The 57,671-nt window shown below is 63.6% G+C and carries 49 protein-coding genes (1 of these 49 only partly in view); 27 read left to right on the forward strand and 22 right to left on the reverse strand.

Features of this window, described 5'->3' with window-relative positions:
• Positions 1–21: 21 nt before the first annotated feature.
• The 3 genes from API01S_RS23575 to API01S_RS23585 all read right to left on the reverse strand — a co-directional run bounded on the left by API01S_RS23575 (position 22) and on the right by API01S_RS23585 (position 2,417).
• The gene (locus API01S_RS23575) at positions 22–1,215 is read right to left on the reverse strand and encodes an MFS transporter (RefSeq protein WP_061306417.1); all 1,194 of its coding nucleotides are present in this window, start codon (positions 1,213–1,215) and stop codon (positions 22–24) included.
• Between the two features lie 29 nt (positions 1,216–1,244).
• Entirely contained in the window at positions 1,245–1,487 is a 243-nt protein-coding gene (locus API01S_RS23580; protein ID WP_156487164.1) for a hypothetical protein, read from the reverse strand.
• A 276-nt stretch (positions 1,488–1,763) separates the two neighbouring features.
• Positions 1,764–2,417, reverse strand: coding sequence for a hydrolase (locus tag API01S_RS23585; protein ID WP_061306270.1), 654 nt, complete (start codon positions 2,415–2,417; stop codon positions 1,764–1,766).
• Between the two features lie 263 nt (positions 2,418–2,680).
• Here API01S_RS23585 and API01S_RS23590 point away from each other — a divergent pair, with 263 nt between their 5' ends.
• Complete coding sequence (locus tag API01S_RS23590; protein ID WP_061306271.1) at positions 2,681–3,571, forward strand: LysR family transcriptional regulator; 891 nt, start codon at positions 2,681–2,683, stop codon at positions 3,569–3,571.
• 20 nt (positions 3,572–3,591) lie between these two features.
• Here the strand turns inward: API01S_RS23590 and API01S_RS23595 are convergent, their stop codons facing one another.
• Both API01S_RS23595 and API01S_RS23600 read right to left on the reverse strand, forming a co-directional pair.
• Positions 3,592–6,045, reverse strand: a complete 2,454-nt coding sequence (locus API01S_RS23595; RefSeq protein ID WP_061306272.1) for a cation-translocating P-type ATPase — start codon at positions 6,043–6,045, stop codon at positions 3,592–3,594.
• A gap of 10 nt (positions 6,046–6,055) precedes the next feature.
• On the reverse strand, positions 6,056–6,481 hold the full coding sequence (locus tag API01S_RS23600) for a universal stress protein (protein WP_167351735.1): 426 nt from the start codon (positions 6,479–6,481) through the stop codon (positions 6,056–6,058).
• Between the two features lie 241 nt (positions 6,482–6,722).
• Between API01S_RS23600 and API01S_RS23605 the strand changes: the two genes are divergently transcribed.
• The 6 genes from API01S_RS23605 (at position 6,723) to API01S_RS23630 (ending at position 16,557) form a co-directional block, all read left to right on the forward strand.
• Complete coding sequence (locus API01S_RS23605; RefSeq protein WP_409360615.1) at positions 6,723–7,187, forward strand: Hsp20/alpha crystallin family protein; 465 nt, start codon at positions 6,723–6,725, stop codon at positions 7,185–7,187.
• Between the two features lie 57 nt (positions 7,188–7,244).
• A complete protein-coding gene (locus API01S_RS23610; protein WP_061306273.1) occupies positions 7,245–8,345 on the forward strand; it encodes an NAD(P)-dependent alcohol dehydrogenase in 1,101 nt (366 codons plus the stop codon).
• Positions 8,346–8,387: 42 nt separating this feature from the next.
• Positions 8,388–10,112 carry a mechanosensitive ion channel family protein gene (locus tag API01S_RS23615; RefSeq protein ID WP_156487166.1) on the forward strand — a complete coding sequence of 575 codons (1,725 nt, stop codon included), beginning with the start codon at positions 8,388–8,390 and terminating at the stop codon, positions 10,110–10,112.
• A 275-nt stretch (positions 10,113–10,387) separates the two neighbouring features.
• Positions 10,388–11,998 (forward strand): bifunctional aspartate transaminase/aspartate 4-decarboxylase, encoded by a 1,611-nt coding sequence (locus API01S_RS23620; RefSeq protein ID WP_050730699.1) that lies wholly within the window; start codon positions 10,388–10,390, stop codon positions 11,996–11,998.
• Positions 11,999–12,056: 58 nt separating this feature from the next.
• Positions 12,057–13,745, forward strand: coding sequence for an aspartate-alanine antiporter (gene aspT / locus API01S_RS23625; protein WP_061306274.1), 1,689 nt, complete (start codon positions 12,057–12,059; stop codon positions 13,743–13,745).
• Between the two features lie 70 nt (positions 13,746–13,815).
• Positions 13,816–16,557, forward strand: a complete 2,742-nt coding sequence (locus API01S_RS23630) for an aminotransferase class I/II-fold pyridoxal phosphate-dependent enzyme (RefSeq protein WP_050730701.1) — start codon at positions 13,816–13,818, stop codon at positions 16,555–16,557.
• Positions 16,558–16,575: 18 nt separating this feature from the next.
• Here API01S_RS23630 and API01S_RS23635 read toward each other — a convergent pair whose 3' ends face one another.
• From API01S_RS23635 to API01S_RS23660, 6 genes are all read right to left on the reverse strand, one after another.
• On the reverse strand, positions 16,576–18,351 hold the full coding sequence (locus API01S_RS23635; protein WP_061306275.1) for a PHA/PHB synthase family protein: 1,776 nt from the start codon (positions 18,349–18,351) through the stop codon (positions 16,576–16,578).
• Position 18,352: 1 nt separating this feature from the next.
• Positions 18,353–18,766 (reverse strand): phasin family protein, encoded by a 414-nt coding sequence (locus API01S_RS23640; RefSeq protein WP_061306276.1) that lies wholly within the window; start codon positions 18,764–18,766, stop codon positions 18,353–18,355.
• 155 nt (positions 18,767–18,921) lie between these two features.
• The gene (locus tag API01S_RS23645) at positions 18,922–19,656 is read right to left on the reverse strand and encodes a helix-turn-helix domain-containing protein (RefSeq protein WP_061306277.1); all 735 of its coding nucleotides are present in this window, start codon (positions 19,654–19,656) and stop codon (positions 18,922–18,924) included.
• 179 nt (positions 19,657–19,835) lie between these two features.
• Positions 19,836–20,489: a response regulator gene (locus API01S_RS23650; protein WP_061306418.1), complete on the reverse strand. Its 654-nt coding sequence runs from the start codon at positions 20,487–20,489 to the stop codon at positions 19,836–19,838.
• Positions 20,486–21,574, reverse strand: coding sequence for a PAS domain-containing sensor histidine kinase (locus API01S_RS23655; RefSeq protein ID WP_061306278.1), 1,089 nt, complete (start codon positions 21,572–21,574; stop codon positions 20,486–20,488). The genes API01S_RS23650 and API01S_RS23655 overlap by 4 nt, the downstream gene beginning before the upstream one ends.
• A gap of 172 nt (positions 21,575–21,746) precedes the next feature.
• Positions 21,747–22,202 (reverse strand): CBS domain-containing protein, encoded by a 456-nt coding sequence (locus tag API01S_RS23660; RefSeq protein ID WP_061306279.1) that lies wholly within the window; start codon positions 22,200–22,202, stop codon positions 21,747–21,749.
• 168 nt (positions 22,203–22,370) lie between these two features.
• On the opposite strand from API01S_RS23660, the gene API01S_RS23665 reads away from it, so the two are divergent.
• The gene (locus tag API01S_RS23665) at positions 22,371–23,753 is read left to right on the forward strand and encodes an MBL fold metallo-hydrolase RNA specificity domain-containing protein (protein ID WP_061306280.1); all 1,383 of its coding nucleotides are present in this window, start codon (positions 22,371–22,373) and stop codon (positions 23,751–23,753) included.
• Between the two features lie 10 nt (positions 23,754–23,763).
• Here API01S_RS23665 and mgtA read toward each other — a convergent pair whose 3' ends face one another.
• The 4 genes from mgtA to API01S_RS23685 all read right to left on the reverse strand — a co-directional run bounded on the left by mgtA (position 23,764) and on the right by API01S_RS23685 (position 30,082).
• Entirely contained in the window at positions 23,764–26,304 is a 2,541-nt protein-coding gene (gene mgtA, locus API01S_RS23670) for a magnesium-translocating P-type ATPase (protein ID WP_061306281.1), read from the reverse strand.
• Between the two features lie 16 nt (positions 26,305–26,320).
• Entirely contained in the window at positions 26,321–26,779 is a 459-nt protein-coding gene (locus API01S_RS23675) for a universal stress protein (protein WP_050730707.1), read from the reverse strand.
• A 64-nt stretch (positions 26,780–26,843) separates the two neighbouring features.
• A complete protein-coding gene (locus API01S_RS23680; RefSeq protein ID WP_061306282.1) occupies positions 26,844–29,228 on the reverse strand; it encodes a phosphoketolase family protein in 2,385 nt (794 codons plus the stop codon).
• Positions 29,225–30,082, reverse strand: coding sequence for a L,D-transpeptidase (locus API01S_RS23685; protein ID WP_084802491.1), 858 nt, complete (start codon positions 30,080–30,082; stop codon positions 29,225–29,227). The genes API01S_RS23680 and API01S_RS23685 overlap by 4 nt, the downstream gene beginning before the upstream one ends.
• Positions 30,083–30,304: 222 nt before the next feature.
• Here API01S_RS23685 and API01S_RS23690 point away from each other — a divergent pair, with 222 nt between their 5' ends.
• The 8 genes from API01S_RS23690 to API01S_RS29240 all read left to right on the forward strand — a co-directional run bounded on the left by API01S_RS23690 (position 30,305) and on the right by API01S_RS29240 (position 39,558).
• Positions 30,305–30,754, forward strand: a complete 450-nt coding sequence (locus tag API01S_RS23690; RefSeq protein WP_061306283.1) for a universal stress protein — start codon at positions 30,305–30,307, stop codon at positions 30,752–30,754.
• 204 nt (positions 30,755–30,958) lie between these two features.
• Complete coding sequence (locus tag API01S_RS23695) at positions 30,959–32,644, forward strand: sensor domain-containing diguanylate cyclase (protein WP_061306284.1); 1,686 nt, start codon at positions 30,959–30,961, stop codon at positions 32,642–32,644.
• A gap of 344 nt (positions 32,645–32,988) precedes the next feature.
• Positions 32,989–34,455 carry a DUF1254 domain-containing protein gene (locus API01S_RS23700; protein ID WP_156487168.1) on the forward strand — a complete coding sequence of 489 codons (1,467 nt, stop codon included), beginning with the start codon at positions 32,989–32,991 and terminating at the stop codon, positions 34,453–34,455.
• Between the two features lie 86 nt (positions 34,456–34,541).
• On the forward strand, positions 34,542–36,032 hold the full coding sequence (locus tag API01S_RS23705) for a DUF1254 domain-containing protein (RefSeq protein ID WP_061306285.1): 1,491 nt from the start codon (positions 34,542–34,544) through the stop codon (positions 36,030–36,032).
• An 836-nt stretch (positions 36,033–36,868) separates the two neighbouring features.
• Positions 36,869–37,516: a BON domain-containing protein gene (locus tag API01S_RS23710; protein ID WP_061306286.1), complete on the forward strand. Its 648-nt coding sequence runs from the start codon at positions 36,869–36,871 to the stop codon at positions 37,514–37,516.
• A gap of 39 nt (positions 37,517–37,555) precedes the next feature.
• Complete coding sequence (locus API01S_RS23715; RefSeq protein WP_061306287.1) at positions 37,556–38,539, forward strand: zinc-dependent alcohol dehydrogenase family protein; 984 nt, start codon at positions 37,556–37,558, stop codon at positions 38,537–38,539.
• Between the two features lie 34 nt (positions 38,540–38,573).
• The gene (locus API01S_RS23720; protein ID WP_061306288.1) at positions 38,574–39,182 is read left to right on the forward strand and encodes a lipid-binding SYLF domain-containing protein; all 609 of its coding nucleotides are present in this window, start codon (positions 38,574–38,576) and stop codon (positions 39,180–39,182) included.
• Positions 39,183–39,402: 220 nt separating this feature from the next.
• The gene (locus API01S_RS29240) at positions 39,403–39,558 is read left to right on the forward strand and encodes a hypothetical protein (RefSeq protein ID WP_156329983.1); all 156 of its coding nucleotides are present in this window, start codon (positions 39,403–39,405) and stop codon (positions 39,556–39,558) included.
• Between the two features lie 67 nt (positions 39,559–39,625).
• Here API01S_RS29240 and API01S_RS23725 read toward each other — a convergent pair whose 3' ends face one another.
• The 3 genes from API01S_RS23725 to API01S_RS23735 all read right to left on the reverse strand — a co-directional run bounded on the left by API01S_RS23725 (position 39,626) and on the right by API01S_RS23735 (position 41,475).
• Positions 39,626–39,856: a hypothetical protein gene (locus API01S_RS23725; RefSeq protein ID WP_050730715.1), complete on the reverse strand. Its 231-nt coding sequence runs from the start codon at positions 39,854–39,856 to the stop codon at positions 39,626–39,628.
• Positions 39,853–40,518 (reverse strand): nitroreductase family protein, encoded by a 666-nt coding sequence (locus API01S_RS23730; RefSeq protein ID WP_084802493.1) that lies wholly within the window; start codon positions 40,516–40,518, stop codon positions 39,853–39,855. Before API01S_RS23730 ends, API01S_RS23725 begins: the two co-directional genes overlap by 4 nt.
• Positions 40,519–40,650: 132 nt before the next feature.
• The gene (locus tag API01S_RS23735; RefSeq protein WP_061306289.1) at positions 40,651–41,475 is read right to left on the reverse strand and encodes a TauD/TfdA dioxygenase family protein; all 825 of its coding nucleotides are present in this window, start codon (positions 41,473–41,475) and stop codon (positions 40,651–40,653) included.
• Between the two features lie 112 nt (positions 41,476–41,587).
• Between API01S_RS23735 and API01S_RS23740 the strand changes: the two genes are divergently transcribed.
• From API01S_RS23740 to API01S_RS23755, 4 genes are all read left to right on the forward strand, one after another.
• Positions 41,588–42,487 carry a LysR family transcriptional regulator gene (locus API01S_RS23740; protein ID WP_050730717.1) on the forward strand — a complete coding sequence of 300 codons (900 nt, stop codon included), beginning with the start codon at positions 41,588–41,590 and terminating at the stop codon, positions 42,485–42,487.
• Between the two features lie 217 nt (positions 42,488–42,704).
• Positions 42,705–43,697 carry a Bug family tripartite tricarboxylate transporter substrate binding protein gene (locus API01S_RS23745; RefSeq protein ID WP_061306290.1) on the forward strand — a complete coding sequence of 331 codons (993 nt, stop codon included), beginning with the start codon at positions 42,705–42,707 and terminating at the stop codon, positions 43,695–43,697.
• A 3-nt stretch (positions 43,698–43,700) separates the two neighbouring features.
• Positions 43,701–44,432, forward strand: a complete 732-nt coding sequence (locus tag API01S_RS23750) for an SDR family oxidoreductase (RefSeq protein ID WP_050730718.1) — start codon at positions 43,701–43,703, stop codon at positions 44,430–44,432.
• Positions 44,433–44,458: 26 nt separating this feature from the next.
• Positions 44,459–45,217 (forward strand): SDR family oxidoreductase, encoded by a 759-nt coding sequence (locus API01S_RS23755; protein ID WP_050730794.1) that lies wholly within the window; start codon positions 44,459–44,461, stop codon positions 45,215–45,217.
• A gap of 442 nt (positions 45,218–45,659) precedes the next feature.
• On the opposite strand, the gene API01S_RS23760 is transcribed toward API01S_RS23755, so the two are convergent.
• The gene (locus tag API01S_RS23760) at positions 45,660–46,550 is read right to left on the reverse strand and encodes a LysR substrate-binding domain-containing protein (protein WP_050730719.1); all 891 of its coding nucleotides are present in this window, start codon (positions 46,548–46,550) and stop codon (positions 45,660–45,662) included.
• A gap of 117 nt (positions 46,551–46,667) precedes the next feature.
• Here API01S_RS23760 and API01S_RS23765 point away from each other — a divergent pair, with 117 nt between their 5' ends.
• The 6 genes from API01S_RS23765 (at position 46,668) to API01S_RS23790 (ending at position 53,976) form a co-directional block, all read left to right on the forward strand.
• Positions 46,668–47,549, forward strand: coding sequence for an alpha/beta hydrolase family protein (locus API01S_RS23765; protein ID WP_050730720.1), 882 nt, complete (start codon positions 46,668–46,670; stop codon positions 47,547–47,549).
• 61 nt (positions 47,550–47,610) lie between these two features.
• Positions 47,611–49,188, forward strand: a complete 1,578-nt coding sequence (locus API01S_RS23770) for an ABC transporter substrate-binding protein (protein WP_061306291.1) — start codon at positions 47,611–47,613, stop codon at positions 49,186–49,188.
• A gap of 7 nt (positions 49,189–49,195) precedes the next feature.
• Positions 49,196–50,137, forward strand: coding sequence for an ABC transporter permease (locus API01S_RS23775; RefSeq protein ID WP_061306292.1), 942 nt, complete (start codon positions 49,196–49,198; stop codon positions 50,135–50,137).
• Positions 50,134–50,991: an ABC transporter permease gene (locus API01S_RS23780; RefSeq protein WP_061306293.1), complete on the forward strand. Its 858-nt coding sequence runs from the start codon at positions 50,134–50,136 to the stop codon at positions 50,989–50,991. The genes API01S_RS23775 and API01S_RS23780 overlap by 4 nt, the downstream gene beginning before the upstream one ends.
• Positions 50,992–50,993: 2 nt before the next feature.
• Entirely contained in the window at positions 50,994–52,625 is a 1,632-nt protein-coding gene (locus API01S_RS23785) for an ABC transporter ATP-binding protein (protein WP_061306294.1), read from the forward strand.
• Between the two features lie 34 nt (positions 52,626–52,659).
• Positions 52,660–53,976, forward strand: coding sequence for an omega-aminotransferase AptA (locus API01S_RS23790; protein ID WP_061306422.1), 1,317 nt, complete (start codon positions 52,660–52,662; stop codon positions 53,974–53,976).
• 81 nt (positions 53,977–54,057) lie between these two features.
• Here the strand turns inward: API01S_RS23790 and API01S_RS23795 are convergent, their stop codons facing one another.
• Positions 54,058–55,680 (reverse strand): methyl-accepting chemotaxis protein, encoded by a 1,623-nt coding sequence (locus API01S_RS23795; protein ID WP_061306295.1) that lies wholly within the window; start codon positions 55,678–55,680, stop codon positions 54,058–54,060.
• Between the two features lie 342 nt (positions 55,681–56,022).
• Between API01S_RS23795 and API01S_RS23800 the strand changes: the two genes are divergently transcribed.
• Entirely contained in the window at positions 56,023–56,313 is a 291-nt protein-coding gene (locus tag API01S_RS23800) for a hypothetical protein (RefSeq protein WP_061306296.1), read from the forward strand.
• Positions 56,314–56,426: 113 nt separating this feature from the next.
• Here API01S_RS23800 and API01S_RS23805 read toward each other — a convergent pair whose 3' ends face one another.
• Positions 56,427–57,197 carry an enoyl-CoA hydratase/isomerase family protein gene (locus API01S_RS23805; RefSeq protein WP_061306297.1) on the reverse strand — a complete coding sequence of 257 codons (771 nt, stop codon included), beginning with the start codon at positions 57,195–57,197 and terminating at the stop codon, positions 56,427–56,429.
• A 10-nt stretch (positions 57,198–57,207) separates the two neighbouring features.
• Positions 57,208–57,671, reverse strand: the 3' portion of a protein-coding gene (locus tag API01S_RS23810) for a type 2 periplasmic-binding domain-containing protein (RefSeq protein WP_061306298.1). The gene runs 685 nt beyond the window's last position; only the last 464 of its 1,149 coding nucleotides appear in the window; its start codon lies beyond the right edge, outside the window; its stop codon occupies positions 57,208–57,210.

Consider the following 57,671-nt stretch of genomic DNA (forward strand, 5'->3'; position numbering starts at 1 on the left):
GGGCGGCCGTCGCCGCGCGCGTCAGCGGTCGATACGGCAGGGCATCGGCTCGCATCCGGTTTTGTCTTCCTGCGCCATGTGCGGCGTGAAGCCCGCGCCCTGCGCGCGCGACAAACCGGCACACAGCGCCAGGCACGCAAAAGCGATCACGGCATGATTGGCCGTCAACCCGTCCATCAGCATGCCGAATATCGGCGCGCCCGCCGTCTGGCCGATCGCCAGCGCCAGAAAGGCGATCATCACGCCGGTGGCGGGCCGCTCGGGCAGCGCCGCCACGCCCCATAGCAAATACGCGCCCGTCAGCGTGATGTAGGCCGCGCCAAACAGCAGCCCGCCGCCTAGCGTCAGCGCCGGTGACGTGCCGTCCAGGCCCACCAGCAGAATGCCGGTCGCCAGTGCCGTCAGAAAGACGCGGTGCACGCGGTCGATGCCGAATCGCGCGATGCCCGCGCCTGCGCCGGCGCCGGCGATGCCGGCCGCGCCGATGGCGATCCACAGCAGGCCCGCGCGCGGGCCGCTCCAGTCCAGGCGCAGCGCGACAAGCTGACCGCCAAAGGACCATAGCGCCGTGCTGGCCGCGCCCGTCAGGAAGGACGCAGCGATAAGGCGTCGAATCGCACTATCGAGCGCTGGCATGCCGTGACGGGTCTTACCCGGGCTGTGCGTGCGTTGCGGCACGGTGAATGCCACGGCGAAGGCCATGCCGATGGCGATGGCGGCAAACCCCGCGAAAGCCAGACGCCATTGCGCGCCCATCAGCAAGGCCACCGGGCCGGACAAGGCCACGCCCGCGCCCGTGCCTGCATTGATGATCGAGTTCGTTGCGCTCTGGCGATCCGGTCGCACTGCCGCCGCCACCGCCGCCGCCAACGGCGGTGAAACCAGTCCCGTGCTGGACCCGGCCAACATCACCGCGCCGGCCAGCCAGGGCGCGGAAGGCGCCATGGCAATGCCCGCCATCCCCGCCGCCGCGATCAACGCAGCGCCGATGGCGACATAGCGGGCGCCCACGCGCTCCGTCAGCCATGCAGACAAGATGACCGTGATGCAGTAGGTCAGAAATGCGCCGCCAGAGATCAAGCCGCTCAAGGTTGAAGACAGGCTCAGTTCGGCATCGATGCCCGGCAGGAACAGCCCGAAGGAGAAGCGGGCAAAGCCGTAGCAGACGGCGATCAGCGCAAAGCCCGATGCCGCCAGGTAACGGCTTGGGATCATGGCCTTGTGTTGCGATGCGCGCGTCGGGATCATTGAGCATCCCGCGCGATGAGGCCGCCGCCGTCGGCCTGCAAGCACGACAGGCAAGCGTCGTGATCGCGCAGCTGGAAGGGAAAGTACAAGCCCGGCGGGGACGGCGCAGCGCGGTCCAACCCGGCCAGCCGTTCAAGAATCATGCTGACGCCCAGCGCCAGATCGTCGGCGCGTAGCGCGCGGGCGCTCAAGCTACCGATGGAGCCAGTACCACCCATCAACAGAACAGGTTTCGACATTGGTTCAGTCACCTCATGACGTGGATGAAGCACGAGGCCGACGGGCCAGGCGGGGTGGTGAACGCGCATTCGTGCCGCGTGGAAAGTGGCGGCAGCAGTGTGAGAAAAATTGAAGCGTTGCGCGTGGTTCAGCTTATCGCGCTCTTTTTTGCCGAGGCAATGTCATCGCGGCACGACACGTTTCAAAACGTCATGCGCAACTGCCGTGCCCGGAGTGACCCTGCGCATCACGCGCGTGCCGATGATCGCGCATGCGCAGGGCCGTTCCCGATACGATCAGGCGGCGTTGGCGGGCGCCGGCGTGTTCAGCAGCTGCTGCTCCCACAGATACGCAATGCCGCTGCCGGCGCAGTGGGCGACCAGGATATCGGTCAGCGCGCCGGCGGTTTCGACGCGCGCCCAATCGCGTTGCCACTCGGCGGCCACGGCCAGCCACGTCATCAGGTTGACGCCAGCGGCCGCCATGCGCTGAAGCGCCACTTCATGCGATTCGACCGAGATCCCGCCCGACGCGTCGGTGATAACCGTTACATCCCAGCCTTCGCCGGCCGCCTGAATCGCCGGCATGGCGACGCACACCTCGGTCCACAGGCCGGCGATGATCAACTGCTTGCGGCCGGTGGCCTTGGCCGCGTCAACGACTTTTTTGTCTTCCCAGGTATTGATGAGCGTGCGGTCGATCACTTCCTGACCCGGAAACACATCCGTGATCTGCGGGAAGATGCGCCCGCCCCGGTCGGCGATGACGCTGGTCAGAATCGTCGGCACGCCAAACGCCTTCGCCGCCTTGGCCAACGCCGTCGAATTGTTGACCACGGCATGCGGGTCGTGGCTGTTCAGGTTGGTCAGTTGGTAAGGCTGATGATCGATCAGAACAAGTACCGAATCTTCAGGACGGAGCAGCGAATCGAGGCCATTGCGAAAAGTCATTAGTGATCCCTGGTTTGCTTGGTTTGCGAAAGGTGATGGGAAGTTGCCTCCCGGCAAGCGTGCGCTTGTGGCGACGATTCCCGGGACGATCATTATGTTTTTGTCGAATGGGATGCGGTAGTGACGTTTCCCGGCGAGCTGTGTCGCACAACGGGGAACGCTGTATTCAAGCGGTGGGACGTGCGGGATGGCAGGGTTCTGGCCGTCATCCGGCAGTGCTATTCTGCGGCGAACTGCGTCGCGAACCGGGGGGAAACGCTACCGTGGATATTGAAGAACTACAGACCTTCATCGAAGTGGCCGACGCCGGGGGCGTCTCGGCCGCCGCGCTGCGGCTTGGCGTGTCCAAGTCCATCGTCAGCCGCCGCCTGCTGCGTTTGGAATCGGAGCTGGGCGTGCAGCTGTTGGCGCGATCCACACGCGGCGCGGCGCTGACGGAAGCCGGCGCCACGTTCCGCGACCACGCCGCGCGCGCCTGCGCTGAAATCGACATGGCCCGCGAGGCCATCCTGCCCGCAGGCGAACTGCGCGGACGCCTGCGCGTGGCGGTGCCGGTGTCTTTCGGCCTGACGCACTTCGCGCCCGTGGTCGCCGAATTGGCGCGACGCCATCCCAGCCTGCATGTCCAGACCTGCTACAGCGATCGCTTCGTGGACCTTATCGCCGAAGGGTACGACTGCGCGATCCGGGTCGGCTATCTGCAAGATTCGAACCTCGTCGCCCGACGCGTCGGCCCCATCCACGGCAAGCTGCTTGCCAGCCCGCAGTACATCCAGGCGCATGGCGCGCCCGACACGCCCGAGGACCTGATCGCGCATGAAGCGCTGATGCAAGGCACGGAAGCCTGGCAGTTCCTGGACGGCGACAAGACCATCTCGGTCCGTCCTCAAGGGCGCTTCAAGGCAGACAACGGCGCGGCGCTCGTCGCTGCTGCGGCGGCGGGCCTGGGCATTGCCTATCTGCCCGACTGCCTGACGCACGAGCACGTGGTCGCGGGCGCGCTCGTGCCCGTCATGACCCGCTACCCGCCGCCTCCTGCGGGCGCTTACGTCATTCGCCCACCCGGACAACATCCCGCACGCAAGATACGGGTGTTGACCGAACTCTTGATCGAGCACTTCGGACAGTCGCCGCATTTCGCTGGATCGGAATAAAGGGGGCGAGTCCCGTCGCGCTAAGCTTGCACCGGCCTCCACGAGCGCAGCACGCAACGGCGCAGCGGCCATGCAACCAGCCATACGGCTGCCGCCGTCAACAAGGCGGCGGCCCAGCCTCTCAATCCCAGCGGACCGAAGGCGAACAGGGCGCGCAGCGCCGACCACTCCAACGCGAGCGCCAAGAGGGTCAGCGTCGCCGCCACCGCAAGCCGCATCGCGCCGTCCCAGATGCCGTTGCGCTGCCAATGCGCGACGCGGTTATTGATCATCAAGGCCAGATTGCCAAGCACCAGCGCGCAGAAGGCGGTGGCGCGGGCGCTGTCCGCAGGCAAGGCAGTGTGCTGGAGCCAGCCGTACAGCACGGCCACAAAGACCAGCAACGTCAGGCCCTGGACGACGCCGGCCAGGAAGGTCGCTGCCGAGAACAGAGGTTTGGTGACGGGCAGGGGACGGCGGCGCATCAGGTCCGGTTCGGCGGCGGCGGATTCGAATGCCAATCCGCATAGCGGTCCGATCACGATTTCAAGAAAGGCCACATGCGCGGGCCGCAAGATTTCCGGCCATCCCATCAGCAAGGGCAGGATCACCAGGCCGGCAATCGGAACATGCGCGGCGACGATGTAGACGATCGCCTTGGACAGGTTGTCGAACAGCCGGCGGCTTTGCCGGATCGCGTTCAAGATGTCGGAGAAGTCGTCGCGCGTCAGGATCAGGTCCGCCGCTTCCCGCGCCACATCCGTGCCGCGCACGCCCATGGCGATGCCGGCGTGCGCCGCGCGCAAGGCAGGCGCGTCGTTGACGCCGTCGCCCGTCATGGCGACGATTGCGCCTTCCTGTTTGAGCGCCTGGACCAGACGCAGCTTCTGCTCCGGCTTGACCCGCGCGTACACGCTGATGCGCTTGACCAGCTCGGCCAGGCGTTCGTCGCTCTCGCGCTCCAGATCTGCGCCTTCGGCGACGAGCTCGGCGGGTATGCCGGCTTGCCGGGCGATGGCGCGCGCGGTGGACGGGTGGTCGCCCGTCAGCATGAGGACGCGGATGCCGGCTTCATGACAAGCAGCGACCGAGCGGCTGACGCCTTCTTTCAAGGGATTTTCCAAGCCGACCAAGCCCGCGAATTGCAGCGGCAGACCGTCGGGCTGCTCAGGCAGCGCATCGATGAATCCACCCGAGCAGGCGGCGGCCAAGACCCGCAAGCCTTCATCGGCCATGCGCTGGACCTCGGCTTCCAACGTGGCGATTTGCGCGGGGTCCAGCCGGCAAAGTTTGAAGACAGCTTCCGGCGCGCCTTTGCACACCAGCAGGACAGGCTCGCCGTCCGCGCACGCCCAGGCATGCACCACCGCCAGCCGCGCCGACGAGAACGGATAGGCCTTCACCAGTTTCTTTGAACCTTCGCCAGCTTGCCCATGCGTGAGCTGCCCGGCCAAGCGCCGAAACGCATCTTCCATCGCGTCGCCGGAATCGGGCACGCTGGCCAGCGCCAGCGTATCGATCAGCGTCCTGATCGCAGCCGGCGGTTCGACCGCTGCCGCACCGGCCAGATCGGCGGCGTTCATGCGCAAGGGGCCGACAACCAGCTCGCATACGGCCATGGTGGTCGTGGTCATCGTGCCTGTCTTGTCGGTGCACAGCACGGTGGTCTTGCCCAGCGTATCGACCACGCTCAATTTGCGCACCAGCACGCCCTGGCCCGCGATGCGCTGCGCCTGCATCGCCGAAAAAATCGTCACGATGACGGGGAAGTCCTGCGGCAGCAGGCTCATCGCCAGCGCGATGCCCGCCAGCAAGCCTTCGAACCAGCCTCCGCGCATATAGACGTACAAGGCCCAGGTGACGACCGACAGCAGCAGGCCGACCCACATGAAACGCAGGATGAAGCGGCGGGTCTGGGATTCCAGGGGCGCGCGTTCGGGAGTCAGCTCCCGCATCGGCAGGCCCAGCGATCCCAGCCGGGTGTCGTCACCCACGGCCTCCACGCGCATGGCGCCGGTGCCGGCCAGCACCAATGATCCGCCCAGCATCTGGGCATCCGTATCGGCGCCGGGCGGGGTGGGTATCCGCTTGAAGACGGGCTGGAATTCCCCCGTGAGCGGGGACTCGTCCACCATCAGGCCGTCCCCGTCGATCAGCTGACCATCCGCGGGAACCCGGTTGCCTTCGGCCAGCAACACGCAGTCGCCGGGCGCCAGCTCGACGGAGGCGACCCAGCTGCGCACACCATTGCGCAGCACCAGGGCGCGCGGCGCAGCCAGGCGTTCCAAGGTTTCCAGGGGGCGGGCCGTGCGCAAGGACTGGCCAACCGTCAACCCGAAAATGACCAGCACAAACAGCAGCAGCAGGGCGGCCTCGTGCCAGGCGCCCAGGATCGAATAGAGCAGCCCACCCGCCAGCAGCAGGGCGAACATCGGGTCCTTGATCAGGTCCAGGCCGATCGAGAACAGATCGCGTGCCGGCGCTGGCGCGGCCATGACGATCTGCCTAGTTCACCAGCACGACCGGGATATGGATGGAGTGCAGCAGTTTCAGCGTGGTCGATCCCAGCAGCAGGCTGCCGGCCGCGCCCATCCCTCGGGACCCCATGACGATATGGTCGCAACCCTGCTCGGTGGCGTAGGCCTTGATGGACTCGGCGACATCGCCCACCCGCAAGGCGCGTTGATAGACGATGCCGGAGCGGTCCAGCAGCGCCTCGGCATCGGCCAGCGCCATTTTGGATTCGTCGTCGTAGTACTCCTGGATCGCGTCCGGCTCGAAGAAGGCCTGGATCGTGCCGGAGACGATAGGCGCCTGCACATTGAGCAGATGGATGGAACAGGGGCCGTGTTCGCGGACATGGTTGACCACGTAATGCACGGCGCGCAGGGAGTTGCCCGATCCATCCACGGGGATAAGTACGTTTTTCACGTCGCCTCCGACAGAGTGGGATGCCGGGGCGCACGGCCCCGCGTTCCTTATCATCGCGCGGATGCCCCGATGCAAATTGACGCTCGTCAATGTTCGTCCGCATACACCGGAGAGCTGGGACAGGCCCTGCAAGGGCTCGCTGAAAGGTCTGCGCCACTCAGGAATCTTGTCCCCGTTTTCTCATTGACAATCGTCAACTGCCTCGCGGCGCGCGGGCGCACCATGTATAGCGCGGGTGCCGATGCATCCGCGCCTCTTTCACCATGCCAAGGAGATGGCCATGTCGCGCTTGACCCCCTACAGCCCATTTTCGAGTGAACCGTTTTCGGACGTCTTTCACGCCTTTCTTCGACCGGTCCGGCAGAGCCTGGAGGAACAGGCGCCGCGGATGGACATCGATGTGACGGATGCGGGCGACAAGTATGTGCTGAAGGCCGAAGTCCCCGGCATCGACAAGAAAGACATATCGGTGGAAATCGACGGCAACACCGTGATGATCTCGGCCAACAAGGAAAAGCAGAGTGAAACGAAAGAAGGCGAGAACGTCGTTCGACAGGAACGTTTCTGGGGGCAGATCCGGCGTGCGGTGCCGCTGGCCAGCCCGATTGACGAGGCGGCGGCCAAGGCGGTCTGCGAGAACGGGGTGCTGGTCCTGACCTTGCCCAAGGCGGCAGGCGGCCGCAACAAGACGGTGAAGATCGAGTAGCGCCTTCACCCCGCGTTGGCCGTTGAGCAATCGTCAGTGCAGAGCAGGAGATCGGACATGGAAACAACGATGAAAGCCCTTGTCTTCGCGGGTCCGGGGCGCATTGAGATACGCGAGAAGCGCATCCCCGACGTGGGGCCGAACGACGCGCTGATCAAAATCACCACGACCACCATCTGCGGCACGGACATACACATCCTCAAGGGCGAATACCCCGTTGCGCCGGGCCTGACGATCGGCCATGAACCGGTGGGCGTCATCGAAAAGCTGGGCAGCGCCGTGACGGGTTACCGCGAGGGCCAACGCGTGATCGCCGGCGCGATCTGCCCCAACTTCAATTCGTATGCGGCGCAGGATCGCGCGCCGTCGCAGGATGGCAGCTACCTGGTGGCCAGCGGCGCATGCGGCTGCCATGGATACCGTGCCACGGCCGGCTGGCGCTTTGGCAACATCATCGATGGCGCTCAGGCCGAATACCTGCTGGTTCCCGATGCGCAGGGCAATCTGGCGCCGGTGCCGGACAACCTGAGCGATGAACAGGTGCTGATGTGTCCGGACATCATGTCCACCGGCTTCAAAGGCGCAGAGAACGCACACATCCGCATCGGCGACACCGTGGCGGTATTTGCGCAGGGGCCGATCGGGCTGTGCGCGACCGCAGGCGCGCGGCTGCTGGGCGCCACCACGATCATTGCCGTGGACGGCAATGCGCAGCGCCTGGAAATGGCGCGCGGCTGGGGCGCGGATGCGGTGCTGAACTTCCATGAGTGCGACGTCGTTGATGAAATCCTGCGCCTGACGGGCGGCAGGGGCGTGGATTCGGCGATTGAGGCGTTGGGGCAGCAAAGCACGTTCGAGTCCGCGCTGCGCGTGCTCAAGCCGGGAGGCACGCTGTCGAGCCTGGGGGTCTATTCCAGCGACTTGAAGATTCCGCTGTCCGCCTTCGCGGCGGGGCTGGGCGACCACCGGATCAACACCGCGCTTTGTCCCGGCGGCAAGGAACGGATGCGCCGGCTCATGAGCGTGCTGGAGTCAGGCCGTCTGGACCTGGCGAAGATGGTCACGCACCGGTACACGCTTGACCGGATCAACGACGCCTACGACCTCTTCGCCAACCAACGGGACAACGTACTGAAGGTCGCCATCAGTCCGGCTTGAACGCGTGACTGACGCGTGGACTCGGCGATGCGGGAGAGAACAATGATTCGCAAATTCTGCCTGTCCATCTTCATAGCGTTGTTCCTGATGTCGACGCCGCCCGCGGGGGCCGCCGCCGACGATGCCCGGCCAGACGCGTCTGCTTCCCCCGAGTTGACGCTGGAAACCGCGCCCGTGCAGATCGATGGCCACACCCTCTTCACGGTCAGGGGCCTGTCATCCTTTCCGGCCGGCAAGCGCGCCGAGGGCATCAGAGCAAGGATCGAGGACGTAGCGACGGACCGCTCTTTGCCCAGCGCTGCGTTGAAAGCCGAAGCGGTTCAGAATGGCACCGTCATCCTGGCGGGTAAGACCGCGGTGATGATCGTGACGGATGCCGATGCCGTGCTTGAGCAGACCAGCCGCGAAAATCTTGCTGCATTGCATCTGATCCGGATCCAGCAGGCCATCGATGAGTATCGGCAGGCCCGGACGACCGACGCGCTGCTCAAGGCGGGGCTGTATAGCGCGGCCGCCACGGCCCTGTTGGCGATAGCAATCGCCGTACTGCTGATGCTTAACCGGTGGCTGGATCGGGCCCTGTCGAGACTGCTGAAAAGTCGGGTTCGGGCCGTGGGCATCCAGTCTTTCGAGGTGCTGCGCTCGGACACCATCTGGAAGGCCTTGCACGGCGTGGTGCGCGCCATCGGCATTGCGACCCTGGTGGTGTCGGTGTATGCCTATCTGCACTACGTGCTGGCGCTCTTTCCGTGGACGCGCGCCGCATCCAACGGCCTGTTCGATCTGGCCTTCGGCGCGGCGCAGGGGCTTGCAAACTCGCTTGCTGTCGTCATCCCCGACCTGCTCATCCTGATCGTCATTTTCTACCTGACCCGATTTTTCCTGCGGCGGGCGCGCCGGTTCTTCGAGGCCGTTGATGAGCACCGCGTGGCGTTCACGCAGTTCGAGCCTGAATGGGCCCTGCCCACCTACAAGCTGGTTCGCGTGTTGATCCTGGCGTTCGCCCTCATCGTGGCCTATCCCTACATCCCCGGGTCCGAGACCGCCGCCTTCAAGGGCATCTCGATCTTCATCGGCCTGGTGGTGTCGCTGGGCTCGTCTACCGCGATTTCCAATCTGATTGCGGGCTACCTGATGACGTACCGGCGAGTCTTCAAGGTGGGGGACCGGGTGAAGGTAGGGGACGTGATTGGCGAGGTCGTGGCCGTCCGTCTCCAGGTGACCCATCTGCGCACGAACAAGAACGAAGAGGTGACGATTCCGAATTCGCAGATCCTCAATAGCGACGTCACGAACTACAGCTCGCTCGCTGGCGCCAAGGGGCTGATCCTGCATACGACCATCGGCATCGGCTACGAAGTTCCCTGGCGGCAGGTCGAGGCCATGCTGCACACCGCGGGCGGACGAACCGCTGGCGTGCTCGCGGAGCCGGGGCCCTTCGTCCTGTTGACCAAACTGGGGGATTTTGCCGTCACGTATGAATTGAACGTCTACGTGCGCGACACGCAGAAGATCGCCAAGACCTATGCGGAACTGCACCGCCACATCATCGACGTCTTCAACGAGTACCAAGTGCAGATCATGACGCCGGCTTACGAAGGCGATCCCGACGAGCCCAAGGTCGTGCCCGCGGAACACTGGTATCGAGCCCCGGCGTCGCGCGACGCCGGCGCGACCCCGGCCAATGCGGACACGCGGATCAAAGCCGGCGAAGAGGTCGCCATCACGCATGCCGGCGAGCCGCGCCCGCATACTGCCATCGAATAGATTGACCATTGTCAATTTCGACATTTCTGGCGGATTTACGCTGGTCTTGAACAGTCTTGCCGCGTGGAAAAAAACGTCGCGGATGATCGCGCCGCCGCCGCCCCGATCTACATAACCCCATCGAAGCCGCAACGGGACGCGGACTCACGCTGCCAACGCAAGTTGTGAAGAACCTTGGAAGCGCCCCTCTTGCCGAGGGCGCGTCAGGAGCGAGTCCGCTGCGTCGATTCGCAGTGGGTGCTTGCGTAGTTTTCCATCCATGATCGGAGGCAGCAATGAACACCCGCGACACATCTCACCTGGCAAGCCTTTCCCCGTTTGAATTGAAAGACGAGCTTATCAAGTTGGCCGGCAGCGCGAGCAACAGGCTGATGCTTAACGCCGGCAGAGGAAACCCCAACTTCCTCGCGACGGTTCCCCGTCACGGATTCTGGCAGCTGGGGCTCTTTGCGATGGTCGAGTCCGAGCGGTCGTTTTCCTATCTTGCCGAAGGGGTGGGCGGATTCCCAAGGCGGGAAGGCATCGACGAGCGTTTCGATCTGTTCGCGCGCAGCCATGCCGAGGTTCCGGGCGTGAAGTTTCTTGCGGGGGCCGTGTCGTTCGTGCGAGACCAGCTGGGCCTGGACAGCGGCGACTTTCTGTACGAGATGTGCGCCGGCATCCTGGCATGCAGCTATCCCGTGCCGGACCGCATGCTCAAGCTGTCGGAAGCAATCGTGAAGCAGTACATCCGCAAAGAAATGATCGGCGGCCGTCCGTATGGCGGAGATTTCGATTTGTATGCCGTCGAAGGCGGCACGGCCGCCATGACGTATCTGTTCAACTCGATGAAAGTGAACCACCTGCTCAAGGCGGGCGACGTCATCGCGCTGGGCAAGCCGATTTTCACGCCCTACATAGAAATCCCCGAGCTGTCGGAATTTGGCCTGACCGAACTGGCCATCGACGCCGACGCCGCCAATGGCTGGCAGTACCCGGAGAAAGAACTCGACAAGCTGCGCGACCCCAAAGTGAAGGCGTTCTTCCTGGTGAACCCCAGCAACCCGCCCTCGGTGAAGGTCAGCGACAAGAGCCTGGAATACCTGGCCGGCATCGTCAAGGATCGTCCTGACCTGATCATCCTGACCGACGACGTCTACGGCACATTCGCCGACAACTTCGTTTCGCTGTTCGCGCTATGCCCCCGCAATACGTTGCTGGTCTATTCCTATTCCAAATACTTCGGCGCGACCGGTTGGCGTCTGGGCGTCATCGCCACGGACAAGTCCAATATCTTCGACGAGAAAATCGCGCAGCTGCCGAAGGCGGAGCGCGACGACCTGAACAAGCGCTATTCGTCGATCACCACCGAACCCGAGAAACTGCCCTTCATCGACCGCGTCGTGGCCGACAGCCGCACGGTGGCGCTGAATCACACCGCCGGCCTGTCCACGCCCCAGCAGGTCCAGATGGTGCTGTTCTCGCTCTTCTCGCTCATGGACACCACCGAAAGCTACAAGAAGGCGATGAAGCGGCTGATCCGAGGGCGCAAGGCCGCGCTCTATCGCGGCATGGGCGCTGCCGCTCAGGCGGTGGACGAGAACGTGGTCGATTACTACACGCTGCTGGATGTGGAACAGATGAGTCGGGAAGTCGGGGCGGACTTCGTCAAATGGCTGCTGGCCTCGATCAAGCCGCATGAGCTGCTGTTCCGGCTAGCGGAAGAGGCCGGGGTAGTGCTGTTGCCGGGCAAGGGCTTTGGCACGCTGCACCCCTCGGGCCGCGTCTCGCTGGCCAACTTGAACGAGCAGGACTACGTGAAGATCGGCCAGTGCGTGCGCAAGCTTCGTGACGAATATCTGGAGCGCTATCGGCAACAGCAGGGCGGTGCTGCCAAGGGCCGTTAGAGACTGCCGGCCCGCCTGACAAGAACGTTGGCATCAAAGAGCCATCAAGGAGACAGTCATGGACTGGTTTGTATCTACGCTGAAGGCCTACCCTGAAATCGCGATATTCCTGTCGCTGGGTATCGGCTATTGGGTGGGCGGAAAGAGCTTCAAGGGTTTCAGCCTTGGAGCGGTGACTGCAACCTTGCTGGTGGCGATCGGCATCGGCATCCTGGGGGTGAAAATATCTCCCAATGTGAAGTCGGTCTTCTTCCTGATGTTCCTGTTTGCCGTGGGCTATGGCGTGGGGCCCCAGTTCGTGCGAGGCATCGCCAAGGACGGCTTGCCCCAGGCAATCTTCGCCGTCGTCATGGCGTTGCTGTCGTTGGGCGCGGCGGTCGTCGCCGCGCTTCTCGCGGGATACGACCTGGGATCCGCGGCGGGGCTGTTTGCGGGTTCGCAGACCATCTCCGCTTCGATGGGCCTGGCTACCGACGCGATCAACCGCCTTGGACGTTCGCCCGAGGAAAGCCAGGCGCTGCTGGACGCCATGCCGATCGCCTACGCGGTCACGTACATATTCGGCACGGTGGGCTCGGCGATCATCCTGGCGCAGATCGGTCCGAAGCTGCTTGGTATCGACCTCGTGGCGGCATGCAAGCAGTACGAGCAGAAGATGGGCGCGGGGGGCGGGGCGGAAGACGCGTCGAACTGGTACGAATTCGAGGTGCGTGCTTATTCCGTGGCGGCGCAAAGCCCATTTATTGGCAGAACCGTCGGCGAACTGGAGGCGGGCACGCAGCCAGGCGTGCGCGCCTTCGTCGAGCGGATCAGGCGAGACGGCGTGATCATCGAGGCGGATCAGGCGACCGTGATCCAGGCCGGCGATGTGGTCGCCATCGGCGGCAAGCGCGACCAACTGATCGCGCGCTTGGGGCCCAGCGGCCGCGAGGTGGAAGACGCCGAACTGCTGGACATCAAGACCGAGGGTGTCGATATCTATATCTCGAACAAATCGGTGGACGGCAAGCCGCTGGAAGAGCTGGCGCGTTGGCCGGGCGCGCGCGGGGTGTTCCTGAAGAAAATCCGGCGCGGTCCGACCGAGACCGTGATTCCCATCCTGCCCAAGACCCAGTTGTTTCGAGGCGATGTCATCACCGTGGTCGGCAGGACGCAGGACATCGGGGCCGCCGCCAAGAACCTGGGCTATGTCGATCGGCCCACCAGCATCACCGATGTCGCCTTCATGTCCCTGGCGATAACCGCCGGTGCGCTGATCGGCGCCGTGGTGATCAATGTCCGCGGCATACCGCTGACGATTTCCACCGCAGGCGGCGCGCTGATCGCGGGCATCGTGTTTGGCTGGTTTCGCGCCATCCATCCCACGTTTGGCCGCATCCCGGAACCGACGCTCTGGTTCATGAACTCTGTCGGCTTGAATGTGTTCATTGCCGTCGTGGGGATATCCGCCGGGCCTGGCTTTGTCGCCGGCCTGCAAAAGCTGGGCATCAGCCTGTTCTTGTGGGGCATCTTCGCGACAAGCGTCCCGCTGGTGCTGGGCATGTTCATCGCCAAGTACATCTTCCGCTTCGACCCCGCCTTGATCCTTGGCATCTGCGCCGGCGCGCGCACGACGACCGCGGCGCTCGGCATGGTGTGCGAAGTGGCCAAGAGCCAGGTTCCCGGCCTGGGCTACACGGTGACGTATGCGGTCGGCAATACCTTGCTCACGATCTGGGGCATGGTGATGGTCATGATTCTTTCGTGAAGGCATCCCGCCAACCTTGGCCATGTTCCAACTCAGTAATGGACCTTTCGCTTGATACCTGGGGATCGCTATGACGAACGATATGAACAGCAACCGCCAACTTGACCACCTGTTTTCGAACTCGGCCGCGCGGCTTGACCAGTGGCGCGATATGAATGCCAAGGCGCAGGCCTGGGCGGCCGAGGCCCGTATTGGCAAGAGCGCGAGGGGCGCAGAAAGCGTGCTGGAAGCGCTTGCGGCATTGCGACCCATGGAGACCTACTTCGCCTTTCCCGGCGCACGCTTGCTGCACACACTGGACGACCGCATCGCGGACGCCGACGCCATTGGCGCTGCGCGGCTGATCCTGCGCATGAGCAACGCGCTGCTGTGCGGCAGCTACCGCTACGACGAGGACGAGTGGGAGGCCGCAGAGGAATCGTCCGAGCACGGTCCGGACCGCACGCCTCCCGGCATGGCCGGGAGCCTGTCCTGGCGCCCCTATTTCGAAGCGCTATTCGTGAGCCCGGCGCCCGCCGCGCGCACCGCCGCGATCTGCCGAGAAATCCGAGAGCTGCGCCGGCACGACGACGCGATGATCTACGAACCCGTCATGGTGGGTAGCGTCGAAGACGCAATCCTGGCCACCATCCTCAATGGCAAGCTTGAAGCCGTCGTCATCTATGACGGCATTCCGGTTCCCTCCAAGCATGACGCCCCGCTGCTGCGCAGTTTCCTCAGCGTCTACCAGCACCTGGATACCAGCGTGGATACGCCGCGCGAGGTCGGGCTGAAGTTGGCGCGGATGATAGCGAACATCCGGCCCGAGCTGGACATCTACCTGCTGACCGACCGAAAGGTGGAGCAACTGGCTGGCGATCCGGCCGCCTCGGTGATACGGCGGGTGTTCTATGAAGTCGAAGAACCCATGGAAGTGCACCTGAACATCCTGGAGGGCGTGCGCGAACGCCATGTCACGCCGCACTTCGACAACCTCAAGCTGTACGCGGCCAAGCCCATCAGCACCTTCCATGCCTTACCCATCGCGCGCGGAAAGTCGATCATCAAATCCAACTGGATCCGCGATTTCGGCGAGTTCTATGGCTTGAACCTGTTCCTGGCGGAAACCTCCGCCACGACGGGCGGCATGGACAGCATGTTGGAGCCCACCGGCAACATCAAGCTCGCCCAGGACAAGTTCGCGCGCGCGGTTGGCGCGGACCACGTGTTCTTCGTCACCAATGGCACGTCGACGTCGAACAAGATGGTCTACCAGGCAGTGACCAAGCCGGGCGACATCGTCATCGTGGACCGCAACTGCCATAAGTCGCACCACTACGGCATGGTGCTGTCCGGCGCGCAGCCGCTGTACGTGGAAGCTTTCCCGATGACCGAATACTCGATGTACGGGGCGGTGCCGCTGCGCACGATCAAGCAGGCCTTGTTGGACCTGAAGGCGGCCGGGCGCCTGGACAAGGTCGCCATGCTCACCCTGACCAACTGCACCTTCGATGGACACATCTACAACACCCGCCGCGTGATGGCCGAATGCCTGGCCATCAAGCCGGACCTGATTTTCCTGTGGGATGAAGCGTGGTTCGGTTTCGCCCGGTGGTCGCCGTTCCTGCGCATGCGCACGGCGATGGGCGCTGCCGCTGCCCTGCAAGAGTGGCGCGATGATCCCAAGGCGCAACAGGAGTGGGAAGCGCAGTGCGGCGAGCTGGGCGAGAATCTGGACCCGAAAGATCCGCGCCTGCTGGAGCGCGTGCTGGTCCCCAACCCCAAGGCCATGCGCATCCGTGTCTACGAGACCGATTCCGTTCACAAGTCGATGTCCAGCCTGCGGCAAGGGTCGATCGTCGCGGTGCGCGACGAAGACTACCAACATCACGTATCCGCCTTCCGCGAGGCCGTTTTCATCCACGCCTCGACCTCGCCCAACGCGCAGATCATCGCATCGCTGGATGTGGCGCGCCGCCAGATGGAATTGGAGGGTTACGAGCTGGTCATGCGCGCCATCGAAGTCGCCCTGGCCATCCGGATCGAAGTCGGGAAACATCCCTTGATCTCGAAGTACTTCAGCGTGCTGGGCGCCGACAAGATGATCCCGGAGGAATATCGCGCCTCTGGTTTCGTCGACTTCCTGACCCCGGGCATGAATTGGCTGACGGCGGCCAAGGCGCTCAAGGACGATGAGTTCTGCCTGGACCCCACGCGCCTGACGCTCGTGTGCGGCACCGCCGGGTACGATGGCACCACATTCAAGAACCTGCTGGCGTCGGACTACAACATCCAGCTGAACAAGACCTCGCGCAACAGCGTGCTGCTGCAAAGCAATATCAACAATACGCGTAGCGACGTCGCCTCCCTCATCAAGGTGCTGCTCCGGATTTCCGAGGACATAGAAATGCGCTTGAGGGACTCGGGCGAGGCGGGCAGGGCGGCCTTCGCAGAAAAGGTCAGGGGCTTGATGCAGGACGTGCCCAACCTTCCCAACTTCAGCCAGTTTCACGATGGCTACCGCGACGACCCGGACAGCGCGACGCCGGAAGGCAATATGCGAAGCGCGTTTTTCGCGGCCTATAACGAGGACGACTGCGAGTACCTTCCGCTGAACAGCCGCGAACTGGATCAGCGCCTGGAAGACGGCCCGCCGCTGGTCTCGGCGAACTTCGTCATTCCGTATCCCCCCGGCTTTCCCATCATGGTTCCGGGCCAGATCGTCGATGCGGATACCATTGAGTTCATGCGCCGCCTGGACGTGAAAGAGATCCACGGCTACAACGCCGCGCGAGGGATAAAGCTGATCAAGCCAGCAGCGATAAAGATGTGATGGCCGTGCGGCATGCGCTCAATGCTGCCGCACGTAGCTGCCCGGGGCAGGCTCCAACGAATCGGGGTCGGCGCCGGGCTCGCCCAGACTTGTCGATGCGGGCACGAGCGGGCTCGAATGCGCATCCAGCCAGGCGATCCATTCCGGCCACCACGATCCTTCGCGGCGCAGGCTGCTTTCCAGCCACTCATCGGGCCCGGAGCGCAATCCGTTTTCAGGCAGGCCGGATACCCGATACCAACGTCCGGCGTGCCCCGGTTCGCTGACGATGCCCGCGTTATGCCCGCCGCTGGCCAGGACGAAATTGATCTGGGCGTCTGTCTGGTTGTGGATCTTGAAGACGGATCGCCACGGGGCGATGCGGTCCCGGTCGGCGCCCAAGGCGAAGATAGGGGTCCGGATATTGCGCAGCGCGATGACGTGCCCATCGACGCGATAGCTGCCTGCGGCCAGTTCATTGTTCAGGAACAGCTTGCGCAGATACTCGGCGTGCATCCGGTACGGCATGCGGGTGGAATCCGCGTTCCAGGCGACCAGGTCATTCGGCTTGGCGCGCTCGCCCATGAGATAGGTCCGGACGGCGCGCTCCGCCGTCTCGTCGATGGGGCGCAACGCCTGGAAAGCGGCGGCCATCTGGTCGGCGGACAGGTAGCCCTGCGCCCACATGATGCTCTCCAGGAAATAGACTTCGCTCGCGTCGATATACAGCCCCAGGCCTCCCGGCTCGGTGAAGTCGGTCTGCGCCGCCAGCAAGGTGATCGTGGCCAGCCGGGTATCGGCCTGCCGGGCCATCGTCGCGGCGGCGATGGAAAGCAGGGTGCCGCCCAGGCAGTAGCCGACCGCATGCACCCGTTGGCCAGGCCTGATCCTGCTCACGGCCTCCAGCGCCGCCATGAAGCCCAGGCTGCGATAGTCGTCCAATGTCAGGTCGCGGTCTTGCGCATCGACGTTGCGCCAGGAAATGCAGAAGACGGTATAGCCCTGCGACACGAGATAGCGGATCAGGGAGTTGCCCGGCGACAGGTCCAGCACGTAGTACTTCATGATCCACGCGGGCGTGATGAGGATGGGTTCAGGGTGGACGTCGCCGGTGGTGGGCGCGTATTGAATCAGCTCGATCAGCGCGTTCCGAAACACCACCGCGCCCGGCGTGACCGCGAGCGTTTCGCCCACCTTGAAATGCTCCAGGCCTGCCTCGGGCCTTTTTTCGATGACGCGTTGCAGGTCGGAAACCAGATTGGTCCAGCCCACACACAGGTTCTGGCCTTGCGTGGACAAGGTTCGAGCGATGACGTCCGGATTGGACCAGGGGAAATTGGCCGGCGCGAACGCGTCGCAGCATTGGCGGGCACAGAACGACAGCAACTGCGCATGGTGCGCGGTCATGCCGGGGACGCCCCCGGTGGCCTCGGACCACCAATGGCGCATCTCTTGATACGCGTGCCGCCAGGTATTGAACGGCTCGGCGCTCCAGGCGGTCGACGCATACCTCGGTGCGACGGGCTTGGCTGGTGTTGTGGCCGCCCGGTACGGCGTGGCATGCGCCGCCAGGGACGCGAGCGCTTCGCCATATTTCTGGATCAGCTCCAGCTGCTTGCCGGGCGCGGCATACAGATGGATCCACCAGTCCCACACCGCCAGCGACGCGGCCGCAGGCGATACGCCGCCGCTCACCGTGGCGATCAGCGCCTCTTTGCAGTGGTTGAGCGCCTGGAAAGGGCTATCGACTTGTTGGGCCGGCGTGTGCGGCGCGTCTGCGGGGATCGGAAATCGGCGCTTCGGATCGTCCGGCACGTCAGGCGTTACCCGAGCCGGTGCTGCGCGCGGCGTTGCCGTTGGCGAGGAACTTCGCGGCGTCTTCGGCCACTTGCGTCAATCGCTCCTGCCAGGGATTGGCGCTTTGTCGTAGCGCGACCGCCGAGGAGGCCGAGGCGTCGCGCATGATCTTCTCGATCTCGCGCCAAAAGGTCAGCTCACGCCCCAACAGGTCAGTGACGAATTTCTGCTGCAAGGCGAAGACCGCTTCGACGGATGACGCGCCGTCGATCTGGGAATTCGCGGCGTGGGAGAACGCCAGCAAATCCTTATCGGTCTTCAACTGCAAGGTGCGCAGCTGCTTCATGTAATCGAAGTAGTTCGTGGCCGCCGCCAGCGCAGTGTTGACGCTGTATTTGTACAGCGCCATATAGGGTTCGTAGTCGGGCTGCATGGAGAGCTCCTGGGATGGGATCAACCGAGCCTGGAAGCGGTGCCGCATCGGACGCTCGACTCGTTCTTCAAGCTTACGAGCACCAGGCGGCGAAACCTTGATAAAAGGCAAGTTTGCGTGGCATGCCAGGCGGTAGGAAGCCGGCGCCCATCGCGCTAGCCGCAGCTCATCTGGCGCAGCGCGTCGACGTTGCTGATCTCCAGCTGCCTTCTGCTCACCTTGACCATAGATGCCTCTTGCAGCCGCGCAAGCACCCGGCACACGGTTTCCACTTTCATCCCGAGGTGGTTGGCGATGTCTTCGCGCGTCATCTTCAGCGTGAAGGCCAGCGGCGAATAGCCATTGGCGGCCATTTGCTCGGAAATGCCGATCAGAAATCCGGCGATCCGCTCTTCGGTCGTCATGCAGCCCAGCGTCAGCAAAAGCCGGCAATGCTGGTTCGCGTCATGCGCCATCATGCGATTGAACAGCTGCGCGGCGCCGTTGAAGTGGTGGCAGTGGGTCAGCAGTTCGGCGTAGGGCAGGATGCAGAGCAGCGAGTCTTCCAAGGCGATGGCGTCGCAGGTGTGCAAGCCTGTTTCGATTCCATCCAGTCCCAGCAAGGCGCCGGCGATGGGAAATGCCGTGATCTGCTCCAGGCCCGACGGATTGGTGATGCGTATCTTGGCGGAGCCGGAACGCAGCTGATACAGATTCACCATGGGGTCGCCGGCGCGGTAGATGGATTCCCCGCATCGAATGAACCGTTGGGCATGGACCGGCGCGGAAATACGTGGCGGATGCCCTTCCGATTCGGGGTGGCATAACGGGGCTCGCGCGCAAAGCGCGCACTGGGGCGGGATGAACGCACCCATCGTTGAACCGCTTTGACCTGCGACGATATTGTCCATAGCGGCACCTCGGTGATGTTGGGCGCTGGGGTGACCTTTTTCCAAAGAGGACGAAGGTCCTGCGAAGGCATGGCCTTCAAAAGCAGTATGGAGCGCCCGCGTCGATCGGGCTATCAGCGCGGTTCAGCAGTTCGTGACGGCGCAGCCCTACAGGCGTAGGAGTATTCCTACGATGCCCGCTACAGATCGGGCAGCTCGGGCTCGTTGATCAAGTGGTGCCGGATCGCATAGCGCACCAGATCCGTCTGGTTGCGCAGATTCATCTTGGTCAGGATCCGGCTTTTGTAGGTGCTGACCGTCTTGTCGCTGAGGAACAGTCGCCGGGCGATATCCGAATTGTTCAGGCCGGAAGCTAGGTGCCTGAACACCGAGAGTTCTCGATCCGACAAGAGCAGGTGAGGCAGGACGTCGGAGTGGTCCTGCCGCTCGAAGGCGATGCTCTCGGCCAGCGAAGGGCTCAGATAGCGACCGCCTGCCGCGACTTTCCTGACCGCCTGGACCAGTTCGTCGGCGGCGCTGTCCTTGGTCAGATAGCCGGACGCGCCCGCCTTGATCGCCTGCGCCGCGTACTGCTGCTCGCCATGCATGGTCAGCACCAGGATGCGCAGGTCGGGATGGCAGTTCTTGATTTGCCGGATCAGATCGACGCCGTCACGGCCCGGCATGGACATGTCCAGCACCAGCAGATCCCAGGCGCGCTGGCCCAGCAGTTGCAGCGCTTCGGACCCGTTGCCGGCTTCGCCCTGCACGCGGATGTCGCCCGCCTGTTCGAGCAGGCGTCGCAGCCCTTCTCGCAGCAGGGTGTGGTCGTCCGCCAGCATGACCGAGATCACGATGCCTCCCATGACGCTTCGGCGTGTTGAGCGGGCATATGCACCTCCAGCCGAAATCCTCCCTTCCTGCGGGTGTTGATCGTCACTTCGCCGTTCAGCAGCCGAACCCGCTCGCGGATGCCTTGTAGCCCCAGCGACATGGGAAGCCGCTTGGTCAGGCCGTCGGGTGCGGCGCCCACGCCGTTGTCCTGGACGGTCAGCGTGCAGTGCGTGTCGTCGCAGATCAGGCGCACGCGCACCTGGGTCGCCTGCGCATGCTTGGCGATGTTGGTCAGCGCCTCTTGCACCACGCGGAACAAGGTGGTGGCCACCTGTTTGGACGGCTCGGTGTCCGCAATGCGTATCTCGGCGTCCGTGTCGATGCCATAACGCGACACGAAGTTGGCCACGAGCCATTCGATGGCCGCCGCCAGCCCCAGGTCGTCGAGCATGATGGGCCGCAGGTCGGAGGCGATACGCCGTAGCGAGGCAAAGGTGCCCTTGATGATCCGCCGCATGGCGCGGATGCGATCCCGTGCGCCGGCCTCGTCCGGCCCCAGGGCGGAGTCCAGTTGGGACAGTTCCATGGTCAACGCCGTCAGGCTCTGGCCCAGGTCATCGTGCAGTTCGCGGGCGATATGCTTTTTTTCCTGTTCGCGCACGTGCAGCAGGGCGTTGGACAGCCGGGTCAGTTCGTCGCGCGAGGCGCGCAGCGCCTGGTCGACGCGCTGGCGTTCGGTAATGTCGCGCAGGAATATCGACAGGAAGACGCCCGTTTCGGTGCAGGTCTGCGAAATGGAGGCCTCCATCGGAAACTCTTCGCCGTTGGACCGCAGGCCCCACAGTGGCGAGCCCAACCCCATTTTTCTGTCGGACACCCCCGTTTCCTTGAAACGGTCGACGTGCTTGGCATGGACCGCGCGAAATCGCGCCGGGATCAATATGTCCAGGCTGGCGCCGATCGCCTGCTCCGCCCGACAGAGAAACACTCGTTCAGCCGCCGGGTTGAACATCACGATACGTTGATCGCCATTGATCGTGATGATGGGCTCGGTAGCAGACTGGATGATGTCGAGCAACGGGGGAGCACTGGGCGCGCGTGTCATTGCAAGGATTGCAATCTGTCCAAGCTGGCCTGGAGCGGCAACAAATCATTGCAGCACACATTTTGACGCGTAGCCATAGGTGCGGCGCCACTCGTGCAGACGCACTAGTGCATGGCCAGGCGCGGTTCGGGCGGTTCAGCAGCCCCATCCCGGCCTGTCGAGACGAAAGCCGCTACTTCCCCTGCGCCAGCAGGGCCCGCAGAATGTCCCGCCGGCTGACCACCCCCACCAGTTTTTCGTCCCGGATCACCGGCACGCGCTTGATGCCGCGCTTGAGCAGCACGTCGGCGATCGTGGCCAACTCCGTGGTTTCGTCCACGGTGATGGGTGGGCTGCTCATCACCGCGCTGGCCGTCTGCTCGCTCAGTTGCAGGCTGTGCAGGAATTCCAGGTTCAGTGGTTCGCCTTCGGCCAGCAAGGTCAGCCAATGGTCCAGCTTCTTCTGATGCGCGCTGTCCTGACGCCGGATCAGGTCGCCCTCGGTCACCACGCCGATGAGCGAACCATCGTCGCCCGTCACCATCACGGCGCTGATATCGCGATCCAGCATGTCGTGCATGATCTTCGAGACAGGGGTTCGGGCCGTCACGCAAAAAGGTTCGGCCGTCATGAGTTCGCGCGCAATCATGGCTTCTCTCCGGGGTAGCCGAGGCGTACCCTGTCCAGTGAATCGTCATCCCTATACTGCGCTGCCCCAGGCCGCATAACTTGATTTTGGTCAAGCAAGCTTGCAGCTGCACGCCGAGCGGAGCGGGGCGCGTGCGAAGCTGTCGTGGATCCCATGCGAGGAGGTCCCATGTCGAAAAACTTGCGCTTGCATTTTCTGGGTGCGGCCGGCACCGTCACCGGGTCGCGCCATCTGCTGGATGCGGACGGTCGCCTGGTATTGCTCGACTGCGGACTGTTCCAGGGTGTCAAGCCGCTGCGCTTGCGCAACTGGGCGGCGTTTCCCGTTTCGCCATCCAGGATCGAAGCAGTCGTGCTGTCCCACGCGCATCTGGATCATTCCGGCTACCTGCCCAAGCTGGTCCGCGAAGGTTTTCGCGGGCCCATCTATTGTTCTGAAGCGACGCTCGATCTCACCCGCCTGCTGCTGCTCGACAGCGCGCACTTGCAGGAAGCCGATGCCGATTACCTGAACCGGCATGGCATCTCCAAACATCAGCCCGCCTTGCCGCTCTATACCGTGGCCGACGCCCAGCGTGCCATCGCGGCGCTGCGCCCGATCGCCTTCGATACACCGACCGATCTGCCGACCGGGCTGCGGTTTCAACTGACGCGGGCGGGCCATATCCTGGGCGCGGCGATCATCCAGCTGAGTTATCCGGGCGGCAAGCTGGTGTTCTCGGGCGACCTGGGTCGCTACGACGATCCGCTGATGCCGCCGCCCGAACACGTCGAGCAGGCGGATTACCTGATCGTCGAATCCACCTATGGCAATCGTCAGCATGCCGATGAGGATGTGCGTGATGCCCTGTCCGCCATCATCACGCGCACCGTCAAGCGCGGCGGCACCCTCGTCATTCCGTCATTCGCCGTGGGGCGGGCCCAGTTGCTGCTGTTCCATCTGTGGCGGCTCAAGCAGTCGGGCCGGATCTCGAAGGATCTTCCCATCTATCTGGACAGCCCGATGGCCAGCAGCGCGGTGGACATCTATCTGCAGCACCAGGGGGACCAGCGTCTGTCGGCCTCGGATGCCCGCGCGGCGTATGGCGCGGCCGTCTGCGTCAGCGACGTCGAGCAATCCAAGGCGCTCGACGCATCTCCGATGCCCAAGGTCATCGTGTCCGCCAGCGGCATGGCGACGGGCGGGCGCGTGCTGCACCATTTGAAGCACTATGCGAAAGACCCGCGCAACACCGTGCTGTTCGCCGGCTTCCAGGCGATGGGCACGCGCGGCGCGGCGATGCTGGACGGCGCACGCACCGTGAAAATCCACGGGGAATACGTGCCGGTGCGGGCCGAGGTGGACAACCTGGCCATGCTGTCGGCGCATGCGGACGCCGACGAAATCCTGCGCTGGCTGCGCGGCTTTACCCAGGCGCCCAGGGAAACTTTCATCGTTCATGGCGAACCGGACGCCGCCGACGCCTTGCGCCTGCGCATCAAGGACGAGCTGGGTTGGCGCTGTCACGCCGTCGAACCGGACGAGACCACGGTGTTGAGCGCAGCGGCCTGACCTTGCGGCGCTATCGTCCGGGGCCGGCCACGAAGAATTTCGATTTGATGATTTGTACCACCGCCAGGTAGCAGAGAATGAGCGGGGCCAGCATCAGGTAAAAGGCGGCGGGCGGCGGCGTGAACGAGAAGAAGCCGGCCAGCGGGCTGACCGGCAGCCACAGCGCCGTGGCCACGACGAGGCATGCGGCGGCCACCAGCGCCGCGTTGGGCCGGCTTTTGCAGGGGTTGCCGCGCGTGCGGATCACGAAGATCACCAGCACCTGCGTACAAAGCGATTCCACGAACCAGCAGGTTTGAAACATGGCCTCGTTGGCATCAAGCACGTGCAGCAGCAGGTAGAAGGTGACGAAGTCGAAGACCGAGCTGACCGGGCCCACGATCAGCATGAACCTGCGGATCGAGGCGATGTCCAGCCGGCGCGGCGCGGCCATGTCGCCGGCGTCGACGTTGTCCAGCGGGATGGGCAGTTCCGAGATGTCGTACAGCATGTTGTTCAGCAGTATCTGAACGGGCAGCATCGGAAGGAACGGCAGAAAAAGCGCCGCGCCCGCCATGCTGAACATGTTGCCGAAGTTGGAGCTCGTGCCCATCAGGATGTACTTGAGTACGTTCATGGCGGTGCGGCGGCCCTCCATGACGCCATCGTGCACCACGCTCAGGCTGCGGCGCAGCAGGATGACGCGCGCCGCGTCGCGGGCGACGTCGGCGGCACTTTCGACCGACATGCCCACGTCCGCCGCGTGCAGGGCCGGCGCGTCGTTGATGCCGTCGCCCAGGTAACCCACCGTATGCCCCAGATGCTTGCAGGCCAGCACCACGCGTTCCTTCTGGGAAGGCGTCATGCGGCAGAAGATCGTGGTGTCCTCGACCTTGGCCCGCAGCGTCGCTGCATCCATGACCGCGAGTGCGCGGCCGGTCAGCACGCCCTTGACCGGCAGGTGCAGAAGTGTGCACAGGTGGCGCGTGACCCCCTCACTGTCGCCCGAGATGATCTTGATCTTCACGCCGCTGGACCGCAGCGCCTTGAGCGCCGCCGCCGCGCCGCGCTTGGGCGGGTCCATGAAGGCGGCGTAGCCGTGCAGCACCATGTTCGATTCGTCGCTGGCCTGCACGCCAAGCGCCTCGGGCATAGCGCGCGTCGCCACCGCCAGTATGCGAAATCCCGATTGCTCCAGGTCCAGAAATGCCTGCGTGGCGCGCTGGCGGGCGGCCTCGTCCAGCGCTTGCGGCGGCAGGTCCGGCTGGGGCGTGTACTGCGTGCAGACGCGCAGGATGTCCTCGGGCGCGCCCTTGGCGATCAGCAGGCGCTCGCGAGGGCCCTGCACCAGCACGCTGGCGCGGCGTCGGTCGAAGTCAAAGGGAAGCTGCCCCAGCAGCGTCCAGCCGTCGCAGTGGGTGTCCAGGCCCGACAGCACCGCCTCGTCCAGCGCGCTGCGCGCGCCGCTGGCGAAGAAGCTGTTGACGACCAGCAGGTCACGCACGGTCTGGCTGGGATTGGCTTGCAGGTCGATCGTGCGATCCAGCCGGATGATCGCCTCGGTCAGCGTGCCCGTCTTGTCGGAGCAGAAGACGTCCATCGCGCCCAGGTTCTGAATCACCGCCAACTGCTTGACGATGACGTGCTTGCGCGCCAGACGCATGGCGCCCCGCGCCAGCGTGACGGAAACAATCATGGGCAGCAGTTCCGGCGTGAGCCCTACGGCCAGGGCGACGGCGAACATGAAGGATTCCAGCCAGGGGCGGTGGAACAGGGCGTTGACCAGCAGGACGAACAGGACCAGAAACAGGGTCAGGCGCATGATGAACATGCCAAAGCCCTGGACGTCCATATCGAAAGCCGTGGGCTTTTCGCGCTTGGAGATATCCGCGCCGATCTGCCCGAGTTCCGTATCGGGCCCGGTCAGCACGGCCAGGGCGGTTGCGCTGCCGCTCTGGATGGCGGAACCGGCCAGCACCGCGTCGGGTGCGTCCGCTGCCGCCGATGCGGGCTCGGCATTGGTGCCGACGCGCTTTTCCACCGGATAGGACTCACCGGTCAGCAGCGCCTGGTTTACCAGCAGGTTTTGCGTGGTCAGGAGCCTGGCGTCGGCAGGGACGATGTCGCCGGCTTGCAGCAGCAGCAAGTCGCCGGGAACGACAGCCGAGGCGGCGATGCGGGTCGGCTGCCCGTCACGCAGCACGGTCGCCCAATGCGCCAGCGACTGTTGCAACCGTTGCGCGGCGTCGGCGCTGCGGGCCTCTTGATACGCATCCAGCGACACGCTGATCGCGATGATGCTTGCGAGGATGACGGCGTTGGCGATCTCACCCATCGCGGCCGAGACGGCCCCGGCGATCAGAAGGATCAGCACCAGCGGGTTGGCGAAGCGGCGCAATAGCGCAAGCGTTGCGCGCCGCAGCGCGGCTGGCATGGACAGCGTGGGCCGGGCGGGCGGCTGGCGCTGCGCGGCAGCCGCGCTGGTCAGCCCGTCGCGGTTGCAGTCCAGGCGCGCCAGCAGCGCGGGCTCGTCCAACTGCCACCAGCAGGAGCCGTCGTCGGCGTCTTGCATCGCGCGTCGGGCAGCGCTAGGTCGCGGTGTCTGGCGCGCGCACCAGCAGCACCGGCACCGGCGAGGTACGCGCGACGCCCTCGGCGCTGCTGCCCAGCATCATGCGGCGCACACCGCGGCGGCCATGCGTGCCGATGACGATCACGTCCGCGCGCCAATCGATGGCTTCATCCACGACGCGCTGCTGCACGGTTTTTTGCAGGTTCTCATACAGGACGGTGTCCACCGGCAGTCCCTGCGCGCGCGCCAGCGCCTGGGCTTTGGCAAGCAACTCTTCTCCGTTTTGCTGTAGCAGGTCCAGCAATTCGCCCGCGTAGACGCCATAGGAGTCCGAGGCCAGGGCGAAGGACATTTCGTCGATCACATGGATCAGCCGCAGGCTGCCATGGGTAAGCGCCGCCAGGCGCATCGCCTCCTTCAATCCGAGGTCCGAGGTCGGGCTGCCATCAATCGGCACAAGTATGCGTTCATACATGACGAGTCTCCAGGCGTCGATGGTTCCAGTATCGGCCCGGCGTTGGCGTCGATATTGACGGGAATCAAGGCAATGGCGCGCCGGCAGCCGGCCAGCGCCAGTTCAGGATCTCGTCCGAATCGATGCCTTCCTCGCGCGCATGGTCCAGCGCCTGCGCTTGCAGGGCGGACAGGGATTGCAGGGGCGCTGCCGAGCACGCGCGCAGGCGCGGCACGTGCTTGAGCACATCCATCGCCAGGCTGTAGCGATCGATGCCGTTCAGGATGGCAAGCTCGAATGGGGTATTGACGTCGCCCTGCTCGCGGTAGCCGTGCACATGGAAATTGGCATGGTTGCGGCGGCGATAGCAGAGTTTGTGAACCAGGGACGGGTAGGCGTGGAAGTTGAAGATGACGGGTTTGTCCCGCGTGAACAAGCGGTCGAATACCTCGTCCGGCAAGCCGTGCGGGTGGCTGTGGTCGGACATCAACGTGAACAGATCGACGACGTTGATGAAGCGGATTTTCAATCCGCCAAAGGCGCGCTTCAGGATCGCCACCGCTGCCAACGCCTCTTGCGTGGGGATGTCGCCCGCGCAGGCGATGACGACGTCGGGCTCATGCTCGTGGAAGGTGCTGGCCCACTCCCAGACGCCAATGCCCGCCGCGCAATGGCGCGCGGCCTGCGGGCCGTTCAGATAGGTCGGGTGCGGCTGCTTGTCGGCCACGATGACGTTGACGTAGTCCACCGACCGCAGGCAATGCTCCGCCACGCTCAACAGGCAGTTGGCGTCGGGCGGCAGGTAGATGCGGACGACGTCGGGGCTTTTGTTGGCGACGATGTCCAGAAAGCCGGGATCCTGATGGCTGAACCCGTTGTGGTCCTGGCGCCAGACCAGCGAGGTGATCAGCAGATTCAGCGACGGCACCGGCGCGCGCCACGGAACGTGATGCTTGGCCTTGTCCAGCCATTTCGCGTGCTGGTTGAACATCGAATCGATGACGTGGGCGAATGCCTCGTAGGTGGACAGCAGGCCATGCCGCCCGGTCAGCACATAGCCTTCCAGCCAACCTTCCAAGGTCTGTTCGCTCAGGATTTCCATGACGCGGCCCGTGGGCGACAGGTTGCCGCCGTCCGCGTCGCCGTCCAGCGTCCGCGCCAGCCACGTCTTGCCGGAGGCGTCATAGATGGCCGACAGCCTGTTGCTGGCCGTTTCGTCAGGCCCGAATACGCGAAACCGGTCCAGGTTCATCCGCATGGTGTCGCGCAGGTATTCGCCCAGCACCTGCGTGGCCCGTACCTGCTGCGCGCCCGGCTCCGATACGGCGACTTGATGCTCTGCGATATCCGGCAGATCCAGCGCGCGGCGCAGTTCGCCCCCGTTGGCATGCGGGTTGGCGCTGATGCGCCGGTTGCCCGTGGGCGCCAGGGCGCGCAGGGTGGGGAACAGCTTGCCGGTCTCGTCGAACAGTTCCTGCGGGCGATAGCTGTTGAGCCATTCGGCCAGCACGTGCAGCTCATCGGGATGGCCGGCGGGGTCAGCCAGCGGAATCTGGTGCGACCGCCATGAGTCTTCGACCGCATGACCGTGCACGCGCGCCGGGCCGGTCCAGCCCTTGGGCGTGCGCAGCACGATGAGCGGCCAGCGTGGATGCGCGGCGTTGCCGCCAGCACGCGCATGCGCCTGGATCGCGCGGATGTCCGCCAGGCACTGATCGAGCGCGCGCGCCATCTTGCGGTGCATGGCGGGCGGGTCCGACCCTTCTACAAAGGTCGGACGGTAGCCATAGCCTTCGAACAGCGACAGCAGCTCGGCATGCGGAATACGCGCAAGTATCGTCGGGTTGGCGATCTTGTATCCGTTCAGATGCAGGATCGGAAGCACGGCGCCGTCGCGCGCGGGGTTCAGGAATTTGTTCGAATGCCACGAAGCCGCAAGCGCCCCGGTCTCGGCTTCGCCATCGCCGACCATCGCCGCCACGATGAGGTCCGGGTTGTCAAACGCCGCGCCAAACGCATGCGACAAGCTGTAGCCCAGCTCGCCGCCTTCGTTGATCGAGCCAGGCGTGTGTGCGGAACAATGCGAGCCGATCCCGCCTGGCGCCGAGAACCTCTGGAACAGGCGCAGCATCCCGGCAGCGTCCTGCGTGCACTCGGGATATCTCTCCGAGTAGTGCCCCTCCAGATACGCGTGCGCCAACACCGCCGCCGCGCCGTGCCCGGGGCCGCATACGTACATCATGTTCAGATCATGCTGGACGATGAGCCGGTTCAGGTGCGTGAGCACAAAGGTTTGCCCCGGGCAGGTGCCCCAATGGCCGAGCAGCCGGCGCTTGATGTGCTGGGCTTGCAGCGGCGTTCTCAAGAGCGGGTTGTCGCGCAGGTAAAGCATGCCCGCGCACAGGTAATTGCTTGCCTGCCAGTAAGCGTGAAGGCGGTCCGGGTGGGCGTTCAAGGGCAGGGCATTCATGGTTTTCCTTTCACGGCGCGGGGGGACGGCGACCAGGCGGGGCGCTTGTCGCGCGTGGTTTCAACGATGATCAGATAGCGGCCCGCGCCGTCGGCGGGGGTCCGGTCGCGGCGCAACACCCAGGGCGTGGACACCAGGTCGGCCGCCAGCTCATAGTCCGCATCCAGCAAGCCCAGCCGATCGATCAACTGGTTGAGCGTGGCGGGAATCCGGATGCACCCCTTGGATTGCGGCGTGCCCAGCTTGGGTTCCAGCAATGTCGGGTCGGTCGCGTGCATTTGCAGGCGCATTGTGCTGACGCCGTTCTGGGTCCAGCCCTGGCGCGCCTGTTGCCAGCCAAAGTCATAGACGCGCATGCCCTTGGCGCCGTACCCCCGGATGCCGTTGGCGTTTTTCGTGCCTTCGGCCCGGAAATCGGGGTTGTTCAGGCCATGCGTGAATACCCCCGTCGGCGTTTCAAAATGGTCGAACTGGCCGACCCGGCCGGTCGACACCGGCGCTGCGCCCACATAGACCGGCGGCGCGTCGGGCCGCATCCAGTAGAGCATCGCCGCCTGCACTTTCACATTGCGATCCACCACCAGGACATATTGGGGAGCCAGTAAGACGAGACCCGCCGCGTGCAGCGATTGCACGGCCAGGTCCCCGTAGCGCGTCTGTTCGTCTTCGGGCAGGACCAGCGCCGGCGATACCTCTTGCCGGAAGGCGCGCGCGACCTCGTCGGGCGGCATGCGCGCCCAGGCCGGCACGCCCGCGCCCAGCGTCGCGGCGACGATTGCCGCCGCCATCAACCAGGCTGGGGCGGCGCGGGGGAGGCGTGTGCGCGCAATCATGGTCTCGGACTGGGGCATCATGTTCTGAACTCCATCATCGCACCGGCGCGCGTGGCGCCATTGATTCCGGTCAACTCATTCCAAGATGGCTTTGATGAGGCTGGCCCCATTTTTATTTGATGGGGGTCAAGCTGCGACGATCAGAACAGAGCAGGATATGCCCAGGGGGCGGCGTTAACCCGCGCGGTTTACCGCCGCATTCCCGAGGTAAAACCCGATGTGCAAGCCGAGGAGGAACAGACCATGTATACACGGATTATTGTTGCCGTAGACAGCAGCCACGCGGCGAACCGGGCCCTGGACGAAGCCATCAAGATCGCAAAGGACTCCGCCGCCACGCTGCGCGTCATCCACGTGCTGGATGACCTGTCGATCTACCTGGTCACCAACCCCTACGCGGGTTACTACACCGGCGAGCTGATCGAAAACCTGCGGCAGGAAGGCAAGAAGATCCTGGAACAGGCGCACGCGCGAGCGGCGGCGGCGCAGGTGCAGGTCGAGACGGTTCTCTACGATGACCTGGGCTTGCCGGTCGAAGAGCGCATCCTGACAGCCGCCCAGGATTGGCCCGCGGACCTGATCGTGATGGGCACGCATGGTCGGCGCGGCATGAAACGCGCGATGCTGGGCAGCAGCGCCGAGGCGGTGCTGCGCGCCTCCCCCATTCCCGTGCTGCTGGTTCGCACCCCGTGACAGATGGGGATGCTTTAGGCGCCTGCGCGACCCGGATCGTCCGCAGCAAAGCGGGCGCCAGGGACGGGGGGGCGCAGGGCGAGGCAACGGACGGGCGCCGGCGCGGGTCTTTTCAATTAATGCAATTTTGGTATGTACGTGACAAAATGTGAGGGTCGCGCGGCATTGCTATGCCGGAGAATTTCGCATTGATCAGGCCCAGAAATGCCCGCTTTCGGTGATTCGAACCCCACCCCTCCCTCTGGCGATGGCGCGGCTGGCTCGCATGGTGAACCTGACAGATCCCTGGATCGGCTGGCGCGACTTACCCGCCGCCTGTTTGACGTGGACATGGCCATTCTTGCCTGTACCGACGTCGACGGCACATGGCAGGCGGTAGACGGCACCTCCCCCGCGAATCCCCAGCCGTGGTCCATTCAATGCCCCGTGCGCGCCACCGACGGGCGCTTGCTTGGCGGCTTGCGGCTGCTGCACGGGCAGGCGCGCGAATTCACCGACGAAGACAAGCAGGCCCTGCATGACCTGGCGGCTCTCGCGGCCACCGTCATCGCCAATCGCCATGCGCGATCGAACGGGCGGGCCGACGAAGACACCTGGCGCGACGAAGCCCGCAAATTGTCCCTGGCCATTGCGGGCAGCGGCACGGGCGTCTGGGACCGAGACATCGTGACCGGCGAGATCACCTATTCGCCCGGCTGGAAGGCCTTGCTTGGCTATGAAGAGTCGGAACTCACGACACGCATCGAGGACGCCTACATCCGACTCCACCCGGACGATCTCGAATACGTGCGCGCCGCCATGCAGGAGCACTTCGATGGCAAGACCGACAGCTACGAAGTCGAGCATCGCATCCGCTGCAAGGACGGCAGCTACAAGTGGATATGCAGTCGCGGCAAGGTGATCAGCCGCGACGAATCGGGCAGGGCGCTGCGGATGATGGGCACGACCACCGACATCAGCGAGATGCGCGCCATGTCCGACCGGCTCAAGCGCACGGCGGACCTGGTCGTGAATCTGACCGACGCCGTGCCCGGCCTGGTGTTCCAGTCCCGGCCCGCGTCCCAGGGCGGATCGACGTTCTCGTATGTCAGCGCCGGTATCTGGGACATGTTCGAGCTGACCGCCGACGAGGTGCGCGCAAACAGCACCGCTATCGAACAACGCATCCATCCGCAGGACTTGCCGGCCTATCGCGCATCGCTGCAACAGGCCGCCGCCGCGCAGACCCCGTGGCATCTGGAGTTCCGGGTCTGCCTGCCCTTGCAGGGCGTGCGGTGGCGCCAGGGTGACGCCAGTCCGCGCCGTGATGCCGACAGCGGCGTGGTCTGGCACGGATTCGTCACGGACATCACCGACCGCAAGCGCGCCGAACTCGAACTGCGCGAGCTGGCCGCCACCGACGCGCTGACGACCCTGCCCAACCGCCGCCATTTCATGTCGCGCATCGCCGCCGAGCTTGCACGGATCAAAGGGCAGGGCGGCTTGGGCTCGGCGGTGCTGATGTGCGACCTGGACCACTTCAAGCACATCAACGACACCTGGGGCCACGCCATCGGCGACGGTGTCTTGCAGCATTTTGCGAACACGCTGCGCGCCCAGTTGCGCGAAATCGACCTGGTGGGACGCATCGGCGGCGAAGAGTTCGCCGTCGTGCTGCCCGACACCGACATCGAACGCGCGCACCTGTTCGCCCGCAACGTGCAACGCCAGATCGCCGACGCGCCGTATTCGTCGGGCGGCCGGCACATACCGCTGACGGTCAGCATCGGCATTTCGGCGCTGCATGGAAAGGACGAGGACGCAGAGATCGCACTCAGCCGCAGCGACCGCGCGCTGTATTACGCCAAGCGCCGGGGGCGTAATCGGATTGAGTCGGTGTTTGCGCAGTAGGGGGCGCAGCCGTCGCCGAGGCCTGCTGATGCCTCTTACAAATTTGAAACCGTCTGCGCCTGACTTCTGACGCTTATCGCGTCCACACTCGCGTGCCGCAGGCGCCGCCTTTCCGCCGAAAAGGTCTGGCGAACCCGGTGAGGGCGGCTTGGACGACAGCGCTATCGAACGATTCGATGCAGTGCAATTGCATGAGTTGCCGGTCTGCCACCGTCGAATTTTTGCCAAAATTAGCATGGACTTGGGAAGCTCCCGCTGGCAACAATGGCTGCGACGGCTTGATGTGGCCCCCATGGCAATGGGGCGTCCGTGACTCTGGAGTTGCACCTTCAAGGAGCGCAAGGATGAAGCATAGGTTCGCAGTCGTGGCTTCTTTCGGTTTGTTGTTTGCGACAGGTACTGCCCCCGTTTTCAGCGCTTCCCCGCAGCAAGGAGAACGCCCCGCTCTTACGATGCCAGCCCCCGGCATCGTCATGCACCCGGAATATGCCAAGACCATTGGCCGAATGGCGTACGTATGGGGGTGGCCGATGGTGAACATGCTCAATCGCAACGAGCGGATCATCAAGGCGCCTCGTCCGGGGCTACTGGGAGGCGTCCTGCCTGTCGCGCCGCGCGGGCAAGTCGGCATGCTTCACGACTACATACTGCCCGCAGAAACTTTCGTCACGTGCCCGAACCAGGACGTCGTGTACGGTCTGGGCTTCTTTTCGCTCGACGAAGAACCCGTGATTGCGCAAGTGCCCGATTTCGGTGACCGCTTCTGGGTGTACGCGCTTTACGACCAGCGCACCAACCAGTTTGGCGAGCTTGGCAAGCCATACAAGAGCAAGCCCGGCTTCTATCTGCTGGTGGGGCCGAACTGGAAGGGGAAGAAGCCGGCCGGCGTGCAGGCGATCATACGCAGCCCGACGGCCTTGGCCAATGCCATCCCGCGCATCTTCATGGACGACACGACCGAGGACCGCCAGGCCATCCAGAAAAAGATCAACCAAGTGGTCTTCTATCCGTTGAAGGACTTCGACGGCAAGATGAAAACGATCGACTGGAAGAACACCGCCGAGATCCCGAATCCCTCCCCCGACAGCGCAAGCGCTGGAGAAACGCGTTGGGTTGTTCCAGAACAGTTTTTCGACCAGTTCAGCAAGGTGCTGGAAATGGTGCCCCCGCTGCCTGGGGAAGAAGCGATGTACGCGCAGTTCAGATCGGTGATGGACGCCGCGGCCAAGGATCCGGCAATCAAGGATGCGCTGGTGCAGGTGGCCAAGGAAACGGAGGAACAGGTCATTGCGCCGTTCTTCCAGTGGAAGCATAACGGCGCGGCAGCCGGCAACAATTGGAACCGGTCGGTCAACAACGCTCAGACAGGACTGGACTACTTCAATCGCACGGGCACGGCCAAGTCGAACATGTTCGACAACCGGCCGACTGAAACCCAGTACTTCTATACCGACTTCGACTCTGCCGGAACACTCCTGGATGGCAGCCAGCGCTACGAAGTCCGCTTCGAGCCCGGCCAGTTGCCGCCCGTCAAAGGCTTTTGGTCCCTCACGCTCTACAACAAGCATCATCTGTTCAGTCCAAACGACCTCAAGCGCTTCTCGCTGGGCACCAAGAACAAGGATCTGGTGCGCGGAACGGACGGCTCCGTGACGATCTATGTTGGGCCGACTTCCCCGGGCAAGGACAAGGAGGCTAACTGGCTGCCTTCTCCTGCGGAACCCATTTCGCTGTATATCCGCGCCTATTGGGGCGAAAAGGGCATTCTGGACGGAAGCTGGAAGCCTCCTGTCGTCAAGAAGGTCCAGTGATTGCCCGGCGTTCGTGAAGCGACGGTGTGCGCCAGCGCTGCTTGAGGCGTTGGCGCTACGGTCGCGCCATTTCCAGGAGTCGATTCATGCCCGTGTCGCCGAAGATCCCTCTGAGGGTCAGCCTGCTGCTGGCCCTGCTCGCCCCATTGAGCCCTGCGTTCGCGCAGTCTCAGGCGCCCATGTCACCGCTGATCCAGCAACTGAATAACGGCAACTGGCTGGACCCCAAAGAGGCCGAGAGCTTGCGGGACGAGCTTTACTATCAGCGCGCTATCCATGCCTATATGACCATGCTGCCGGCGCTGAACGTCATCGGCATGCGTGACGGTTCCGAGAGAGAATTTGGCGCCGGCTACAACGTGCTTCCCATCTGGAAGCAGCGCATGGATTCGCGGGCGATGGTGCCCACACCGAATGCTGACGTTATCTATTCGATGAGCTATCTGGATCTGAAAAAGACCGGGCCGCTCGTGGTCAACGCGCCGCCTAATGTCATAGGCATGTTCACCGACTTCTTCCAGCGCACCATCACGGACGTGGGCGCCGTGGGGCCGGACCGCGCCCGAGGCGGGCTCTATCTGCTGCTGCCTCCGGACTACGCGGGGCATGTGCCAAGCAGCTACTTCGCATTCAAGTCGCCGACGTACAACGTCTTCCTGTTTTTCCGTACGGTCATGGCCAAGGGCGAAGGCAAGCCCGATCCAAGACCTGCCGTGTTGAGCGCCGAGACCACGCGGGTCTATCCTTTGTGGGCGACGGAAAAAGACATCAAACCGATGAGTTTTCCGGATGCGAGCGGCAAGCCGATCAACATGATGTATCCCATCGACAATACGTATTGGACCAAGCTGAAGGAGTTCGTGGACTACGAGCCGGTAGAGGCCATCGATCCTGAACTGCGCGGCGTGCTGGCGTCGATCGGCATTATCAAGGGCCAGCCCTTCAACCCTACCGCGCGCCAGAATGAACTGCTGAAAAAGGCCGTGGAAACCGCGCCGAAAATGATCCTGGCGAATCGGCAGTTGGGGCGCGAGGACAAACGTAATCTGTACTACAAGGATCGCTTCTACGAAAACACCTGGGCCGGGGGAACGGCGGAATGGATGCAGGATAGCTACCTGGACGTCAGCCAGCGCGCCAATTTCTTCCAGTTCGCCTATTCCTCAGCGCCGGCGATGGTGATGCATACCACCGGGGCCGGCTCCAAATATCCTTTCACCGCGCGAGACAAGGACGGCAATTTCCTGGAAGGCAGCCATACCTATAAGTTGCGCTTGCCGCCCAATCCCCCCGCAGCGCTGTTCTGGGCCGTCACCGCCTACAACATCACCGACGGCACCATGCCGGAAACCAAGCAATTGCTGCCGTCGACGAATAGCTATTACGACATTCCCAAGCAGCCCGATGGCTCCGTAGAAATCTGGTTCGGGCCTGAAAAGCCGGATGGCATCGCCGACAGCGCTTTCATCCAGACAATTCCCGCTCGACATTTCCTTGTCGCGCTGCGCTTGTATGGCGCGCAAGACGCCTTCTATGACCAGACGTGGAAGCCGGACGACGTCGTCAAGGTCAACTGACGCCCAGCTGCGGCCCTCGACGATCATGCGCGCCGGGAGGTGAAGCGCCGTGACATCCAGGAAGAACTGCGCCGGTTGTTGAACCGGGCAGTTCAACAGATCTGCACTACAGTTCTTCCGACTCCTTCTTTTTCTGCTTGTCCTTTTTTTCTCCATCGTAGTGAGACTTGATGGCGAAAAACATGCCGGTGCCCAACACGAGGATCTTGAACGTACCGAAGACTACAGGGACCCAAAAATTCATCATTTCCTCAAAATGCTGCGTCTAGCAGCGTCATTTACTACTCGTGGGCCTGGCAAAGAAACACGAACGAGAGCCATGAGGGCCACGAAAAACTCAGCGCCGCAAGCGCTGTCAGCCGTTGCCGTAGATAGAACCCGAAGGCCTTTTCCCATGCCTTGATCCAGTGGCTGCCAAACGAAAAGGCAGCGCTGAAACAGGCTTGGGAGTGGGCGCCATACTCCCTGCGAACTGTTGGATTCTAACGCCAAGATTCAGGTCCCAATCTGCTCCGTTCGGGCGACCGTATCAGATGCGCCGGTACGCTTGCGCCGCGCATGATCGCTTCGGCGCTGCTTCCCGGCGCCAGGCGGCTTGCGCCCTGGCAGTCAAGATTCACACACGCTGAATCCCCGAAGTGGCGACGCGCGGGATGTGTCACCGCGTGCGGCAGCGGCCCCGATTTACGTTGACTTAAGTCAACGTGCGGGCGCGGGCAACGCGCAGGATGAATATGGGTCGTCGATAGACGCGCTCGGAACGTCCGGGCGGGCGGTTGCTGGTCGTTGGTATCGAGCCGGCCGCCCATCCACGACACAGCTTCAAGGAGAAGATCATGAGCGATGCCGCGCTGCGGGAAAGAGTGCTGAGTGCGCTGGCGTTTGAGCCCAGCATCGATGAGCTGCACATCGGTGTGTCGGTAGAAGATGGCGTTGTGACCCTGACCGGCCACGTCGGCACCTACGCGCAAAAGCTGGCGGCCGAAGACACCGTTCAGCGGGTCAAGGGGGTGCGAGGGATTGCCCAGGAGATCGAGGTGCGAGCCGCGGCCGACAAGCAACTTGCCGACGACCAGATCGCCGCGCGCGCGTTGAGCATCATGGCGTGGGACGCGACGATCCCGGATGGAAACGTGCAGGTGAAGGTGCAACACGGATGGGTGACGTTGAGCGGCACGGTGGATTGGTTCTATCAACGCGAAGCGGCCGCGAGCGCGGTCCATAAGTTGTCGGGCGTGATGGGCGTTTCCAATTTGATCAACGTGGCGCCGACCGTGCAGGCGGGCGACATCAAGCGCAAGATCGAAGCGGCCCTGCAGCGCAGCGCGCAAATCGAGGCAGGCCGCATAGCGGTCAGCGTGCATGGCACCACGGTCGTCCTGGATGGCAGCGTCAATAGCTGGGTTGAACGCGGCGCCGCCGAGCGCGCGGCGTGGACGGTGCCTGGGGTCATCGACGTCCAGGACCGCCTGGTGGTCGCATAGCGCCCGGGGCCGGCACATTCAGCGAACGGAGCAGACGCCGTGAGAGCGATGTCGCAACGGGCCGCGGGCGAGCCCCTCGTCATGGAGCGGCGCCCCACGCCCACGCCGGCCAGCGGCGAAGTCCGAATAAGGGTTCAGGCGTGCGCGGTCTGCCGAACGGATTTGCACGTGGTGGATGGCGAACTGCCCGACCTGCGGTATCCCGTCATCCCGGGCCATGAAGTGATAGGCGTGATTGAAGAAGCTGGCGCCTCGGTCGACCCCGGTATGGTCGGCAAGCGCGTCGGCGCGGCGTGGCTGGCGAAGACTTGCGGGCAATGCGCCTATTGCCTGTCGGGGCGCGAGAACCTGTGCGATCGGGCCGAGTTCACGGGATACACGCGTGACGGCGGATTCGCGTCTCACTTGCTCGCCGACGCCCGCTACGTGTATTCGGTGCCCGAGGACCTCAGCGCCCCGGAAATCGCGCCGTGGATGTGCGCGGGCCTGATCGGGTGGCGCGCTTTGCAGGCGGCGGGGCCAGCGGAACGTATCGGCATTTACGGATTCGGCTCTGCCGCGCAGGCGGTTGCGCAGATTTGCAGCTGGCAGCACCGGCGCGTCTACGCCTTTACCCGAGTGGCAGACACGGCGGCCCAACAGCATGCCAGGGCGCTGGGCGTCGAGTGGGCAGGCGATAGCACGAGCGCGCCCCCCGAATTGCTGGACGCCGCCGTGATCTTCGCGCCGGTGGGCGAACTCGTCCCTCTTGCGCTCAAGGCCGTACGCAAGGGGGGATGCGTGGTGTGCGGAGGCATCCACATGTCGGATATTCCGGCGTTTCCCTATCGTCTGCTTTGGGGCGAGCGCCGGCTCGTGTCCGTGGCCAATCTGACCCGCGCCGATGGGCACGCGTTCATGGATATCGCCGTCGCGGCGAATGTGCGCTGCGATGTCCGTCCTTATCCGCTTGAGCAGGCGAACCAGGCGCTGGACGATCTGCGTCAAGGCCGGCTTCAGGCAACGGCCGTGTTGATCCCTTGAAACCGGCTACAGCATTCCTGATCGGAGAGGCGAGATGAAGACGCGCATTGTTGTCATGTGGCTGCAACTGCTGCTGGCTGCGCTGCCGCTTGGCGCGGCAATTGGCCAGGGCGCGGACGTGCCGACCGCGGTGTCGCCGACGATGCTCAAGCAGGTCGACTATGAGGCCGAAACGACGCTGTTGCGGCTGTATCGGCAGTCGCCAAAGGCCCAGGCGCTGGTCGGTCGTTCATTCGGCGTTCTGGTGGTGCCCGCCTTGCATGCCGATGGCGGCATTCTGGGCGTAGCGTACGGGCGCGGTGTATTGATCGACGCCGTGGGAGACCGCAGTTACTACAACTTCATCGCCAGCCCACCGGGCTCGGTGCTGGGGCTGGACGGCAAGGCCCTGATTCTGTTTTTCACGGCTTATGAATCGCTGCGCGCATTCGAGGCAGCGCCTGGGTGGGTGGAAGGGGAGAACGGAAGCATCCAGATCCTCGATGACACCTTCATGGCCAGTCAACGCAGCACGGCGATCCAGCCGATTGCGGGTTTCATCCTGGCGGAAGAGGGGCTGGCGGGCGGGCTGTCGCTCAAAGGCAGCCTGTTCATCAAGGTGCCGATCTATCTGTGCGCGGCGGACGCGGCCTCTTGCCGCTGACGTCGGGTTGGGCCCGGCTGAAGGCGCGCGGTATGCAACGTCGTCGGCGGCGCGACACATTGCGGATACGCGTCCGGCGCATTGCGCTGCCACGCCTTCCCCCGAGCACCGCATCCACACGATTTTGATGGATTCGTGATTTTTATCAACGAGGCCTTGCGGCGCAGGTTCAAGATGAAAATCATCGCCGAGCCTATCGGCCGACTTCCCGGAGTTCAACATGGAACAGCCCTCGAAAGCCCCCCCAGTCGCCCCCAAAAAAGAGCGCGCCCATCAGAAAGAGGACGCGGTGCAACAGCAGCGCAAGGCTGAGTCGGCCGAGTTGCTGGGCAGGCACAAGAACAGCGGTCAGAAGGATCACAAGGGCGCGCGCTGAGTGGCTTGAGGCGGCACGCGTTTCAGCGCGGTGTCGCGGTCAGCACACTGCGCCCGGCGCGCCAGGGCTAGCTGTTCTGGCGTCTTCGCGTCCTGACGATCGTTCCATCGGGAAGCTGGTAGGTGCCTGTCCCGATCTGGTCGACCACCTGGCCGTCAGGCAGACAACAATAGAAAAACGTGCCGTCAGGCGCCAGCTCCGGATGAAACTGACTCCGTCGTTCTATCCGGTAGGTGCGCCCGTCCGGCGCGATGGCGATGATGGCAATGGGCCGTCTGAGGTCCGAGGGATCGATCACGGGGATTTTCCTTGAGAATCAGGAGGCTTCTCATCGCTGAAGCCGACGGTCTGGGCAAACGTCACGAAGTCGGTATCGGGCAGGTGCAGCGCGCGGGCGAGCCCGTCCTTGTCCAATGCGCCGCGAAAAACCGTGGCCAGGCCCGCCGACGCGCAGAAGAGGTAGACGTTCTGACCGATGAACGCGGCATCGACCGACGCGTAGAGTCGTCGTTCGATGGCGGTGATGTCGGCCATCTTTTCGCCGCGCGCGACGTAGACCAGTTCCAGCGGCGCGCGGCCCACGAAATCCTGCTCTCCGGCCAGGGCGCGAAAATCGCCCTTCATGTAGGGCGTCAATGCGTGCTCCACCGGGTCGTACACCGTGACGCCGTCAGGTTGCAGCACAAAGACGCTTAGCAAGATGCGATGGCGCCAATAGGGCGCGGTGCGCTCGCCGCCCGCTCGATTCACGCCGCAGGCGGCCCATAAAAGATCCGATAGTTGTTGCAGCGACAACGGCGCGTCCGAGTACGCCCGGGTCGAGCGGCGCAACGTCAACGCCGCCCGAAGCGACATGCCGCCGTCGGTGCAAGACGGCGGCAAGCGATACGCGGCCGGACTGCCGCCGGCATCGCCTCGCGGACCAGCATGAGGGCCTGCGTCAGGGGAGATAGCTGTCATGATGCTGTTCCCGTATTTCACAACCAGGGAACAGTGTGCGCCGACCCCCAGGGGGGAAATTGATGCAAGTCAATATTCAGACTGGAACCGGTACGGGTCGGTAAACACTACGGATGGCGGACCGACAAACCATCATCTCGGCTTGCACCCCTGCACCGTGATCCGATGCATTTCCCGGCGCTGGCCAGGATAGTCGTTGATGGCGTAATGCATGGTGCAGCGGTTGTCCCAGAACGCCATCGAGCCTTTCTGCCAGCGGAAGCGGCAGGTGTTCTCCGGCTTGCTGCTGTGCTCGTACAGGAAGTTGAGCAGGGGTAGGCTCTCTTCGCGTGACATGCCCTCGAACGCGTAGGTGAAGGGACGATTGACAAAGAGGAGCTTGCGGCCGGTTTCCTCGTGCGTGCGCACGACGGGATGCAGGACGTGGCTGACGCTTGCCGTCTCCAGCAGCTTGGTCGAGCGCGTGGCGTTGCGCGCGGCGGTGTTGCCGGTCAGGAATTCGTTCGTGTGCACGGCGCGCATGCCTTCGAGCATTTGCTTCATGCTGTCGGACAAGGTGTCATAGGCGCGGTACAGGTTGCACCACAAGGTATCGCCGCCAACCGACGGAACCTGCCGCGCATAAAGAACGGATCCCATGGGCGGCGTGTCCTGATAGGTCTCGTCCGTGTGCCACGTGTCGCCGATGATATTCAGGTCCGTCGGTTCCTTGATGACCGGCATGATCTGCGGGTGCGAGTCCAGGGTCTTGTAGACGGGGCTGGAGCTGATTTCGCCGAACTGGCGCACGAACGCGATGTGTTCCTCCATCGTCAGTTCCTGCTCGCGAAAGAAGATGACGCAGTTATCCAGCAGGCACTGACGCACCTGGGCGAGCACGTCCTTGGGTAAAGGCTTGGCGACATTGACGCCGAATATTTCCGCGCCGATGGTGCCGGTAAGTTTGCGAATTTCCATAATTATCTCCGTCCCTGTTGCCCTGGATCGGGCAGGTCGGGGCAGTATAATTATTTGCAATTTCAAGAGTCTAATACTGTTTTAGCCACCCATTTATAGGTTTATAAGATAAATGTTGGACGTGAAAAGACTGCGTTATTTCGTGGCGGTGGCAGAGGAACAGCACTTCAGCCGCGCGGCGGAACGGCTCGGCATCAGCCAGCCGCCCTTGAGTGAACATGTGCATGCCCTGGAGCGCGAGTTGGGGGTCTCCTTGTTCAACCGCACGACGCGCAGCGTGTCCCTGACCGAAGATGGCTTGAATTTCCTGCCGCACGCGCGGCGCATCCTGTCCGACATCGACCAATGCGGCGAGGTGATACGCGATGCCCGGCGCCGCAATATGCATACCCTGCGCATCGGCATCCTCCACGCCCATGCCTACACATTCCTGCCGCGCCTGCTCGCAGAATGGAGCGATACGCACAAGGACGTGCGGCTCACGCTGGTGGAGCACGCCACGCAGGACCAGACCGCCGTGGTGTCGGCGGGCACGGTGGACCTGGCGTTTGTCCGAGAGCCGGTTCACGATGCGGACCTGACCGTTACGCGGGTTTTCTCCGAGCCGTATTACATCGCGCTGCCGCAGCGCTGGCCAACAAACGCGCCAGACAAGGTGTCCATCGCCGAGCTGCAAGACCGCGCCATGATCGGCTTTCCAAGCCATCACGCCAGCAGCAGTACCCGGGCGCTGTTTCGAGACATGCTGATCAAGCACAAGGTCAAGACCTCCGACTTTTTGCAGGTCAGAACCATGCACGCCGCGCTCGCCCTGGTGGCGGCGGGGCAGGGGTTCTCGCCCGTGCCGCAGTCGCAGTCCAGGCTGGCGCTGTACGGCGTGAAGTATCTGCCGATGGCGGAGACGCCGCCGCAACTGTCCGTGGGAATCGCGCGCAGCCACAATTCCAAAAAGCCGCTGGTGCGATCCTTCGTCGATTTCTGTGTCGCCTATTTCGAGCGCGGCGGCTGGTGATCCGGGCGGGTTCCCGGCTTCCCTGATTGATAGGAAAAACATGGGTAATCGCGCCTGATAATCGTATTAAATGGCCGTGATTCCTATGATAAATTTTGCCGAACTCGACGGCGAGTTCAGCCGTGGCGATCCTGGTCCCGCCTTAAAAAAACGACAAGAACCGACCGCCGCGAGCCTATACATCAGCACCCTGAGAAGGTGCCGGAGGAGACCCCACATGAAAAAATCATCCTTGATGCTCAAAGCGACGTCGACGCTCGCGGCCAGCTTCTGTATCGCGGCGCACGCGCAGGCCGAAAGCGCCGACAGCTGGCCCAAGTCACCCATTACGTGGGTGGTCGGATACGCCGCCGGCGGCACGACCGACGTGGTCGCGCGCGTGGTCGCCAAGAAGACCTCCGAGATCCTCGGCCAGCCCATCATCGTGAGTAACCGGCCGGGCGCGAACAGCAATATCGGCGCGACCGTGGTCAAGCGCGAAAACCCCAATGGCTATTCCTACTACGTGGGCAGCGCGGCCAATGCCATCAATCGCACCTTGTACAAGGACGTCGGCTACGACATCTCGACCGACTTTGCATCGGTCGCCCTGTTCGGCATCGTTCCCAACCTGCTGGTCGTCAACCCGCAACTGCCCATCAAGAGCGTCAAGGACTACATCGCCTACGCCAAGGCCAATCCCGGCAAGCTGACGTGCGGATCGTCGGGCACCGGCTCAACGACCCACCTGTCGTGCGAACTCTTTCAGATGGAATCGGGCACCAAGATGCTGCATGTGCCGTTCAATGGCAGCGGTCCCGCGATGACGGCATTGCTCGGCGGGCAGGTGGATTCCGTGTTCGACAACATGCCTACGGTTAAACCGAACGTCGACGCGGGCAAGTTGCGCGCGCTGGGCGTCACGACCAGTACGCGCTGGCCGTCGGCGCCCGACATCCCCACGCTGAGCGAGTCGGGCGTGCCGGGATTCGCCGTCAATGCGTGGTTCGGGCTGTTCGCGCCTGCGGCGACGGACCCGGCTATCGTCGAGAAGATGAACAAGGCGATCAACGCGGCTTTGGCGGACAGCGCCACGCGTGAGCTTCTGGTCAGCCGCGGCCTGGGGATCCCGCCCGCGCCGAACCCGCCCGCCGCCTTTGCCGACCTGGTGAAAACCGATGTGAAGAAGTGGGCGAACGTCGTCCAGACTCTGAACCTGAAGGCGGACTGAGCCATGGCGTCGTCTAAAAAGCGGACGATATTGATCACTGGCGCAAGCCGTGGCATCGGAATGGCCCTGGCCGAACGTGCCCACCGGGACGGCCACACCGTCGTCGGTGTGGCGCGCTCGGAGCCAGAGGGGGCCTTTCCCGGCGCGTTCTTTCGTGCCGACCTGGGCGATGCGGCGTCGACTAGCGACGCACTGGAACGGATCTGCAAAGAGTTCGAGATCGACAGCCTGGTAAACAACGCCGGCTTGACGACATCGTCCACGGTGCAGGAGACCTCGGTCCAAGAGCTGGAGCGCATCCTCGCGATCAATGTGCGTGCACCGTTGCAGTGTGTGCAGGCATGCCTACCCTCGATGATTCGGTCGGGGCAGGGCGCCATCGTCAATATTGCAAGCCGTGCAGCGCTCGGCATGCCGCGCCGTTCGGCGTACTCGGCAGCCAAGAGCGGGTTGATCGGCTACACGCGCACCTGGGCGCTGGAACTGGGCATGCACGGCATCACGGTCAACGCCGTCGCGCCTGGGCCGGTAGCCACGGATCTCTACCGTCGCAACAACCCCATGTCGGACGCGGAACAGCAGGCGCTGCTCGCGCGCATTCCCGTTCGGCGGCTAGGGCGTCCCGAGGACATCGCGGGCACGATTGCGTACTTCCTGTCGGACGACGCCCGTTTCGTGACAGGGCAGGTGTTGTACGTCTGCGGCGGATTGTCGATTGGCGCTGCGCCGATTTGAAACGTCTTGGGATAGGAAAGGGGATGATGCGGAGCAAACGAAACGTTGCGCTGGTGACGGGCGCGTCGGGCCAGATCGGCCAGGCAATCTGCCACCGGCTGGGGCAAGACGGATTTCGCGTTGTGCTGGTCGATGTCAGCGACGCCGTCCATGCCACGGCCCAGCGGCTGGCCGGGATGTCGATTCCGGCGCGGGCCGTGCAGCTGGATATCACCGATCGCGCGGCGGTCGATACGCTTGCTCTACAGGTGGGCGATTGGTGGCAGGACCTGTCGGTGCTGGTGAATAACGCCGGCGTCTCGCCCAAGACCAACGGGCGCAAGCGCTTGGTGTCCGAGATGCCGCTTGAAGAATGGAACCGCGTGTTGGCGGTCAACCTGACCGGCATGTTTCTGGTCACGCAGGCCTGCCTCCAGACCATGGTTCAAGGCGACTGGGGGCGCATCGTCATGATTGCCAGCCAGGCCGCGCGCACGCGCACCGTCGTTCCGGGCGCGCACTATCAGGCCACCAAGGCGGGCACGGTGGGTTTCGCTCGCGTGCTTGCCGCCGAGGTTGCGCCGCACGGGATTACGGTCAATTGCGTTGCGCCGGGACGGGTCGAATCGGACATGACCGCCATGGTGGACCCCGGCACCAACAGCGCGCTCGCAAACGCGATTCCCGCTGGTCGCATGGGTACGCCGCAAGAGGTGGCCGGCGCCGTTGCTTACTTTGTGTCCGAGCAGGCGGCGTACTCGACCGGCGCGATCCTGGATGTGAATGGCGGCAGTTTCATGCCGTAGGCGGGAGGGTGGCTCGGGGTGTGTGCGTGCTTGAGGGGGAGCGGCGGCGATGCAGATTTGAATCCCTGGAATCAAATCCGCACGCTTACTGCGCCGCCTCCGCGAGTATCCATTCCATGAACAGGCGCACTTCAGAGCGATCCGCGGCGCTCGGCCGAGTCACTGCGTAGTAGGCGAATCCTGCTGGCCCGATGCTCGTGAAGCAATTCGGACGAAGCCACGGGAATCAAAACGGCGCCAGGACGTCGCAAACGTGGCGACCGCACTGATCGTCAACGTCCTTCTCCCTTTGCTCGCTTCCAAAGCCTCTACGGCCTGGTCTCGGCTTCGCCGGGGTGTGGGTACGCGACGTGCTTTTGTTTGATCCGCCTTTTTTTGGGGAGGCTGCCAGGCGCCCGGCAGATTATTGCGCGAGGTTCATGCGCCGTATTCATCGCACGCTTCAGGCAGAGCCGCGCGAGTCGAACGCAACACGCAACAACCTATTGATCTCGCCCGTCAGATGACGTTTGCGGCCTTGTTCGATAATGCTGATGCTGCGGAACTCCTGGGGTCCTGGCAACGGCAACACTTTCAAGGCCGGGTCTTCATTCCAATAGACGTTTTGCAGCCAGGGCACCAGGCTGACACCGACTTGCTGGCGCACCAGCGCCGCAATGCCAAGAATCGAGTTCAGCTCCAATATCTCCTGCGGTTTGACGCGCAGGCGGTGCAGGACCCGGGCGGCTTTGGAACCGGTGGCCGTGTTGCGGTCGTAGCGGATATAGGGTTGCGTGGCCAGCAACTGCGTGACGTCCGGTGTTCTTGCATAGGCTTCGGCGCTGGCCAGCAAGATCAGGGGTTCGTCATACAAGCGCGAGCAGGTCAGCCCTTTGAAGTCCTGCCGGGGCGACTTCACCACCACGGCCGCATCCAGTTCGCCCGCCAGCAGCAGTGGCGCCAATTCATCCGAGCGGGCGCTGGTCAGCTTGACCGACACCTTGGGATGAATGGCTTTCAACTGCACCAGGCAATTGGCCAGCAGGCCCATGGCGGAAATGATGCCTCCGACGGTGATCTCGCCTTCCATGCGCAAGTCGCGATCGGGGTCTTCCAGCATCGCTTCGTAATCGGCCACCAGCCGTTTGGCGCGCGGCAATAGCAACAGGCCTGCCTGGCTCAGACTCGTCTGCCGATGGTTGCGCTGGAACAGCGCGCGGCCCATGTCGTCTTCCAGCGCGCGCATTTGCTGGCCGACGGCGGCGCTGGTCAACGCGACCCGATCGGCCGCGGCCGCAAAGCTGCCTTGCTCGGCCACAGCGATAAACGTTTTGAGAAAACGGATGCTGCTCATGTCGGATCCGAAAGGCTTAGGTAAAGATTTACTTTACCCTAATTAAAATTAAATTAGATTTTCTTTGCTTTGGCGCTGACGGATACTGCGGATCTTTCTCATTGAATGGTTTAGACCATGAGCACCGCTACCCCGGATTTGCAGGCTGAACTGCAGGCGCGTCAAACCGCGCGACGTCTCTACGATCAAGGCCCGACGACCGTCTATTCGCATGCCGGCGACAAGCGATTTTCCTATTGCCTGTACGTGCCGGAGTCCATCGAAGATGCGACGCGGCCCGTGGACCTGGTGGTCGTCGTGCATGGTTCGAATCGTGCGATGGAGACCTATCGCAACAGCTTCTCCGAGTTTGGCCGCTGGAACGACTGCGTCATTCTTGCGCCCTTGTTTCCGGTCGGCGTACAGGGCGATGGCAACGGCGATGGCTACAAACAGATCCTCGAAGGCGATATCCGCTACGACCAGATCCTGCTGGACATGGTCGCGGACGTCGGCAGGAAGTACGGCCGCAACTTCGACAAATTTGCGCTCTTCGGCTACTCGGGCGGTGGCCAGTTCACCAACCGATTCTGCTATCTGCATCCTGAACGCCTGTGGGCCGCGTCGATCGGCGCGCCGGGTTCCGTCACGCTGCTGGATACGGAGCGCAAGTGGTGGGTGGGCGTGTCCGATATGGACGCGCGGTTTGGCAAGGCGCTGAACCTTGACGCCTTGCGTCAGGTGCCCATTCATATGGTCGTGGGCGCAGCCGATCTCGAAACCTGGGAGATCACCCATCGTCCCGGCGGCAAGCACTACATGGAAGGCGCCAACGACGCTGGCCGCACCCGGCCCGAGCGGCTGGAGCGGCTGCGCGCCAGCTTTGAAGCGGCCGGTGTGAACGCCAGGCTGGATCAGATTCCAAACGTGCCCCACATGGGGATCAAAGTCATGCCTGCCGCGCAGAAGTTCTTCGCGGCGGTGTTGCGCGAACGGCGGGCTCGCCAAGTGCAGCAATAAGCACAAGCGGCATGGCCGGCATCTGGCCACGCCGCCCACCCCTATGAAGGAGGAGTACTTCATGCGCAACACTGTAAAGGCCGCCCTGAGCTACGGCGCGCTGGCGCTGGCCCTGGCGACAACTGGCGTTCACGCTGCCGAACCATCACGCATCCAGGTCGGCATCAGCGGCGATATCCGTAGTACGGACCCCGGTGTGAACCGAGACGAAAACACCGACGCAGTCGTCATGCACATGGTGGAAGGCCTGGTGGCCTACCGCGAGGACGCAACCGTGGGCCCAATGCTGGCCGAGTCGGTCAACGTGTCTGACGACGGACGCAGCTATCGCTTCACCTTGCGTGAGGGGGTGCGCTTTCACAATGGTGCGCCGCTGACCGCCGCCGAAGTCTTGTGGACCTGGCGCCGTTACCTCGATCCCAATACGCATTGGCGCTGTCTGGGCGACTTCGATGGACGTGGCTTGCTCAAGGTGCAGGACATCAGCAGTCCGGACCCGATGACCGTGGTCTTCACGCTGGAGCAGCCCAATGCCTTGTTTCTGGCGACGATGGCCAGAACCGATTGCGGCGGCACGGGCATACTGCATCCGGACTCGCTGACGCCCGAAGGCGCGTGGCGTTCACCGGTGGGCACCGGCCCGTTCAAGCTGGGGCAATGGCAACGCGGGCAGTATGTCGAGCTGCAACGCTTTGCCGACTACGCCGCGCGTCCCGAGGCAAAACCTGACGGCTATACCGGCAACAAGGCGGCGCTGGTGGACCAGGTGCGCTTTGTCGTGATTCCCGACAACGCAACGGCCAAGGCCGCGCTGATGGCGCGCGGCGTCGATCTGCTGCCCGACGTCACGGCCACCGACGCGGCCGACTTGAAGCAGTCCAAGGGTTTGACCATCCAGGTCAGCCCGGCGATGTCCATCAACGGCCTGTTGTTCCAGACTCGCGACCCTTTGCTCAAAGATGTGCGCATCCGCCGAGCCATTGCGCTGTCGCTGGACTACGGCCAAATGGTGGCCACGCTGTCCAGCGGCCTGTCCAAGGTCAACAACTCGGCCGTGCCCAGCAGCAGCACCTACTACGACGCGGCCACGGCCAAGGGCTACAGCACCGATCTGACCGAAGCCCGCGCCTTGCTGAACGCGGCCGGCTATCGTGGTCAGCCGATCAAGATGATCGTGAACAAGCGCTATCCGCAGATGTTCGATATGGGCATTCTGAGCCAGGCGATGTTGGCGGCCGTGGGCATCAACATCCAGATGGAAACGCTGGAGTGGGGCACGCAGCTTGAGCGCTACCAAAGCGGCAACTATCAGATGATGGCGTTCTCGTATTCGCCGCGGTTCGATCCGGCGTTGAGTTTCGAGCAGGTGCTGGGCGACAAGTCCAAGGAAGCCCGCAAGGTCTGGGATAACGCGGACGCCATCGGCATACTGCATCAGGCCATGCGCGAAGCCGAACCGGCCAAGCGCCAGGCGCTGTTCGATCAGTTGCATGGCATGCTGATCAACGACGTGCCCATGGTCATCATCTATAACGGGACCGCCATCGGCGCCTTCCGCGATGATGTTCAAGGCTATCGAACCTGGCCGATTTCCAAGCCGCGCCTGTGGGGCGTGTCTTTGGCGCCGACCGCGAAGTAGGCCCGTCATGTTGCGATTCTTCCTTCAGCGTGTGGGCATGGCGCTGCCCACGTTACTGCTGATCTCGATCATGGTGTTCGGCCTGATCCGCTTCATCCCCGGCGACCCTGCCTTGCTGATGCTGGGGGATATGGCGGACTCGCAAAGCCTGGCCGACATGCGCAAGACCCTGGGCTTGGATCACTCATTTGCGACCCAGTACCTGATATGGATCCGGGCGGTGTTGAGCGGCGACTTCGGCTTTTCCATCAGCAGCAGCCAGCCGGTGCTGGACCTGCTTGTCGAGCGTTTCAGCGTTAGCGCCGTCATGGTCCTGATCTCGGTGGGCCTGGCGGTGCTGCTGGCCGTTCCCGTGGGCCTGTACGCGGCCTGGAAGCAGAACAGCCTGATGGATCTGGGCCTGGTCGCCAGCGCCACCTTGCTGCTGTCGATTCCCGCTTTCTGGCTGGGCTTGTTGCTGCTGTATTTCTTCGGCATGAAGCTGGGGTGGCTGCCTATCGTCGGCTACGTCAGTGTCAGCGCAGATCCGTTGCACGGCCTGAGCTATCTGGTCCTGCCGGTGGTGACGCTGACGCTGGTGGAGTTTGGCTCCATCGCCCGCATGGCGCGCGCCAGCACGATCGAGGTCTTGCGGCTGGAATACATCGCCCACGCCCGCGCCAAAGGCCTGTCGGAAACGGCCGTGCTGTGGCGCCATGCGCTGCGCAACGCCTTTGCGCCGACCTGGACGCTGGTGGGCCTGATCCTGGGCAATCTGCTGGGCGGTATTGCCGTGCTGGAAACCGTCTTCACCCTGCCGGGCATCGGCCGGCTCATGGTGGATTCGATTTTTGCCCGCGACTATCCCGTCTTGCAGGGGTGCCTTTTGTTGATCACCAGCATCTATGTGGTGGTGAATTTGGTCGTTGACCTGCTGTATCCGGTCTTTGATCCTAGGGTGAAACTATGAATGGCAACGCCATCTCTTTGCCGGCTGCGCCGGTGTGGCGGCGCAGCCTGCCGGCGCTCAATGCCTTGATTGGCGGCGGCCTGTTGCTGGGGCTGGTCGCGCTGGCTCTGCTGGGCCTGGTGTGGACGCCTTATGACCCGCTCAAGCTCAATCTGAGCCTGCGGCTTCAACCGCCCGGCGCGCTGCATTGGCTGGGCACGGACGAATTCGGCCGTGACGTCCTGAGCCGGCTGATCATCGGCGCGTCGACCAGCTTGTGGATCAGCCTCTTGTCCGTGGCGGTGGCCCTGGTATGCGGCACGCTGATCGGCATGCTGGCCGGTTACCTGCGCGGCTGGACCGACCGGATCCTGATGATGTTCAACGACGCGCTGCTGGCCTTTCCCGGCATTTTGCTGGCGCTGGGCATCATGGCCGTCCTGGGCGCAAGCCAGTACAGCATCGTGCTGGCGCTGGGCATGGCGTATACGCCGTCGGTGGTTCGAGTGGTGCGCGGCAGTGTGCTGTCGCTGCGCGAGCGCGAGTTCATCGAGGCGTCCCGAGTCATCGGCAATTCCGAGCTGTACACGATGTTCCGCCACATCGTTCCCAACTGCCTGGCGCCCTTGTGCGTGTTGGCTACCAGCATGTTCGGCTGGGCCTTGCTGTCCGAAAGCGCACTGAGCTTTCTGGGCCTGGGCGTGCCGCCGCCCGCTGCCACCTGGGGCAGCATGCTGGCGGCCAGCCGTCCTTACATCGCATCGGCCGCGTGGCTGGGCGTGTTTCCCGGCGTGCTGATCAGCGTGGCGTTGCTGGGTATCAATCTGTTTGGCGATGCGTTGCGCGATCACCTCGATCCGCGCATGAGGAAATGAGCATGATCGAGAAAGCGCCTCTATTGTCTGTAAAGCATTTGAAGATCCGCGCCGGCGTGGATGGCCCGATGGCCGTGAACGACGTCAGTTTCGAGCTGGCGCCAGGCGAGATCCTGGCGCTGGTGGGAGAGTCGGGCAGCGGCAAGACCATGGCCGCCCGCTCGGTCATCGGCCTGTTGCCCGCACCCATGCAGGTCGCGGGCGGCAGCATCAGCTTCAAAGGCCAGGTGCTGGACACGCGCAACGCGCGCGCCCTGCGCCGAGTTCGCGGGGCCGAGATCGGCATGGTGTTCCAGGAGCCCATGGTGTCGCTCAACCCGGCGCTGACCATCGGCCGGCAAATGAGCGAAGCGCTCAAGCTGCATACCCGGCTTGGCGCGGCTGAGATCCGCCAGCGTTGTCTGACCATGCTGGAGCGCATCGGCATCAAGGATCCGGTGCGCTGCCTGACCGCCTATCCGCACGAATTCTCGGGCGGCATGCGCCAGCGCATCATGCTGGCGTCCGTCATGCTGCTGCGTCCAGCGCTGTTGATCGCGGATGAACCCACCACGGCGCTGGATTGCCTGGCGCAGTTGGATGTCATCGAACTGATGCTGGAACTGACGCGCGAGCAGGGCACGGCTGTGTTGTTCATCAGTCATGACCTGTCACTGGTGGCGCGCTATGCGCATAAGGTTGTGGTCATGCGCAATGGGCAGGCGGTGGAGCAGGGGCCGACGGCCTCGATCCTGCTGAACCCGCAAGCCGAGTACACCCGCCAGTTGCTTGAGGCGCTGCCGCGCCGGGGTGTCTTGCCGCCTTTGCCCCAGGCAGACACCCCGCTGGTCGAGGTCAAGGGCGTATGCATCGAATACCCCGGACAGCGCAGCTTCTGGCGGCGCAGCGCTGCCTATCGCGTGGTGCGCAGCGTGGACCTGAGCATCGCGCCGGGTGAAACGCTGGCGCTGGTCGGGGGCAGCGGTTCCGGCAAGACCACGCTGGGGCGCGCGGTGGCCGGCTTGGTCAAACCCTGCGCGGGAAGCATCGAGTTCGAAGGCGTGGACCTGATCAAGTCCGTCAACCGCAGCGCGCGCCTGCAATGCCAGATGATCTTTCAGGACCCGTATTCCTCGTTGGATCCGCGCATGCGAATCGGGCAGATCCTGGCCGAACCCCTGCGGCATAGCGATGACCTGAACGACGCGCAGCGGCGGACGCGGGTAGCGGAAACGCTGAACGATGTCGGCCTGAATCCGTCGTTCAGAGACCGCTTTCCGCATCAACTGTCTGGCGGCCAGCGTCAGCGCGTGGCCATTGGCCGTGCGCTGGTGCGACGGCCGAAGATGGTCATTGCCGACGAACCGATCTCGGCGCTGGACATGACCATCCAGAAGCAGATTCTGGATCTGTTCGAGCGCTTGCAGAAGCAATACGGATTTGCCTGCCTGTTCATCTCGCACGATCTGGCCGCCGTCGAACGGATTGCGCATCGCGTGGCGGTGATGAACCAGGGCGAAATTGTCGAGATCGCCGGACGCGACGCCCTGTTCGACAAACCGCAACACCCTTACACGCGCCAATTGCTGGCCGCAGCCAGCCCGCTGGAAAAGTTGGCTGATGGTGGCTATCGCGTCCGCGCGGCCCAAGCCTGAGCCGGCCCCCGTTTCAAACATCAAAGGAAATTCCATGACCGACGCCAGCACCGTTTCCCATGCCTTCTGGGCGCCTTTCACCCCCATGCGGCAGTTTCAGCAGCAACCCATGATGTTCGAAAGCGCCGAAGGCATGTACTACCGCACGCCCGACGGCCGCAAGATCCTGGACGCCATGGCCGGCCTGTGGTGCGTCAATGCCGGCCACGGCCAGCCCAGCATTGTGCAGGCCATTCAAGAGGCTGCGGCGCGCCTGGACTTCGTGTCCTCGTTCAAGATGAGCCATCCGGCCGCGCAAGCCATGTCGGATGCCTTGATTGCCTTGGCGCCCGAGGGCATGACCAACGTGTTCTTCACCAACTCCGGCTCCGAAGCCGTCGACACCGCATTGAAGATCGCGCGTGCCTATCATCAGGCTCGTGGCGACAGCCGCCGCACCAAGTTCATCGGCCGCGCCAAGGGCTATCACGGCATGGGCTTTGGCGGCCTGTCCGTCTCGGGTATCGGCCGCCAGAAACGCGACTTCGGGCCGCTGCTGGGCGAGGTCAGCCATTTGCCGCTGCCGTATGACGCCAGCATGCGCTTTAGCGCCGGCCAGCCGGAGCAGGGCGCCAGCTATGCCGAAGCGCTTGCGCAGTTGCTGGACATCCAGGACCCGGGCACGGTTGCCGCCGTCATTGTCGAGCCGGTCACGGGCTCGGGCGGCGTCTATCCGCCGCCGGTCGGTTATCTGCAACGCTTGCGCGAGCTGTGCACGCAGCATGGCGTGCTGCTGATCTTTGATGAAGTGATCACCGGCTTCGGGCGAGTGGGCGGCAATTTCGCCGCGCAGGTCTTTGGCGTCACGCCCGACTTGATGACCGTGGCCAAGGGGCTGACCAACGGCGCGGTGCCCATGGGCGGGGTCATCGTCAGCAGCGACGTTTATCAGGCCTTCATGGCCGGCCCGCCGCAAGCGGTGGAACTGATGCACGGCTACACCTATTCCGCCCACCCGCTGGCGTGCGCGGCCGGGCTGGCCACGCTGCGTTTGCATCAGGAACTGGGCATCAACGCCATGGTGCAAGAGATCAGTCCCTTCTGGCAGTCCCAGGCACTGGCGCTCAAAGGCCTGCCGCATGTTAATGATGTGCGCAGCATCGGGCTGTTGTGCGCCGTGGATGTAGCGCCTCGCGCCGGCGCGGCCGGTATGCGAGGCGCGGACGTCGCCCGCTATTGCTTTGAGCACGGCGTGCTGGTGCGTGCGTCCGGCGACATGATCGTCATTTCGCCGCCGCTGATCGTCAGCCAGGCTCAGGTCGAACAGATCTTTGAATGCTTGCGGCAGGCGCTACTTGTTGATGGCATATGACCAGGCCGGTTTAGGACGAGGAACACCAGCACCGCGCGGCGCACACGCAATGGCTCACCTCGGAGCCATTGCGTCGGATGATCAGGTCAACATCAGCGCGCCGCGCTCGTGCGTCGGGGCGCCAACTTCCACGCGCCGTGCGCCATCCTCGCCCAGGCGGAACACGCCGACCGCTCTCACCAAGGCATGCGCCTGGTCCTGCATCGAGCCCGCCGCCGCAGCAGCTTCTTCGACCAGCGCGGCATTCTGCTGGGTCACTTCGTCCATCTGCGACACCGCGCGGTTGACCTGCTCGATACCCGCAGCCTGTTCTTGCGATGCCGCGGCGATCTCGCCCATGATGTCTGTCACGCGCTTCACGGATGCGACCACGTCCTGCATCGTCGCGCCTGCGTTTTCCGCGTGGTTACTGCCTTCGGCCACCTTGCCGGCCGACCCTTCGATCAACGCCTTGACCTCACGCGCGGCCTGCGCGCTGCGTTGCGCCAACGACCGCACCTCGCCCGCGACCACCGCAAAGCCCTTGCCCTGCTCGCCCGCCCTGGCCGCTTCGACAGCGGCGTTCGGCGCCAGGATATTGGTCTGGAACGCGATCCCATCAATGACCGAAACAATCTCGGAAATCTGACGCGAACTGGCGGAGATATCCGCCATCGTGCTCACCACCGCCGACACGACCGCGCCGCCCCGGTGGGCAATTTCGGAAGCGCTTGCCGCCAATTGATTGGCCTGACGCGCATTGTCGGCATTTTGTTTGACGGTCGACGCCAGTTCTTCCATCGATGCGGCGGTTTCTTCCAGCGAAGCGGCCTGCTCTTCGGTCCGGCTGGACAGGTCGGTGTTGCCGGCCGCAATTTGTCCCGCAGCGCTGGATATGGTTTCCGACCCCGCTCGAATAGTCCGGACGGCGCCGGCCAGCTTGTCCTGCATATCGCGCAGCGCGCGCATCAGTCGGCCGGTTTCATCCCGAGTGTCGGCGTGGATGGGTTGGCCAAGATCGCCACGCGCCACGGTCTCCGCCACCATGACTGCTTGGGCAAGCGGCGCCGTAATCGACTTGGCCACTCTCCATGCGAATAAGCCGCCCAGCACAATCGCCAGCGCCGACAAAAGCAGATTCATCGTGCCCGCGTTGTCGATCACCTTCTGGCTGGCGACGCCGGCGTCCTGCATCTCGGCAGATTGAATCCGGGAAATCTCGATGACGCGGTTTTGCAGGGTGTCCAGCAGCGGAAGGGTTTCGTCCAGCAAGCTTTGGCGAGCGGCGTCGCGTTCACCATTCTTGAGCAGTGCGCCCACCTTCTGGAATGACGCCACATAGCGGCCGCGCACGTCTTCCAATAAGCGCAACTTCAGGCGGTCATCTTCGGTCTGGAACAACGGCCGAAGCACGTCCAGCGCCTGATCGATCACCTTCTTGTTCGCGTCGATGCGAGCAAACAGCGCGTCGGCCGCGCGGGGATCGGTATTGACGATCAGTTCGAGATTCGCGCGCGCATTGGCGCGCGTCGTCACGTCGATGGTGTTGATGGCGTTCGCTTTGGCCCAGGTCTGTAGCGTGATCGCCCGGTTGATGCCGCCGATGTGGGTCAGCTCGTACTGCGACAAGCCAGTGAGCGCCAGCAGTAGCGCGAGTACGGTGCCAAAACCCAGCGTCAGCCGGGTGCCGATGGACAGGTTGCCAAGAGAGAAGCGCGAGAACATGAATTTGTATTATGACCAAGGGAAAACCCGAGTATAGAAGTCATGACACATTAAGCAATGTTTTTGTAATGAAAGTTTGCGATTTGGCAGGTTGGGGCGAAATATGGCCCGGCTGCCTCAAGCCGCTTTGGAGATCCCCGGGAGCTCGTGAAGCGGGTGATATTTCTCGAATCGCCTGCGCAGACCTTGGAAGCCGTACGTTTTTGCCTGGGCAAGCGCCAGCGCAAGCGGCCGGCGACGGGCCGGTTCTGCGATGTCCCAAATTCGGTTTCGGGGTCATCAGTGGCCGCTGACACCAAGCAACGTAAAATGCCGGGATTCCAGCTTCCACATGCTTCCCTTATGAATCTCGATCGACTGCGTCGCGAATTTCCCGGCTTCGACATAAGCACCCTGCCGCCCCTGCCCGAAGGGTATATCGACTCGTCGAGCTACATCGATGCAGCGCCTTCGTTCGAGAACGTCGAGCGCGGCTTGAAGGTCTATATCGACTTCGCCAACTATGCCGACCGCGAATCCGGCAGGAGCCAGCGCTTCTGTGTTTCGCGCTACGACGAGGAAGAGGGCGACTACGAAGACGTCGCCCTGTCGACTAACGATTGGGCCGAAGTCGTTCGCTTCCTGACCGCCTGAATTCCCTTTCCGGGGGCGATCGATTTGCGCTCCGATCATCGGATGATCGACCCCGCGACCGCTTGACTCCCCGTGGCGTTCTTTGATGTTGACGAGATGCTGCTCGTCTTCGGTCAGCGCCGCTCGAACTTCGGCGCGCGCTTTTCTTCAAATGCCTTCCGGCCTTCCTTCGCGTCAGCGGTGGCGAAGCAGATCGCCTGTAGATCGCGCTCGTATTCCACGGCCTTCTCAAGGGGCATCGACAGCGCGGCGCGCAGATTGACGCGTGCCGTCTCGGCCGCGATAGGCGCGCGCGAGGCGATGGTGGCGGCAAGCGCTTGTGCGCGTTCGCGCAACTGCTCTTGCGGCACCACCTCGCTCACCAGGCCCCAAGCCAGCGCCTGCTCGGCGCGGATGGGATCGCCGGTCATCACCATCAGTGCGGCGTTGCTCGGGCCGATCGAATGGACAAGCTGCGCCGTCATGCCGCCGCCGCCGATCCAACCCAGCTTGATCTCGGGCGCGCCCAGGCGTGCGTTGTCGGAGGCGATGCGGATATCGCAGGCCAACGCCATTTCCAGGCCGCCGCCGAAGGTATAGCCATTGATCGCCGCCACCGTGGGCTTCTTCAACATGCGCACGCAGTCGCAGTAGTCGAGCCGATTGCGAAAATCCCAGGGCGTGGCGTAGCGGTCAAGCTCGGTAATGTCCGAGCCGGCGCAGAAGGCCTTGGGCCCCGCGCCGGTCAGGATCACCGCGCGCACCTGCGAGTCGGTGTTGCATTGCTCCACCGCTGCGATCAGCAGGTCGGCCATCTCGGGCGTCATCGCGTTCAGCTTCTCGGGACGATTGAGTTCGATGATGGCGACATGGCCATCGATACTGAGATTGACGAGTGCGCTCACGTCGAAATCCTTAGGTTGCGGTGTGTTTAGGGGCGCCGGCCAGGCTGGCCTGGAAGCGCTGCGTCAGGCCGCTCGCCAATGCGTGGGAGGATGCGCGGGCGGCGACGCCGTCACGCAGGAACTGCGAGGCCTGGGTCTGGAAGGCGATGTAGCCATCGTGCCTTGGCCGGATCGAGGCGGCTTCGAGCGTGCGGGCCGTGTTGGCATAGAAGTTGCCGCTTGCCGCATTCACGTTCGCATCGGCCCAACTGCCGCGATGGCTGGGCTGCCCTTCGTGCTGCGGGATGAAGCGGCTTTGGGTATCGGCCGCGAGCAACCACAACAGATGCGCGCGCAACTCCGGCCCCACGATGCAGCGCCGCGATATCGCAATGCCGGTGCCGCCGAGGATCGAGCCCGGCCTGCCCGCGTCGGCCTCGGGCGCGTCGCGGAACGTAAGCGGTTTCGCCACCGCGGAGGTGGCGTAGTTCACAT

The sequence above is a fragment of the Achromobacter piechaudii NBRC 102461 genome (assembly GCF_001571245.1).
Lineage (GTDB): Bacteria > Pseudomonadota > Gammaproteobacteria > Burkholderiales > Burkholderiaceae_B > Achromobacter > Achromobacter piechaudii.

What these genes read in the sequence shown, in the direction of transcription:
- API01S_RS23800 (WP_061306296.1), top strand. Translation starts at nt 56,023, where the DNA reads ATGAATCTCGATCGACTGCGTCGCGAATTTCCCGGCTTCGACATAAGC.
- API01S_RS23695 (WP_061306284.1), top strand. Translation starts at nt 30,959, where the DNA reads ATGCCCGCTTTCGGTGATTCGAACCCCACCCCTCCCTCTGGCGATGGC.
- API01S_RS23660 (WP_061306279.1), bottom strand. Translation starts at nt 22,202, where the DNA reads ATGATTGCGCGCGAACTCATGACGGCCGAACCTTTTTGCGTGACGGCC.
- API01S_RS23710 (WP_061306286.1), top strand. Translation starts at nt 36,869, where the DNA reads ATGAGCGATGCCGCGCTGCGGGAAAGAGTGCTGAGTGCGCTGGCGTTT.
- API01S_RS23585 (WP_061306270.1), bottom strand. Translation starts at nt 2,417, where the DNA reads ATGACTTTTCGCAATGGCCTCGATTCGCTGCTCCGTCCTGAAGATTCG.
- API01S_RS23680 (WP_061306282.1), bottom strand. Translation starts at nt 29,228, where the DNA reads ATGAATGCCCTGCCCTTGAACGCCCACCCGGACCGCCTTCACGCTTAC.
- aspT (WP_061306274.1), top strand. Translation starts at nt 12,057, where the DNA reads ATGGACTGGTTTGTATCTACGCTGAAGGCCTACCCTGAAATCGCGATA.
- API01S_RS23760 (WP_050730719.1), bottom strand. Translation starts at nt 46,550, where the DNA reads ATGAGCAGCATCCGTTTTCTCAAAACGTTTATCGCTGTGGCCGAGCAA.
- API01S_RS23755 (WP_050730794.1), top strand. Translation starts at nt 44,459, where the DNA reads ATGCGGAGCAAACGAAACGTTGCGCTGGTGACGGGCGCGTCGGGCCAG.
- API01S_RS23700 (WP_156487168.1), top strand. Translation starts at nt 32,989, where the DNA reads ATGAAGCATAGGTTCGCAGTCGTGGCTTCTTTCGGTTTGTTGTTTGCG.
- API01S_RS23665 (WP_061306280.1), top strand. Translation starts at nt 22,371, where the DNA reads ATGTCGAAAAACTTGCGCTTGCATTTTCTGGGTGCGGCCGGCACCGTC.
- API01S_RS23615 (WP_156487166.1), top strand. Translation starts at nt 8,388, where the DNA reads ATGATTCGCAAATTCTGCCTGTCCATCTTCATAGCGTTGTTCCTGATG.
- API01S_RS23595 (WP_061306272.1), bottom strand. Translation starts at nt 6,045, where the DNA reads ATGGCCGCGCCAGCGCCGGCACGCGATCTGTTCTCGATCGGCCTGGAC.
- API01S_RS23770 (WP_061306291.1), top strand. Translation starts at nt 47,611, where the DNA reads ATGCGCAACACTGTAAAGGCCGCCCTGAGCTACGGCGCGCTGGCGCTG.
- API01S_RS23775 (WP_061306292.1), top strand. Translation starts at nt 49,196, where the DNA reads ATGTTGCGATTCTTCCTTCAGCGTGTGGGCATGGCGCTGCCCACGTTA.
- mgtA (WP_061306281.1), bottom strand. Translation starts at nt 26,304, where the DNA reads ATGCAAGACGCCGACGACGGCTCCTGCTGGTGGCAGTTGGACGAGCCC.
- API01S_RS29240 (WP_156329983.1), top strand. Translation starts at nt 39,403, where the DNA reads ATGGAACAGCCCTCGAAAGCCCCCCCAGTCGCCCCCAAAAAAGAGCGC.
- API01S_RS23780 (WP_061306293.1), top strand. Translation starts at nt 50,134, where the DNA reads ATGAATGGCAACGCCATCTCTTTGCCGGCTGCGCCGGTGTGGCGGCGC.
- API01S_RS23785 (WP_061306294.1), top strand. Translation starts at nt 50,994, where the DNA reads ATGATCGAGAAAGCGCCTCTATTGTCTGTAAAGCATTTGAAGATCCGC.
- API01S_RS23765 (WP_050730720.1), top strand. Translation starts at nt 46,668, where the DNA reads ATGAGCACCGCTACCCCGGATTTGCAGGCTGAACTGCAGGCGCGTCAA.
- API01S_RS23675 (WP_050730707.1), bottom strand. Translation starts at nt 26,779, where the DNA reads ATGTATGAACGCATACTTGTGCCGATTGATGGCAGCCCGACCTCGGAC.
- API01S_RS23795 (WP_061306295.1), bottom strand. Translation starts at nt 55,680, where the DNA reads ATGTTCTCGCGCTTCTCTCTTGGCAACCTGTCCATCGGCACCCGGCTG.
- API01S_RS23575 (WP_061306417.1), bottom strand. Translation starts at nt 1,215, where the DNA reads ATGATCCCAAGCCGTTACCTGGCGGCATCGGGCTTTGCGCTGATCGCC.
- API01S_RS23620 (WP_050730699.1), top strand. Translation starts at nt 10,388, where the DNA reads ATGAACACCCGCGACACATCTCACCTGGCAAGCCTTTCCCCGTTTGAA.
- API01S_RS23790 (WP_061306422.1), top strand. Translation starts at nt 52,660, where the DNA reads ATGACCGACGCCAGCACCGTTTCCCATGCCTTCTGGGCGCCTTTCACC.
- API01S_RS23655 (WP_061306278.1), bottom strand. Translation starts at nt 21,574, where the DNA reads ATGACACGCGCGCCCAGTGCTCCCCCGTTGCTCGACATCATCCAGTCT.
- API01S_RS23645 (WP_061306277.1), bottom strand. Translation starts at nt 19,656, where the DNA reads ATGGACAATATCGTCGCAGGTCAAAGCGGTTCAACGATGGGTGCGTTC.
- API01S_RS23745 (WP_061306290.1), top strand. Translation starts at nt 42,705, where the DNA reads ATGAAAAAATCATCCTTGATGCTCAAAGCGACGTCGACGCTCGCGGCC.
- API01S_RS23685 (WP_084802491.1), bottom strand. Translation starts at nt 30,082, where the DNA reads ATGATGCCCCAGTCCGAGACCATGATTGCGCGCACACGCCTCCCCCGC.
- API01S_RS23630 (WP_050730701.1), top strand. Translation starts at nt 13,816, where the DNA reads ATGACGAACGATATGAACAGCAACCGCCAACTTGACCACCTGTTTTCG.
- API01S_RS23740 (WP_050730717.1), top strand. Translation starts at nt 41,588, where the DNA reads ATGTTGGACGTGAAAAGACTGCGTTATTTCGTGGCGGTGGCAGAGGAA.
- API01S_RS23705 (WP_061306285.1), top strand. Translation starts at nt 34,542, where the DNA reads ATGCCCGTGTCGCCGAAGATCCCTCTGAGGGTCAGCCTGCTGCTGGCC.
- API01S_RS23735 (WP_061306289.1), bottom strand. Translation starts at nt 41,475, where the DNA reads ATGGAAATTCGCAAACTTACCGGCACCATCGGCGCGGAAATATTCGGC.
- API01S_RS23750 (WP_050730718.1), top strand. Translation starts at nt 43,701, where the DNA reads ATGGCGTCGTCTAAAAAGCGGACGATATTGATCACTGGCGCAAGCCGT.
- API01S_RS23720 (WP_061306288.1), top strand. Translation starts at nt 38,574, where the DNA reads ATGAAGACGCGCATTGTTGTCATGTGGCTGCAACTGCTGCTGGCTGCG.
- API01S_RS23640 (WP_061306276.1), bottom strand. Translation starts at nt 18,766, where the DNA reads ATGCAGCCCGACTACGAACCCTATATGGCGCTGTACAAATACAGCGTC.
- API01S_RS23580 (WP_156487164.1), bottom strand. Translation starts at nt 1,487, where the DNA reads ATGTCGAAACCTGTTCTGTTGATGGGTGGTACTGGCTCCATCGGTAGC.
- API01S_RS23605 (WP_409360615.1), top strand. Translation starts at nt 6,723, where the DNA reads ATGCATCCGCGCCTCTTTCACCATGCCAAGGAGATGGCCATGTCGCGC.
- API01S_RS23690 (WP_061306283.1), top strand. Translation starts at nt 30,305, where the DNA reads ATGTATACACGGATTATTGTTGCCGTAGACAGCAGCCACGCGGCGAAC.
- API01S_RS23610 (WP_061306273.1), top strand. Translation starts at nt 7,245, where the DNA reads ATGGAAACAACGATGAAAGCCCTTGTCTTCGCGGGTCCGGGGCGCATT.
- API01S_RS23730 (WP_084802493.1), bottom strand. Translation starts at nt 40,518, where the DNA reads ATGACAGCTATCTCCCCTGACGCAGGCCCTCATGCTGGTCCGCGAGGC.